Origin of the sequence: Chryseobacterium sp. RU33C (assembly GCF_900156015.1) — a bacterium.
GTDB lineage: Bacteria > Bacteroidota > Bacteroidia > Flavobacteriales > Weeksellaceae > Chryseobacterium > Chryseobacterium candidae.
In genome coordinates, this window is the sequence record NZ_FTMT01000005.1 from 1 (window position 1) to 57,671 (window position 57,671).

General features: G+C 36.4%; 57 protein-coding genes and 1 tRNA gene (1 of these 58 running past the window's edge). 46 read left to right on the forward strand and 12 right to left on the reverse strand.

Features of this window, described 5'->3' with window-relative positions:
• Nucleotides 1–275 (forward strand): transposase (locus tag BW946_RS06105; RefSeq protein WP_139325972.1); only part of this gene is annotated, 275 nt, incomplete at its 5' end.
• A 53-nt stretch (nt 276–328) separates the two neighbouring features.
• On the opposite strand, the gene BW946_RS06110 is transcribed toward BW946_RS06105, so the two are convergent.
• The 3 genes from BW946_RS06110 to BW946_RS06120 all read right to left on the reverse strand — a co-directional run bounded on the left by BW946_RS06110 (nt 329) and on the right by BW946_RS06120 (nt 2,520).
• A tRNA-Asn gene (locus BW946_RS06110) sits at nt 329–402 on the reverse strand.
• An 80-nt stretch (nt 403–482) separates the two neighbouring features.
• Nucleotides 483–1,973 carry an RIP metalloprotease RseP gene (gene rseP, locus BW946_RS06115; protein WP_076595320.1) on the reverse strand — a complete coding sequence of 497 codons (1,491 nt, stop codon included), beginning with the start codon at nt 1,971–1,973 and terminating at the stop codon, nt 483–485.
• Nucleotides 1,974–2,079: 106 nt separating this feature from the next.
• Nucleotides 2,080–2,520: a DUF6646 family protein gene (locus tag BW946_RS06120; protein ID WP_076595321.1), complete on the reverse strand. Its 441-nt coding sequence runs from the start codon at nt 2,518–2,520 to the stop codon at nt 2,080–2,082.
• Nucleotides 2,521–2,741: 221 nt separating this feature from the next.
• Here BW946_RS06120 and BW946_RS06125 point away from each other — a divergent pair, with 221 nt between their 5' ends.
• Nucleotides 2,742–3,494, forward strand: a complete 753-nt coding sequence (locus BW946_RS06125; RefSeq protein ID WP_076595322.1) for a nitrilase family protein — start codon at nt 2,742–2,744, stop codon at nt 3,492–3,494.
• 133 nt (nt 3,495–3,627) lie between these two features.
• Here BW946_RS06125 and BW946_RS06130 read toward each other — a convergent pair whose 3' ends face one another.
• The 3 genes from BW946_RS06130 to BW946_RS06140 are packed head-to-tail and all read right to left on the reverse strand — an operon-like array spanning nt 3,628 to nt 5,732.
• Nucleotides 3,628–3,927: a thioredoxin family protein gene (locus tag BW946_RS06130; RefSeq protein ID WP_076595323.1), complete on the reverse strand. Its 300-nt coding sequence runs from the start codon at nt 3,925–3,927 to the stop codon at nt 3,628–3,630.
• Between the two features lie 13 nt (nt 3,928–3,940).
• Nucleotides 3,941–4,318 (reverse strand): rhodanese-like domain-containing protein, encoded by a 378-nt coding sequence (locus tag BW946_RS06135; RefSeq protein WP_076595324.1) that lies wholly within the window; start codon nt 4,316–4,318, stop codon nt 3,941–3,943.
• Between the two features lie 4 nt (nt 4,319–4,322).
• Nucleotides 4,323–5,732 carry an MBL fold metallo-hydrolase gene (locus BW946_RS06140; protein WP_076595325.1) on the reverse strand — a complete coding sequence of 470 codons (1,410 nt, stop codon included), beginning with the start codon at nt 5,730–5,732 and terminating at the stop codon, nt 4,323–4,325.
• Between the two features lie 347 nt (nt 5,733–6,079).
• Here BW946_RS06140 and BW946_RS06145 point away from each other — a divergent pair, with 347 nt between their 5' ends.
• From BW946_RS06145 to BW946_RS06200, 12 genes are all read left to right on the forward strand, one after another.
• Entirely contained in the window at nt 6,080–7,606 is a 1,527-nt protein-coding gene (locus BW946_RS06145) for a helicase HerA-like domain-containing protein (protein ID WP_076595326.1), read from the forward strand.
• Between the two features lie 148 nt (nt 7,607–7,754).
• Nucleotides 7,755–8,978, forward strand: coding sequence for a 3'-5' exonuclease (locus tag BW946_RS06150; RefSeq protein WP_076595327.1), 1,224 nt, complete (start codon nt 7,755–7,757; stop codon nt 8,976–8,978).
• A gap of 260 nt (nt 8,979–9,238) precedes the next feature.
• On the forward strand, nt 9,239–10,441 hold the full coding sequence (gene lysA / locus BW946_RS06155) for a diaminopimelate decarboxylase (protein ID WP_170872057.1): 1,203 nt from the start codon (nt 9,239–9,241) through the stop codon (nt 10,439–10,441).
• A 253-nt stretch (nt 10,442–10,694) separates the two neighbouring features.
• The gene (locus BW946_RS06160; RefSeq protein WP_076595329.1) at nt 10,695–12,428 is read left to right on the forward strand and encodes a thiamine pyrophosphate-dependent enzyme; all 1,734 of its coding nucleotides are present in this window, start codon (nt 10,695–10,697) and stop codon (nt 12,426–12,428) included.
• Between the two features lie 139 nt (nt 12,429–12,567).
• Nucleotides 12,568–13,050, forward strand: coding sequence for an energy transducer TonB (locus BW946_RS06165; RefSeq protein WP_076595330.1), 483 nt, complete (start codon nt 12,568–12,570; stop codon nt 13,048–13,050).
• Between the two features lie 178 nt (nt 13,051–13,228).
• Entirely contained in the window at nt 13,229–14,665 is a 1,437-nt protein-coding gene (gene miaB / locus BW946_RS06170; protein WP_076595331.1) for a tRNA (N6-isopentenyl adenosine(37)-C2)-methylthiotransferase MiaB, read from the forward strand.
• A gap of 10 nt (nt 14,666–14,675) precedes the next feature.
• Nucleotides 14,676–15,188, forward strand: a complete 513-nt coding sequence (locus BW946_RS06175) for a hypothetical protein (RefSeq protein ID WP_076595332.1) — start codon at nt 14,676–14,678, stop codon at nt 15,186–15,188.
• Nucleotides 15,160–15,963: a tetratricopeptide repeat protein gene (locus tag BW946_RS06180; RefSeq protein WP_076595333.1), complete on the forward strand. Its 804-nt coding sequence runs from the start codon at nt 15,160–15,162 to the stop codon at nt 15,961–15,963. The genes BW946_RS06175 and BW946_RS06180 overlap by 29 nt, the downstream gene beginning before the upstream one ends.
• 25 nt (nt 15,964–15,988) lie before the next feature.
• A complete protein-coding gene (locus BW946_RS06185) occupies nt 15,989–17,275 on the forward strand; it encodes a sigma-54 interaction domain-containing protein (RefSeq protein WP_076595334.1) in 1,287 nt (428 codons plus the stop codon).
• 13 nt (nt 17,276–17,288) lie between these two features.
• Nucleotides 17,289–17,993 (forward strand): hypothetical protein, encoded by a 705-nt coding sequence (locus BW946_RS06190; protein ID WP_076595335.1) that lies wholly within the window; start codon nt 17,289–17,291, stop codon nt 17,991–17,993.
• Entirely contained in the window at nt 17,983–18,534 is a 552-nt protein-coding gene (locus BW946_RS06195) for an LptE family protein (RefSeq protein ID WP_076595518.1), read from the forward strand. The genes BW946_RS06190 and BW946_RS06195 overlap by 11 nt, the downstream gene beginning before the upstream one ends.
• A 1-nt stretch (nt 18,535) precedes the next feature.
• Nucleotides 18,536–20,551: a prolipoprotein diacylglyceryl transferase gene (locus BW946_RS06200; RefSeq protein ID WP_076595336.1), complete on the forward strand. Its 2,016-nt coding sequence runs from the start codon at nt 18,536–18,538 to the stop codon at nt 20,549–20,551.
• Nucleotides 20,552–20,588: 37 nt separating this feature from the next.
• Here BW946_RS06200 and BW946_RS06205 read toward each other — a convergent pair whose 3' ends face one another.
• Nucleotides 20,589–21,197, reverse strand: a complete 609-nt coding sequence (locus BW946_RS06205) for a DUF4126 domain-containing protein (protein ID WP_076595337.1) — start codon at nt 21,195–21,197, stop codon at nt 20,589–20,591.
• A 56-nt stretch (nt 21,198–21,253) separates the two neighbouring features.
• Nucleotides 21,254–21,613 carry a helix-turn-helix domain-containing protein gene (locus tag BW946_RS06210; RefSeq protein WP_076595338.1) on the reverse strand — a complete coding sequence of 120 codons (360 nt, stop codon included), beginning with the start codon at nt 21,611–21,613 and terminating at the stop codon, nt 21,254–21,256.
• Nucleotides 21,614–21,823: 210 nt separating this feature from the next.
• Here BW946_RS06210 and BW946_RS06215 point away from each other — a divergent pair, with 210 nt between their 5' ends.
• From BW946_RS06215 to BW946_RS06225, 3 genes are read left to right on the forward strand one after another with little or no spacing between them, the layout of a single operon-like run.
• Entirely contained in the window at nt 21,824–22,342 is a 519-nt protein-coding gene (locus BW946_RS06215; protein WP_076595339.1) for a hypothetical protein, read from the forward strand.
• Between the two features lie 4 nt (nt 22,343–22,346).
• On the forward strand, nt 22,347–22,508 hold the full coding sequence (locus BW946_RS06220; RefSeq protein WP_076595340.1) for a PLDc N-terminal domain-containing protein: 162 nt from the start codon (nt 22,347–22,349) through the stop codon (nt 22,506–22,508).
• A gap of 54 nt (nt 22,509–22,562) precedes the next feature.
• Entirely contained in the window at nt 22,563–23,261 is a 699-nt protein-coding gene (locus tag BW946_RS06225; protein ID WP_076595341.1) for a GLPGLI family protein, read from the forward strand.
• 48 nt (nt 23,262–23,309) lie between these two features.
• On the opposite strand, the gene rnpA is transcribed toward BW946_RS06225, so the two are convergent.
• From rnpA to BW946_RS06240, 3 genes are read right to left on the reverse strand one after another with little or no spacing between them, the layout of a single operon-like run.
• The gene (gene rnpA / locus BW946_RS06230; RefSeq protein ID WP_076595342.1) at nt 23,310–23,693 is read right to left on the reverse strand and encodes a ribonuclease P protein component; all 384 of its coding nucleotides are present in this window, start codon (nt 23,691–23,693) and stop codon (nt 23,310–23,312) included.
• Entirely contained in the window at nt 23,693–24,424 is a 732-nt protein-coding gene (locus BW946_RS06235; RefSeq protein WP_076595343.1) for a tRNA threonylcarbamoyladenosine dehydratase, read from the reverse strand. The genes rnpA and BW946_RS06235 overlap by 1 nt, the downstream gene beginning before the upstream one ends.
• A complete protein-coding gene (locus BW946_RS06240) occupies nt 24,417–25,043 on the reverse strand; it encodes a TatD family hydrolase (RefSeq protein WP_076595344.1) in 627 nt (208 codons plus the stop codon). Before BW946_RS06240 ends, BW946_RS06235 begins: the two co-directional genes overlap by 8 nt.
• A 97-nt stretch (nt 25,044–25,140) precedes the next feature.
• Here BW946_RS06240 and BW946_RS06245 point away from each other — a divergent pair, with 97 nt between their 5' ends.
• The 28 genes from BW946_RS06245 (at nt 25,141) to BW946_RS06375 (ending at nt 55,634) form a co-directional block, all read left to right on the forward strand.
• Complete coding sequence (locus tag BW946_RS06245) at nt 25,141–25,770, forward strand: TetR/AcrR family transcriptional regulator (RefSeq protein ID WP_076595345.1); 630 nt, start codon at nt 25,141–25,143, stop codon at nt 25,768–25,770.
• A gap of 103 nt (nt 25,771–25,873) precedes the next feature.
• The gene (locus BW946_RS06250) at nt 25,874–26,869 is read left to right on the forward strand and encodes an outer membrane protein assembly factor BamD (protein ID WP_076595346.1); all 996 of its coding nucleotides are present in this window, start codon (nt 25,874–25,876) and stop codon (nt 26,867–26,869) included.
• Nucleotides 26,870–26,911: 42 nt separating this feature from the next.
• Nucleotides 26,912–27,235, forward strand: coding sequence for a DNA-directed RNA polymerase subunit omega (locus tag BW946_RS06255; protein ID WP_002983982.1), 324 nt, complete (start codon nt 26,912–26,914; stop codon nt 27,233–27,235).
• Nucleotides 27,236–27,359: 124 nt separating this feature from the next.
• Nucleotides 27,360–28,565 carry a bifunctional phosphopantothenoylcysteine decarboxylase/phosphopantothenate--cysteine ligase CoaBC gene (coaBC, locus tag BW946_RS06260; RefSeq protein ID WP_076595347.1) on the forward strand — a complete coding sequence of 402 codons (1,206 nt, stop codon included), beginning with the start codon at nt 27,360–27,362 and terminating at the stop codon, nt 28,563–28,565.
• 36 nt (nt 28,566–28,601) lie between these two features.
• Nucleotides 28,602–29,507 (forward strand): type IX secretion system protein PorD, encoded by a 906-nt coding sequence (locus BW946_RS06265; protein ID WP_076595348.1) that lies wholly within the window; start codon nt 28,602–28,604, stop codon nt 29,505–29,507.
• Between the two features lie 129 nt (nt 29,508–29,636).
• Complete coding sequence (locus BW946_RS06270) at nt 29,637–31,286, forward strand: DNA repair protein RecN (protein ID WP_076595349.1); 1,650 nt, start codon at nt 29,637–29,639, stop codon at nt 31,284–31,286.
• 605 nt (nt 31,287–31,891) lie between these two features.
• Nucleotides 31,892–33,448, forward strand: a complete 1,557-nt coding sequence (locus tag BW946_RS06275; protein WP_076595350.1) for a T9SS type A sorting domain-containing protein — start codon at nt 31,892–31,894, stop codon at nt 33,446–33,448.
• A 12-nt stretch (nt 33,449–33,460) separates the two neighbouring features.
• The gene (locus BW946_RS06280; protein ID WP_076595351.1) at nt 33,461–36,205 is read left to right on the forward strand and encodes a hypothetical protein; all 2,745 of its coding nucleotides are present in this window, start codon (nt 33,461–33,463) and stop codon (nt 36,203–36,205) included.
• Between the two features lie 70 nt (nt 36,206–36,275).
• The gene (locus tag BW946_RS06285; RefSeq protein WP_083688791.1) at nt 36,276–39,965 is read left to right on the forward strand and encodes a DUF6443 domain-containing protein; all 3,690 of its coding nucleotides are present in this window, start codon (nt 36,276–36,278) and stop codon (nt 39,963–39,965) included.
• A gap of 9 nt (nt 39,966–39,974) precedes the next feature.
• Nucleotides 39,975–40,370: a hypothetical protein gene (locus tag BW946_RS21165; RefSeq protein WP_139325973.1), complete on the forward strand. Its 396-nt coding sequence runs from the start codon at nt 39,975–39,977 to the stop codon at nt 40,368–40,370.
• 86 nt (nt 40,371–40,456) lie between these two features.
• Nucleotides 40,457–41,524: an RHS repeat-associated core domain-containing protein gene (locus BW946_RS06295; RefSeq protein ID WP_262484561.1), complete on the forward strand. Its 1,068-nt coding sequence runs from the start codon at nt 40,457–40,459 to the stop codon at nt 41,522–41,524.
• A 19-nt stretch (nt 41,525–41,543) separates the two neighbouring features.
• A complete protein-coding gene (locus BW946_RS06300; RefSeq protein ID WP_076595355.1) occupies nt 41,544–41,897 on the forward strand; it encodes an enoyl-CoA hydratase in 354 nt (117 codons plus the stop codon).
• Between the two features lie 288 nt (nt 41,898–42,185).
• Nucleotides 42,186–43,376: an RHS repeat-associated core domain-containing protein gene (locus tag BW946_RS21840; RefSeq protein WP_317043143.1), complete on the forward strand. Its 1,191-nt coding sequence runs from the start codon at nt 42,186–42,188 to the stop codon at nt 43,374–43,376.
• Between the two features lie 32 nt (nt 43,377–43,408).
• Nucleotides 43,409–43,957, forward strand: coding sequence for a hypothetical protein (locus tag BW946_RS06310; protein ID WP_076595357.1), 549 nt, complete (start codon nt 43,409–43,411; stop codon nt 43,955–43,957).
• Between the two features lie 40 nt (nt 43,958–43,997).
• Nucleotides 43,998–44,990 carry an RHS repeat-associated core domain-containing protein gene (locus BW946_RS06315; protein ID WP_139325975.1) on the forward strand — a complete coding sequence of 331 codons (993 nt, stop codon included), beginning with the start codon at nt 43,998–44,000 and terminating at the stop codon, nt 44,988–44,990.
• The gene (locus BW946_RS06320) at nt 44,987–45,427 is read left to right on the forward strand and encodes a hypothetical protein (protein WP_083688793.1); all 441 of its coding nucleotides are present in this window, start codon (nt 44,987–44,989) and stop codon (nt 45,425–45,427) included. The genes BW946_RS06315 and BW946_RS06320 overlap by 4 nt, the downstream gene beginning before the upstream one ends.
• 203 nt (nt 45,428–45,630) lie before the next feature.
• Entirely contained in the window at nt 45,631–46,683 is a 1,053-nt protein-coding gene (locus BW946_RS21845) for an RHS repeat-associated core domain-containing protein (protein ID WP_076595360.1), read from the forward strand.
• A gap of 11 nt (nt 46,684–46,694) precedes the next feature.
• Nucleotides 46,695–47,231 carry a hypothetical protein gene (locus BW946_RS06330; protein WP_076595361.1) on the forward strand — a complete coding sequence of 179 codons (537 nt, stop codon included), beginning with the start codon at nt 46,695–46,697 and terminating at the stop codon, nt 47,229–47,231.
• Between the two features lie 224 nt (nt 47,232–47,455).
• A complete protein-coding gene (locus BW946_RS06335) occupies nt 47,456–47,806 on the forward strand; it encodes a hypothetical protein (protein WP_076595362.1) in 351 nt (116 codons plus the stop codon).
• A gap of 245 nt (nt 47,807–48,051) precedes the next feature.
• Nucleotides 48,052–49,089: an RHS repeat-associated core domain-containing protein gene (locus BW946_RS06340; protein ID WP_139325976.1), complete on the forward strand. Its 1,038-nt coding sequence runs from the start codon at nt 48,052–48,054 to the stop codon at nt 49,087–49,089.
• A 2-nt stretch (nt 49,090–49,091) separates the two neighbouring features.
• Nucleotides 49,092–49,721: a hypothetical protein gene (locus BW946_RS06345; protein WP_076595364.1), complete on the forward strand. Its 630-nt coding sequence runs from the start codon at nt 49,092–49,094 to the stop codon at nt 49,719–49,721.
• Nucleotides 49,722–49,753: 32 nt separating this feature from the next.
• A complete protein-coding gene (locus BW946_RS21345) occupies nt 49,754–49,924 on the forward strand; it encodes a hypothetical protein (RefSeq protein WP_170872058.1) in 171 nt (56 codons plus the stop codon).
• A 217-nt stretch (nt 49,925–50,141) separates the two neighbouring features.
• The gene (locus BW946_RS06350; protein WP_076595365.1) at nt 50,142–51,608 is read left to right on the forward strand and encodes a DUF5687 family protein; all 1,467 of its coding nucleotides are present in this window, start codon (nt 50,142–50,144) and stop codon (nt 51,606–51,608) included.
• A 3-nt stretch (nt 51,609–51,611) separates the two neighbouring features.
• On the forward strand, nt 51,612–52,328 hold the full coding sequence (locus BW946_RS06355; protein WP_076595366.1) for an ABC transporter ATP-binding protein: 717 nt from the start codon (nt 51,612–51,614) through the stop codon (nt 52,326–52,328).
• Between the two features lie 18 nt (nt 52,329–52,346).
• Entirely contained in the window at nt 52,347–53,285 is a 939-nt protein-coding gene (locus BW946_RS06360) for a Dyp-type peroxidase (protein WP_076595367.1), read from the forward strand.
• A gap of 122 nt (nt 53,286–53,407) precedes the next feature.
• Nucleotides 53,408–53,968, forward strand: a complete 561-nt coding sequence (locus tag BW946_RS06365; RefSeq protein ID WP_076595368.1) for an RNA polymerase sigma factor — start codon at nt 53,408–53,410, stop codon at nt 53,966–53,968.
• Nucleotides 53,955–54,563, forward strand: a complete 609-nt coding sequence (locus tag BW946_RS06370; protein WP_076595369.1) for a hypothetical protein — start codon at nt 53,955–53,957, stop codon at nt 54,561–54,563. Before BW946_RS06365 ends, BW946_RS06370 begins: the two co-directional genes overlap by 14 nt.
• Before the next feature lie 30 nt (nt 54,564–54,593).
• Complete coding sequence (locus BW946_RS06375) at nt 54,594–55,634, forward strand: porin family protein (RefSeq protein ID WP_076595370.1); 1,041 nt, start codon at nt 54,594–54,596, stop codon at nt 55,632–55,634.
• A gap of 75 nt (nt 55,635–55,709) precedes the next feature.
• On the opposite strand, the gene fumC is transcribed toward BW946_RS06375, so the two are convergent.
• The gene (fumC, locus tag BW946_RS06380; protein ID WP_076595371.1) at nt 55,710–57,104 is read right to left on the reverse strand and encodes a class II fumarate hydratase; all 1,395 of its coding nucleotides are present in this window, start codon (nt 57,102–57,104) and stop codon (nt 55,710–55,712) included.
• 322 nt (nt 57,105–57,426) lie between these two features.
• Between fumC and BW946_RS06385 the strand changes: the two genes are divergently transcribed.
• Nucleotides 57,427–57,671, forward strand: partial view of a hypothetical protein gene (locus BW946_RS06385; protein WP_076595372.1) — the 5' portion only. Its footprint extends 760 nt past the window's final position; 245 of the gene's 1,005 nt are visible here — the first part of the coding sequence; its start codon is at nt 57,427–57,429; the stop codon falls past the right edge of the window.

Consider the following 57,671-nt stretch of genomic DNA (forward strand, 5'->3'; position numbering starts at 1 on the left):
ATTGGTTCAAAGAGGTGGAAGAAGCAGATTTTAAATCTTTTTCTACCTTAAGAAAAACAATAATGAATCATTACAGGGATATTTTAAACTATTTTTATCAAAGAAGCACCAATGCTGCTGCTGAATCCTTCAATGCCAAAATAAAAAACTTCAGAATGCAGCTCAGAGGTGTAAAAGACAGAACTTTCTTCCTATTCAGGTTGACTAAACTTTTTGCCGAGCCCCCAACTTTTGCGCTTGATCCTTATTTCTCAGATTTGGAGTCCTTGCCATGAAATAGTTCATAGTAAGACACAAAAAAAGACTTACATTTCTGTAAGTCTTTTTGCTCCTCCTGCTGGGCTCGAACCAGCGACCCTCTGATTAACAGTCAGATGCTCTAACCAACTGAGCTAAGGAGGAATGTCCTTTGTTTTAAGTGGTGCAAATATAGGACGAATATTTATACCCTACAAATATTTTTAAGAAAATTTTCAAAAAAATTATAATTTCCCTGTAAATACCTTGAAGATGTCGCTTCCGAAGATCAGTAACATCAATCCTAACAGGAAGATAACTCCAATCATCTGTGCGTTTTCTAGAACCTTTTGCGGAACTGGTTTTCCTACAATAATTTCATATAAAGTAAATAAAACGTGTCCACCATCAAGCCCAGGAATAGGGATCAGGTTCAGGAATGCCAGCCATACGGAGAACATTGCTGTAAAGCTCCAGAAAGCAACCCAGTTGATTTTAAAGCTTCCGTCAGCATCTTTATCTACAGGCATATTCTTTACAATGGCAATAGGCCCTCCAACGTTCTTATACCCCTGAACTTTAGAGTTGAACATGATTTTGAACTGCTTAACCTGAGTGGTTAATGCTTCAATCGTTCTTGTAAATCCTCTAGGGATAGCTTCCCCGAAAGAATATTTTTTATTCGTTACAATATCTTTCGCAATGCTTTTTGTATCAATTGCGATCCCTAGTTTTCCGTTTTTATCAACAGAAACTGCCGGTAATGTCTGTAAAGTTCCGTTTCTTTCGACGTCAACAGAAACTGTTTTCCCTTTATTTTCGCTTAAAAGAGTACTTACTTCATCAAAGAATGCTGCTTTTTTACCATTGATTCCTACAATTTTATCTCCTTTCGCAAGACCTGAAGCCTGAGAAGAAGGAGTTGCTAATGAATCAATAACCATAGAAACTCTTGGAGTGATATATAGTTTTGCTTCTCTCTGCTTAAGAACATCTGCAACACCGTCTGCATTCACCGGGAAAGTAACTTCCTGTCCGTTTCTGTTTACGGTAACAAGATCTCCTAAAAGAATATTGATAGAAGTGTTTTCAAGTCTTTCCGCTGGTTTTCCGTCTACACTGATGATTTTGTCACCATTCTGGAATCCCATTTTCTTTCCTGCAGAAGTAGCTTCAATACCGTTGTTGAATTTTGTGATATCCGTATATGTTTCTCCGTTGAAAAAAGATAAACAGCTGTAGATGAGCCACGCCAGGAAAAAGTTAACCGTAACTCCTCCCAACATAATGATAAGTCTCTGCCAGGCAGGTTTGGATCTGAATTCCCATGATTCTGCCGGTTTTTTCATTTGGGCAGTATCCATACTTTCATCTACCATTCCTGCAATCTTCACATATCCTCCGAAAGGAAGCCATCCGATACCATATTTGGTTTGTTCAGGATGCTTTCTCCAGTCGTTGTCCGGAAGTTTTGATATATCGATAGGAACTTCTTCCTTCTTTCCGTTCACCTCTATTACTTCAGAATCCGGCAGGTTCTTGGATAGAAATTTATACTGCCATTTTCCGTTGATTTTCTTCATAGAGAATATGGAGAAGTAAGGATCAAAAAACAGGAAAAATTTCTCTGCTCTGGTCTTGAACCATATTGCCGGTAAAAAATGCCCAAGCTCATGAAGAAGCACAAGTATAGAGATGCTCAGAATGAACTGAAAAAGTTTGATTGCTATTTCCATTAATAAATTTTAGATTTTAATTTGCAAAGGTAACAATTATCAAAACTATGCCAAATAAAAAAGCTCCCCGAAACAGGAAGCTTTGTCATATTTAAAGACGATCTGATTATAAATTGAAAGAAACCCCAAGGCTGCCATTATTACCTACCTCTGCAAATACTCCTATTTTCTCCGTAAAGAAATAACGGGCTCCTATGTGAGCTCCTACTCCAAAGTCTTTCCCAAGCACTCCAAGGTCTACTCCTGGATAAATATCCCATTTAGCGGGCAAATTTAAAGCATCCTGTAAGTGAAAATTCAGTCTTCCGAAAACAAAAACACGATTATCCTTATCGTTATTTTTGTAATTATCAAAGTAGCCGTTAATTCCGGCCCCTACTGAAATAAGTTGATTAAGTCCATAGTCATAAGTTCCCGTTATTCCGGTTCCGTATCCCCACGCACTCAGACCCAGCTGTATTTTCTGATCCCCTTTTCCTGTCCAGGCCTGAGCATTAGCCATGGCACCAAAAAAGAAGATCGTCACCATAAAAAACAATTTCTTCATAAATTTCTAATTTTAAGGATAATTATAAAAAATATCTCTATCAAAAATGAAACCGAAAGAATATCTGTATTATAAAAATGGGAGACTTTAATAAATTATTAAGAAGTATGGCTCTTTTTTCGGGGGAGAAACTAGCCTTTGAGCTATTTAATTCTCCTTTTGTAAAGATAAAAGCTGTATTTTTATACATCACATTTGGAATAATTTAAAAAAGAAAAAAGATGAAAGTTGTAGGGCTAAATTTAGATATCATCTGGAAAAATAAAACTGAGAATTTTAAACTCATAGAAAACGAACTGCAAAATGTAGAGGCAGATCTGTTTCTTCTCCCTGAAATGTTTTCAACAGGTTTCTGTATGGATGCTTCCGAAGTATCGGACAGGAATAATGAATCACTGGAATTTTTGAAAAAGATCTCAAAAGAGAAAAATGCAGCATTCTGCGGGAGTGCGCCGGTAGAACAAAACGGTAAGTTCTACAACAGAATGTTCTTTATAAGGCCGGATGGTGAAACAGCTTTCTACGATAAAAGACACTTGTTTTCCTTTTCAGGAGAAGATAAAGTGTATACACCCGGGAAAGAAAGGGTGATAGTTGAATATCAAGGGATAAGATTCCTGCTTCAGGTCTGCTATGATCTGCGTTTTCCTGTTTTTGCAAGAAATAATGATGACTATGATGCTGTTTTATATGTTGCCAACTGGCCTGAGAAAAGGGTGGGAGCATGGGAGCATCTGTTGAAAGCCAGAGCTATTGAAAATTTATCTTTTGTATTTGGTTTAAACAGAATCGGGACAGATGGGAATAATCTTTTTTATCAGGAAAGTTCTCACTGTTTCTTTGCTGACGGAAAAGAAATTTCTCAAAAGCAAGGTAATCTCGTAACCGCAGAATTGAATATGGAGGAACTGAAAGATTTCAGAAACCATTTCCAGTTTCTGAATGATAGAGATTCTTTTTCTATTAAATTTTAGGATTTTCCCACAGATTTCGCAGATCTTCACAGATTTTTAATTTCTATATAAAGAAAATAAGTATAAACATCTCTGAAAATCCGTGCGATTTGTGGGACTTTTAAAAACAAAAAAACTGTGAAAAATCACAGTTTTAAGCATATTGTTGTAAAAGTTGTGTAAGGGTATTCACATCATGAACACCACTTTCCTTCCATAGCATTTCTCCTTTTTTGAAAATTGCCAGTGTAGGTACTCCACGCACTCCATATTGAGCTGCCAGTGCGGGATATTGATCTACATCTACCTTTATAATCCTGGCTCCTTCGCCTATATTTTCCTTTACCGTATTTAATACCGAAGACTGTACTTTACAAGGCTGGCACCATGTTGCGAAAAAATCTATCAGAACAGGTCTTTCGGAATCAATGATTTCCTGAAATTTTTGTGACATAATTTGGGGTTTATTAGTTTGCTTTTTTGTTTGTTTCGTCCTGGATTGCCTTTACATTTTTCCAGGTTGTACCATCATAAGCTTCCACACCATTTTTCTTCAGAATTTCCATCACCTGATCTGCCTGAATTCCTTTATTGCAAAACACAACAACTTTTTTACCTTTTAGAGTTTCTATGTTGTTTTGAATCTCTGCCAATGGAATGTTAATGGCATTTTTCGCTGTTCCTGCTGCGTACTGCTCCGGAATCCTGACATCTACCAGTGTTACATCAGAACTGTTGACTAATTCTTTAATGCTGGTTGCAGGGATTGCTGTCGCAGGTGATGTCTTACAGCTGCTTAGCATAAAAGCTAATGCTAAAAGTAATCCGGAAAACTGAATTTTCATGATCTTACAGGGTCTTAGATTGGCATACAAAATCTGTAGTTGGGAGCTTTTCCGTTTTTTTGATTCCGTTAAAACCACCTTCTATTTCAGTGAAATTCCTGATTCCGTGTGAGTTAAGGATGCTTGCTGCAATCATGCTTCTGTATCCGCCGGCACAGTGAAGGAAGAAATGATCAGAATCATCAATGGTATGTGCCCAGTCACTGATAGTGTCCAGTGGCTTGTTATAAGCATTGTCAATATGCTCTGCAGAATATTCAGTCAGTTTTCTTACATCAATTATGGTAGCTTCTTCTGTAAATTGCTCCGCAAATTCAGCCGGAGTTATTCTTTTGATCTCATCCGTCTCCTTTCCAGCGTTTTTCCATGCCTCAAAACTTCCCTTCAGGTATCCAATCACATTGTCAAAGCCTACTCTGCTTAGCCGGGTGATAACTTCCTCTTCGGTGCCCTCATCAGTAACTAATAATAAAGGGTGCTTTACATCTACGATAAGAGTTCCTACCCATGGTGCGAAATCTCCTTTCAATCCTATATTGATAGAGTTGGGAACAAATCCTTTGTGGAAGTCCGCTGGTCCTCTTGTATCTAAAATTAATGCCCCTGATTCTTCTGCCAGTGCTTCAAAGTCTTCCGGTGCAATGGGCTGTAAGCCTTTGTTCATTACAACATCAAGGCTTTCATAGCCGCCTTTGTTTAACGCAACATTCATTCCGAAATATTTTGGTGGAGCTGTTAAACCATCAAGAACTTCTCTGATGAAAGATTCTTTATCCGGTTGATTAAGAGCGTAATTGGTCTTCTTCTGGTTTCCCAGAATATCAACGGTTTCCTTCTGCATGTTTTTTCCACACGCAGATCCAGCTCCGTGAGCCGGATAAACAGTAATGCTGTCATCCAATGGCATGATTTTACTCTGAAGACTGTCATACAGAATCCCGGCAAGATCTTCCTGGGTAAGGTTGGTTGCCTTCTGTGCAAGATCCGGTCTTCCCACATCTCCAAGAAACAGTGTGTCACCTGTAAAAATAGCAGTTTCAACACCATTTTCGTCTATTAAAAGGTAAGTGCTGCTTTCCATGGTGTGTCCCGGAGTGTGCATTACCTTTATCTTCACTTTCCCGATCTCAAAAATCTGATTGTCTTCAGCGATAATGGCATCAAATTCCGGAGCAGCAGTAGGTCCGTATACAATGGGAGCACCTGTCTTCTTGCTTAAGTCCAAATGTCCTGATACGAAATCCGCATGGAAGTGAGTTTCAAAAATATATTTTAAAGTGACATTGTCTTTTTCGATACGATCCAGGTAAGGTTTTACTTCTCTTAAAGGATCAATGATTATTGCTTCATTCTCTGATACAATATAATAGGCACCCTGAGCCAGACAGCCCGTATATATTTGTTCAATTTTCATTGGAGTCTTTTTTTAATGAGTTAAAGATACGAAGTATTAGATAGATTCTAAATGAAATGTTAAATCCCATTGATAGTTTCTTTCAATACTTTGTTAAACGCATGTTTAGTGTGTTTTGTTTTTTTTTGAGCAAAAAGAATGCCTTACATACAGATAATGGCAAATGCTGTTTTATATCATGTTAAGTTCTTATGATCTTCCTGATATTAAAAAACAGTAATCGTGGTTTAAAATTTGATGATCTAAGGACAAATTTATTATCAAAAGGAATAGAAAGAAGTTCTTCAGAAAATATCTTTACATATTTTACAAAAAATTTTATATTTATAAGTTAAAAAAGCGATCAAATGGCAGACAAAACACAATTTGTTGAAGAACTCAACGCTAGATACACTCCGAAAGGAGAACATATAATATTAGGAAAAGGAATGTTGGATGGTGAAGTGGTCACAGAAGTAAATGTAACCATTCCACTGAAAACAATTAACCGCCACGGTCTTATCGCCGGAGCTACCGGAACCGGTAAGACAAAAACATTACAGGTCTTTGCAGAACAGCTTTCTCATGCAGGAATTCCATCGCTGGTTCTGGATATTAAAGGAGACTTCTCCGGAATTGCAGAAGCGGGGCAAATAAATCCTATCATTGAGGAAAGATATGCCAAGACCCAGCTTCCTTATAATCCTCAAGGCTTTCCTGTAGAATTAATGAGCATTTCCGGAGGAAAAGGAGTGAAATTAAGAGCTACTGTTACAGAATTCGGACCAGTTTTATTAAGCAAAATCCTTGAATTGAATGATACGCAGCAAAGCATAATGTCTATTGTCTTCAAATACTGTGATGATAAAGGACTTCCCTTGATCGATCTTAACGATCTGAAAAAAGTGCTGCAATATGTAACGGATAATGCACAGGGAAAAGCAGAACTGGCAGCCAATTACGGATCCATTGCATCAGCATCTCTCGGTGCTATTTTAAGATCTATTGTTGCTCTGGAGCAGCAGGGAGCGGCAGGGTTTTTCGGAGAATTAAGCTTTGATGTTCATGATTTATTAGAAACAAGGGATGGAAAAGGAGTAGTGAATATTCTTAGAGTAGCAGATATTCAGAATAAGCCACAGCTTTTTTCGACGTTTATGCTTTCACTTTTTGCTGAAATTTATATGACTTTTCCGGAAGAAGGAGACAGTGGGAAACCAAAACTAGTCCTGTTTATAGACGAGGCTCATCTGATTTTCAATGAAGCTTCCAAAGCCCTTCTTTCACAGATCGAAACAATGGTAAAATTAATCCGTTCCAAAGGAGTAGGAATTTATTTTATTACTCAGATTCCTGGGGATGTTCCTGAAAATGTACTTTCTCAGTTAGGACTGAAGATACAGCATGCGCTGAGAGGCTTTACGGCAAAAGATAAAAAAGAAATTACCAAAGCGGTTGAAAATTATCCTACCACAGAATATTACGATGCTTCCAGCCTGATCCAGAATCTGGGAATTGGAGAAGCATTTGTGACGGCTTTGGATGAGAAAGGCATACCAACACCATTAGTACATACTTACCTCATCTCTCCGGAATCGAGAATGGATGTTCTGAGCGAAACGGAAATCTCTGATCTGACTTCAAAATCAGCACTTGTAGCAAAATATGAGCAGGCATTAGATAGAGAATCTGCATACGAAATGCTTACCAGCAGAATGGAACAGGCTGCGCAAAACCCGGCACCTACACAAAAGACAAGGCCGGTGAAGGAAGAACCTGGTATGTTTGAGCAGGTATTACAGAGTAAAGCAGGCCGTACTTTTACCTCCACATTAATGAGAGAAGGAGCAAAAGCCATTCTCGGCATGTTCGGTCTGGGAGGCAGAAGAAGATAATTTTGAAAGCTAACTTGCTGTATTTTGACATATTTTTTGTTATTTTAGCAGGTTATCTTTACATAACAGTAAAAATAGAACCGGATTTTATTGGGGAATAAGATCGGTTTTACATATAAATGACAAAACAGCAGTTAACACACATTCAATGTATTCAATTATAGATATAGAAAGTAATGGTGCAGGTTATAGAAATGAATGCATTATAGATATCGCCATCTACAGATATGACGGTCAGAAAATCACAGACCAGTTTATATCTCTGGTAAACCCTGAAGGTGATATTACCCCTTTTGTACAAAAGCTGACCAGTATTACCCCAAAAATGGTCAAAACTGCTCCGAAATTTCATGAAATTGCCAAAAGAGTGATCGAAATTACTCAAAATACGACCTTGGTAGGCCATAATATTGATTTTGATTACAGGATGCTTCGCCAGTCATTCAAAAGGCTTGGTTATGATTTTAAAATCAATACTTTAGATACAATTCCATTAGCAAAAAAGCTGATTCCTGATGAGGTAAGTTATTCGTTGGGAAAACTGGTGAAATCATTGGGTATTCCTTTGACTAACCATCACAGGGCAGAGGGTGATGCGAGAGCTACATTAGAACTTTTCAAACTTCTGATTTCAAAAGATACCGAAAATGAGATCATTCAGAAACAGCACGATGAGTCTAATGCAAAAACGTATATCAATAAGATCAAAGAACTTACCCAGGACCTTCCTAATGATAAAGGATTTGTGTACTTTCAGGATGAAGCCGGGCGTATCATGTTCTCTGATTATGTTCAGGATATCAATAAGTTTTCCAAAAAGGTTTTCAATTCCAAATCAAAAAAATGGGAACAGATTCAGAAAGATGTTGAGCAGATTAATTTTGAACTTACCGGAACAGACATTATTGCCAAGCTGATTCTGAATTCCAAGAATATTAAAAAGAAAGAGGTTTTGCCTTTTGGGCTGTATTTCAGAAACAAAAAATATCTGGTTGAGAAAAATACACTCAATAAAACTGAGAAGCCGGTCTTGAAATTCAGATCATTTACTCAGGGAACAAAAGCTGTTCAGTTCATAGGTTCTCAGGAAGAGTTTAAAGATTTTTCTGTATTGAAACAGAAAATTGAATTCAGAAAAAGAAATGAGCTTTGGCTGGGACCAGGAAGGAAATTAGGAGAAAAGTTATTTTTAATCATAGAAAACGGGAAAGTGATTTCCTTTGGTTTCTATGAACTGTTTACGCAGATTCAGACGCTGAGTAAACTGGCTAAGTTGAAAATTGATCTTTCGCTATCTTCCACAGATTTGAATAACGAATTGCAGCTGGCACTGCTTCGTGGGGATTTTGAAACATTGCCACTACCGAAGTAATAGAGTGTCTACACTTTACAGATTATATTCTGAATAGGATGCATTCAAATCAAGTTTCTTGAAATAGAAAATAAATAGTATTTTTGCAAAAAATAAATAGAAGCAATGCAAAATTTTAAACAAAATAAAACTGGAAAAAAGGGAGCTGTGAAGTTCTCTAAGGTTTGGAATATTTAAAAGAGTTGTCTTGCATAAAAAATAATCAATGTGGCAGGCTCTTTTTTATAAGAATCTGCCTTTTTTTATGTTAAAATGAAATTATGAATTCAAAAGAATTATTAAAGATTGCCAATGAGTTTGGTACACCAGTGTATGTTTATGATGCTGAATCCATCAAAATTCAATACGAAAAACTGACTTCTTCATTTTTAAAACATACTAAGTTCTTCTACGCAGCGAAGGCTTTAACGAATATCAATATTCTTAAGTATGTAAAGAATCTGGGTGCCTCTTTGGATTGTGTATCTATTAACGAAGTTAAGCTGGGCTTAAAGGCAGGTTTTTCGAAAGAAAAGATATTATTTACCCCCAACTGTGTTGACCTTGCCGAAATAGAAGAAGCAATGACTTTCGGAGTTCATATTAACATTGATAACATTTCTATTCTTGAGCAATTCGGGAATAAGTACGGAAATACTTATCCGATTTTAGTAAGAATCAACCCGCATATTTTTGCCGGCGGTAACTATAAGATTTCAACAGGGCATATCGATAGTAAATTCGGGATTTCCATTCACCAGGTTCGTCACATTGAAAGAGTGATGAAAAGTACCAACCTTAATGTTGAAGGGCTTCACATGCATACAGGAAGTGAAATTAAAGATCCGGATGTATTCCTTCAGGCTTTGGAGATCATGCTGGAGCTTTCTGAGCATTTCCCGAATCTGAAATATCTGGATATGGGAAGCGGATTCAAAATCCCTTACCAGGATAGTGAAGAAGAAACTGATGTGAAAACATTAGGAAAAAAAGTGGAAAAAGTAATTTCTGAATTTTCAAAATCTACAGGAAAAAAATTCGAATTATGGTTTGAGCCTGGAAAATTCCTAGTGGGAAAAAGCGGATATTTACTAGTGAAAGCCAATGTGATCAAGCAGACGACAGCAACTGTTTTTGTTGGAGTGAATTCCGGATTTAATCACCTGATCCGCCCTATGTTCTACGATTCTTACCATATGATTGAAAACCTGTCCAATCCAAAAGGAGCAGAAAGGATTTATACGGTAGTAGGAAACATCTGCGAAACAGATACATTTGCATGGGACAGAAAACTGAATGAAGTAAGAGAAGGAGATATTCTTGCCTTCCATAACGCAGGAGCTTACGGTTTCGAGATGAGTTCCAACTTCAATTCAAGATTAAAGCCTGCTGAAGTATTATTCTTAGACGGAAAAGCTCATTTGATCCGTAAAAGAGACGAGTTTGAAGACCTTTTGAGAAATCAGATTGAAATAGTGATGTAAAATCCGAAGCATATTATATAAACAGCGGCCTTTTTGGGCGGCTGTTTTTTTTTGTTTTACATGAGAACGAAACCTCACGGGTTTTCAAAATCTGTGAGGTTTCAATAGAAAAAAAATAAAATTAATTTAAAAGTATTTAACATTGAATTAGGGATGGAGTCTCAACTTTATTAGCTAAATTTGATAGAAGTAGGGATTTACATTCATTACAATTCTCATTTTTCATAAAAAACAACACCAAAACAGACTAATTATGGCTAAAAACATAGCAGAGCAAATTGTTGAAATGCTCGAAAATGCCAATGTGAAAAGAATTTATGCAGTAACCGGCGACAGTCTTAATCATCTGAATATTGCCGTCAAAAAAAGCAGTATCCAATGGATTCATGTAAGACACGAAGAAGTAGGAGCTTATGCTGCCGCTGCAGAAGCTGAGCTTGATGGTTTGGCAGTTTGTGCCGGAAGCTGCGGCCCCGGACACGTTCATTTGATCAATGGAGTATATGAAGCTCATCGCTCTCATGTTCCTATGCTGGTGATTGCTTCTACAATCCCAAGTGATGAAATGGGAATGGATTACTTTCAGGAAACCAATACGATAAAGCTGTTTGATGACTGCAGCTATTATAATCAAATGATTACAAGACCTGAACAGGTACAGAGAACCGTGCAAACTGCTATTCAGCATGCTATATCCAAAAAAGGAGTTGCGGTAATAGGTCTGCCGGGAGATGTTTCTGAGCTGGATGCTGAAGAAGGCTCTACTTCCACCCAAATCTTTAAAACGAATCCTGTTATAAGACCATCCGATGATGAGCTGAAAAGCTTGTCGGAACTGGTGAATAAAAGCAAAAAAATAACCCTATACTGCGGGATAGGCGCTGCTGAAGCCCGTGATGAGGTGGTCGCTTTGTCAAAGCTCTTAAAGGCACCTGTAGGATATTCATTCCGTGGGAAAATGGCTATTCAGCCCAATAATCCCAATGAGGTAGGACTTACAGGATTACTGGGATTTCCTTCTGCCTATCACGCCATGCATGAAGCCGATCTTGTCATTCTTTTAGGAACAGATTTTCCTTATCAGAAATTCATGCCTGTAAAGAATAAAATAGTACAGATTGATGAAAGTCCTGAAAGATTAGGAAGAAGGGCAAAACTGGAGCTGGGGCTTTCCGGAGACATCAAAGAAACCATTAAAGTGCTGCTTCCTTTACTAGAAGAAAAAACGGATGTTCATTTTCTGAATGAACAGCTGGCGTTTTATGATAAAGTAAAAGAAAACCAGCTGGAATATGTAAAGGATTTTGGAAAAGAGAATGCTATTCAGCCGGAATATGTAGCCCACACTTTAGATAAACTTGCTGAAAATGACGCTATCTTTACCGTAGATACAGGAATGTGCTGTGTTTGGGGAGCTAGATTTATTACAGGAACAGGCGAAAGAAAAATGCTGGGATCATTTAACCACGGATCTATGGCGAATGCAATGCCAATGGCTATCGGAGCTGCTTTGGCTCATCCTGAAAAACAGGTGATTGCTCTATGTGGAGACGGAGGATTATCTATGCTGTTAGGAGATATGACTACTATCTTTCAGTATAAACTTCCTGTGAAACTGATTGTATTCAACAACAGAACCCTTGGAATGGTAAAGCTGGAAATGGAAGTTGGCGGAATGCCAGACAATGAAACAGATATGATTAATCCTGATTTTGCCATGGTAGCACACGCAATGGGCTATCCCGGGAAAAATATTCACCTCCCCGAAGAAGTGGAAAGTGCTATCAAAGAATGTCTGGATCACGATGGACCTTATCTGCTGAATATTTTCACCAATCCCAATGCACTGGCTCTTCCTCCTAAGATTGAATTTGATCAGATCATGGGAATGTCCAAATCTATGGCTCAATTGATGCTTGGTGGTAAAATGGATGAGGTTTTTGAAACGGTAAAAAGCAATTATAAACATATTAAAGGTCTGCTGTAAGATGTAAAGAGCAATGATTTCAAAATTGGCCACTCATTCACAATATATAAACTTTAAAACTTCATACTTTGTCTGAAGTTTTTCTTTTTTATAAAGAAGCTAAATATTTACCTTTGCTTATTATATAGGAAACAAAATTATGAGAACAATACTTTTATTTTTGGCTTTGTGTGTGGTGAATTTTTCCTTTGCACAGGATCAGGAAGAACGTGATGATTCTTTTATCAGGGAGAGCAATAAAAATGTTCTGAAAATAGATATCAAAGAACCTTTTATGCAGGTGGCTGTAAAATGTAATGATTTTAAACCCGCAGCCTATGAAGGAGGTGTTGCAGCCTATAAAGGTATACTGAATAAATATATGTATGCCTATCTGAATTCTGATTTCTATGCTTTGACGGGAGATTTTGCATTTACCTTAGTGCTTGATGAAAAAGGAAAAGTAGTTGATGTGAAAGGAATGCCTAAGGTGACCAACAGCGAAGTGTTTTTTGATGATATGCAGTATGTCGTAAGAAGAATAAAGAAAAACTGGACTCCGGCGTCTTGTAACGGGAAGCCAGTAGCCTCACAGATTAAAGTTAAAATTAACTTCTCTTCAATGGCTGTGGATATCGATTAGGATTTATTAGTTTTCTTTTTCAAAATTAAAGTAAAGGGAGGTTCAATGAGAGAATTCCAACACTTTTTCAATTTATGATTTTGTTAAAATAATAGCGCTGACATTCTGTCACAATATTTTGTATCTTTGCAAACTTATTCGTTCGTAATTTAATATTGCGGACCTTAAATCGATTATCGTGCAGGAAAAATATATAGACGAAACAAAACAGGGCGAAGCTTTTGCTATTGCAGAAAGACCGGAGAACTCTAAAAAACTGTTTTTAGAAAGTTATGGCTGTCAGATGAACTTCTCTGACTCTGAAATTGTTGCATCCATTCTCAATGAACAGGGCTATAATACAACGATGAAAGTTGAAGAAGCTGACCTGGTTCTTTTAAATACATGTTCCATCCGTGAAAAAGCCGAACAGACGGTAAGAATGCGTCTTTCTCAATTCAAAAATCTGAAAAAAGAAAAACCGAATATGACGGTAGGCGTTCTGGGATGTATGGCGGAAAGATTGAAAACCAAATTCTTAGAAGAAGAGCAATTGGTAGACCTTGTTGTAGGTCCGGATGCCTATAGAGACTTGCCAAATCTTTTAAAAGAAACTGATGACGGAAGAGATGCTATCAACGTAATTCTTTCCAAAGAAGAGACTTATGCAGATATCAATCCTGTTCGTTTAGGAGGAAACGGGGTTACCGCATTTGTTACCATTACCAGAGGTTGTGATAACATGTGTACATTCTGTGTGGTCCCTTTTACAAGAGGAAGAGAAAGAAGCCGTGATCCACACTCTATTATTGAAGAATGTAGAGATCTTGCCAATAACGGATATAAAGAAATTACCCTTTTAGGACAAAACGTAGACTCTTACCTTTGGTATGGAGGCGGTCCAAAGAAAGATTTTGCCAAAGCTTCTGAAATGCAGAAAGCAACAGCTGTAAACTTTGCTCAATTACTTGATATGGTGGCTAAAGCCGTTCCGGAACTGAGAATCAGATTCTCTACTTCTAACCCTCAGGATATGAGCCTGGATGTATTCAGAATGATGGCAAAACATGACAACATCTGTAAATATGTACACCTTCCTGTACAAAGCGGAAGCAATAATATGCTTGAAGCAATGAACAGGCAGCATACCCGCGAAGAATATCTTGATCTGATCAGAAAAGCGAAGGAAATTGTTCCGGAAGTAGCATTCTCTCAGGATATGATTGTAGGATTCTGTAATGAAACAGAAGAAGACCATCAGGATACCTTAAGCCTGATGAGAGAAGTAGAATATGACTACGGTTATATGTTTGCCTACTCGGAAAGACCGGGAACTCCGGCTCACAAGAAAATGGAAGACAATATTCCGGCTGATGTGAAGCAGAGACGTCTTGCTGAGGTTATTGCCCTTCAGGGAGAGCTTTCAAAACAAAGAATGAAATCTTACGTAGGAAGAGAGCACCAGATTCTGATTGAAGGAATTTCCAAGAAGAACAAAAACCAGTGGAAAGGAAGAAACTCTCAGAATGCCGTATGTGTCTTCGATCAACTGGAAGGACAGAAAATAGGTGACATTGTGAACGTTTTTGTATACGACAATACGCAAGGCACACTTTTAGGGAGAACAGTGAAGTAAAAAAAATCGGATGAAAAATCTTTTGTTTCTTTTATTTTTATTGCCTCTCCTGAGTAACTGCCAAACAGAAAAAGCGTCTGTTTCAAAGTATCCTGCTCAGGTGGGAGATATCCTTTTTGACAAAAGAACTGATGATCCGGATTTTAAAAGATGTATTCCTGAAAATAAATATGCTTATCAATATTATAATGATTCTAAAGGATTTCAGTATAAGGGTGAAAAGCTTGCGATTATTGAAAAACTTGCTAAAACTGATCTGACAGCAGATGGAAAATTCAATGGATATATAGTTGTAAGATTTTTAGTAAATTGTGAAGGAAAGACGGGTTTGTTTAGAGTAAAACAAATTGATTCTGAATATCATGAAGTAAATCAGGACAATCAGTTGAAAGATAAACTTCTTAGTTTTACAAAGTCTTTGGACGCATGGATTCCTAAAGAAATAGAAGGAAAAAAAATAGATTATTATCAATATATTAACTATAAAATAGTAGATGGAAAAGTTTCAGAAATACTACCTTAGTGTTTTATTGGTAATACTTTACAGCAGCCATCTTTCTGCTCAGGTCAATTGTACTGCTGTAGAAGGGGAAAACTGTAAAAAAGCCTGTGAAATATTTAATTATTGGGGAGAATTTCAGGGATTCAGAGAATCTCAGGAAAAATTAGACCAAGCAATTGAGCTTTGTCCTACCTTTTCAAATGCGTATATGGAAAAGGCTGTTCCGTATTTGAAAAGAGGAGATTTCGAAACCTGGAAACAACTTATCGACAAAGCTGTAGAACTAGAGCCCCAAAAACATTTAGGGTACAGAGGTTGGTGCAAATATCAGTTTCTTCGGGATTACAAAGGAGCTATTGCAGACATCGAAGCGTTGGAAAAAATCTATCCTACAGGATATTTAGGATATTCTGCTAACGGTGATTATGAACTTCACATTGCAAAAGCAATTTGCTATTCTGCCTTGGGGCAGAAGGAAAAAGCCATAAGAATTATTGAGCAGCAAATTTCTGCAAAAGACCACAACATTGGATTTTTTGATTATTATCAGCTTGGAGTTACTTATTTTGAGCTAGGAAAATACGACAAAGCACTAGAGAATTTCGAAAAGCAAAGCAGGCAAAACGATTTTGCTGAAAATATATATTATAAAAGTAAAGTTTCAAAAATCAGGAATAAGGATTATTTAGATTTAAAAAAGTTAGCTTTAAAAAGCTATGACGAGGGTAAAACCATGAAAGATGGCTATACTCATCATTTCAATAAAGTTTACAGAGCTCAGATTGAAGAGCTGTAAAAAGTTAAATTTAAAAATCTAAAAAATGAACGAGCTACAAAACATAAAAAACCGTTTCGGAATTATCGGAAACTTTCCTGCACTCAACCGTGCCCTGGAAAAATCTATCCAGGTTGCACCCACAGATATCTCTGTACTTGTAATTGGAGAAAGTGGGGTGGGAAAAGAATTTATTCCTAAAATCATTCATTCAGAATCCAGAAGAAAACATCAGCCTTATATCGTAGTAAACTGCGGAGCAATTCCGGAAGGAACCATAGACTCTGAATTATTCGGGCACGAAAAAGGAGCCTTTACCGGAGCTACCGCTACAAGAAAAGGGTATTTTGAAGTGGCAGACGGCGGAACCATCTTTTTGGATGAGGTAGGAGAACTTCCTCTGCAGACTCAGGTACGTCTTTTAAGAGTGCTGGAAAGCGGTGAATTTATGAAAGTAGGTTCTTCACAGGTGCAGAAAACCAATGTGAGAATTGTGGCAGCTACCAACGTTAATATGATGAAAGCCATCCATGATGGAAGATTCCGTGAGGATTTATTTTACCGTTTGAATACTGTTCAGATTGATATGCCGCCTTTGAGAGAAAGAAAAGGAGATATTCATTTGTTATTCAGGAAGTTTGCTATAGATTTCGCTGAAAAGTACAGGATGCCGGAACTGGAACTGGAGCAGAGTGCTGTTCATTACATAGAAAGTTATTCTTTCCCCGGAAACGTCCGCCAGCTAAGAAATTTAGTAGAGCAGATGACCGTTGTGGAAAGAAACAGAAATATCACCGCTGAGAAACTTGCCGAGTATATTCCGATGGAAACCCATCTTCCAATGGTAGTAAATACTCAAAGCACACCTAAACAGAGTGATTTCGGAAGCGAAAGGGAAATCATGTATAAAATTCTGTTTGATATGAGGAATGATATTAATGATTTAAAATCCTTAACTTCGGAACTTATCAAGAACAGAGGAACAGCAGATCTGAGCAACCATGAGAAAAATCTGATCAACAGAATTTATACTTCTGATAGTCAGCCGCAGGTGAATTCCGGATCAGTGTTATATTTTGAAAATAATAATGATACGCCTGCCGTTCAGACTCCTACAATTATTTCGAACCCTGATGACAGCTATGAAGATATTGAAGATATCGAAATCGAAGAAAACAGACCGGAATCCCTTTCTCTTCAGAATAATGAAAAGGATTTGATTATCAAGGCCTTGGAAAAGCATAAGGGGCGTAGAAACAGAGCAGCAGACGAGCTGGGAATCTCACAAAGAACTTTATACAGAAAAATAAAACAATATAACCTGGAAGATTAACACAACATAAATAATGAAAGTCAATTTAAAACCTAAACCGGTCAATTTTAAGCTCGGAGAATATATTAACAAAGGGGTCGAACTTTTAAAGAAAGATTTCGGGAATATTTTTGTAGCATTTTTAGTGTGCTTTATCATGTCCATTATTCCGTTCTGCGGCTTATTGGCGATGGGCAATTTATACAAATATCTTCAAAGGCTGAACAGAAACCAGCCGGCAAGTCCCGGAGACATCTTTGATTTTAAAGACTTCATGCCTTATTTCATGTTGCAGTTAATTGTTTTCGGTGGTGTTTTACTGCTTTACATTCCTTTATTTGCTGTGCTGGGGATATCGGGTGCAATTTCCGGTAGTGATGAACCCAATCCAATGGTAATGCTTTTTGTATTTCCTTATATGTTTTTATTAATTGCGGCTATATATTACTTTGTATTGAAGGGCTTTTATATCATACCACTCATCAGTCTCAAAGGAATAAGAGAAGTAAAAGAAGCCTGGACTATTTCAAAAATAATGAGCAAAGGAAATCTATTGTCAATTTTTCTTTTCTCATTGGTAGTGGGTATTTTGTCCCAGATTGGTATTATTGCTTGCGGGATAGGAATTTTTCTTACCTTACCATTCTTATACACAGCAAATTATTGTGCTTATGAAGATGCTATTCAACAAATTGAATATGATGAAATTATTGAAATCGGATCTAAAAATGAATTTTAAAATTAACAGTATCAGCCTGAAACAGTCATTTTTAACAGTGATGCTTTTTGCATTGCTGGGAGTTTTAAACTCATGTTACAGCTTTACAGGATCGTCTCTTACAGACGAGAAAACAGTTCAGATCAATGAATTTCCCAATAATGCACCGCTTGTAAACCCTGCATTATCACAACAGTTTTCTACAGCAATACAAAACAGATTCCTTCAGAGAACCACTTTAAAAGGAACCAAAGAAAATCCTGATATTCTCATAGAGGGAGAAATTACTGACTATTCCATTACGCCTACTACAATTAGCTCCAATACCCAGACAAATCCTTCGGGTGGGGTGATTCAGCAGGCACAGAATAAGCTTACGATTACAGTAAAGGTACATTATGAAAATAAAATTCATCCGGATGCAAGTTTTGACAGAACATATTCTGATGAAGCGGCTTTCAACAGTGATGTATCCCTAAGTCAGATCGAAGACCAGCAGGTAAAACTGGTAACAGATAGAATTATTAATAAGATATTTAACGACATTGTAGCGAACTGGTAAGATGAATCCAAGAGTTTTAGAATTAATAAAAAATCCGAAAAATATTCAGTTAGAAGACCTCGGTCTTTTGAAAGAAGAGATTCACACTTTTCCTTATATTCAGAATATCAGGGCACTTCACCTTTATGGGGTACATCTGTACGAAAAAGAAAACTATCAGAAAGAGCTTTCTATCACGGCAGCATATACTACTGATAAAAAGATTTTGTATCAACTGATCAATGGAAAGATCAGACAGGAGGTTAAATCTGAGATTGCTGAAGAGAAAAGACTTTCTAAAACAATTGAAAAACCTGCTCAAGTGATACCAAAGACCCAATCCTTCCCTATCAGGAGAGAAGAGGAAATATCTTTGGAAAAACCATCAGAGGAGGAGAAAAATATTTGTGTGTTACCTACAGCACAAGAAGTTAAGCAAATCTACGTAAATGGTGAACGAAACAGAATTTTATTTGAAGGAGAAGAAAACTTCCTGGATGAAGAAAATGCTGAAATAATAGATCTTGAATCTACCCTGGAATCGGGAACACTGGTAACGCAAAAGGCTGAATCTGTAATGGAAGAGCCGGTTCAGCAGGAAACCGTATCAATACAGATTGAAACTGAGGAGAATGCCGGAGAAGGCTTTACCCCGGAAACCATCATCCACGAAGAGCAGATTTCTTCAGAAAAAGAGGAAGAGAAGATTGAAGAAGAAGAAAATACCAGCTTTCATGAGGTTGACCTATTACAACCTGCGGAAAGCATTGAAACAGAAATAGTAGAAGAACCTATACATACAGAAGCAACGGATTATGAAACTATGCCTGTTTCAGAAGAAGAGCATGCTGTTGAAGAAGTATCTGATGCGGAAGTAAGTTTCCATGGAACAGAATCATTTATGCCGGACGTTAAAATCCAGGCCAATAATGAAGAAATAGCGGAGACCGCTGAAATTTCCCAACCGAATGTAAATAAGCACGAGGAGGAAATGAGACGTCTGATTGAGGAAGTTGAAAAGAAAATGAAGGAAGCCAAGCCTGTTGTTCAGGAAGAAAAGACAGAGCCTGAAGCTTCTGAAGATCATGAGATTAGCTTCGCAGATACCCAAAGCTTCCATTTCTGGTCAACAAGTGAGGATAAGCCTGAAGAAATAAAAGAAGAGTCTGTAAAGGAAGATGTTGTTGAAGATCAACCGCCTGTAACTGAGGAAACTGAACCTGAGACTGCAGAAGAAAAAATACAGGAAATACCGGAAGTGCAGACTGCATGGAAGCCAATGAGCGTGGAATCCAATTTGCCAGATTCACTCATCAGTAAAGCAGAAAAAGCATCTACCCCCGAAATTAAAACTCAGGAAACAGAAGAAGCGGCTGTTGCAGAACCGGAAGTGGCCATTGAAGAACCAAAATCAGGGGAAACAAATGAAATTGTTGCAGAAGCTGCCCAGGAAGAAATTAAGCCGGTAGAGAAAGAAATTTCTGAAGCTGAAGAAGATCATTCTGCCCCGGCTGAATCAGCTCAGGAAGAAAAAACGGAAACAGAAAAGCCAAAAGAAGATGTTCCCGTGATGAATGTTTCTTTCTTTGGAACCGATATTTCTACCCTTAAGGTTGAAGAAAAGAAACAGGAACCTGTAGAAAAAGTACAGGAGGTTACTATGAAAAATACTACTCAATCATCAATAGACAGTAATGTTCCGGGTTTTATCAATACATGGCAGAGCTGGCTTAAGATTGGCAGAACAGAAGAAATCGTAAAGGAAAAAACCGAAATCAAAGAAAAGGCTATTGAAACCTTTATTGAGAACAATCCCAGAATCAGTCAGTTAAAAGAAGAAAGTACCTATGTTGTAAAAGAAAAGAATGACGATATCTCGCATCTTATGACAGAGACATTGGCCAATCTTTATTTTGAACAGAAACTCTATACAAAGGCAATAAAAGCATTTGAAATATTAATCAGAAAGAGTCCTGAAAAGAAAGAATATTTTGAATCCAAAATACAGGATATCAAGGATTTCAGAAGTAAAAATTAAAGAAAAAGGTACTGGTGAAAACAGTACCTTTTTTATTTTATAATCTCTGAGAATTATCTTTACTACTTCTTAATTTTTTCCAGGCCTTTCGTCCAAATATAATTACAACAATTAACGTGATGATGGCAAATATTGCGGCCATTACCGGTGCAGCCATTGCAAGAATAGACATGATACCTGCACCTGCTGTCTCGGTTGTTCCTACTATGGAATTTCCTAAACCTCCGGTAGTCGCAGTAGAAGCGGCCCTTATTCCTGCAAATCCGGAGCTGATAGTGGCTGCTGTACCTCCACCGGCAATTAATGCCAGTGCCCATTGTGGAAACGTGCCAAGTTCAGCAAACTGACTGGCAAATAATATTGAGCCAGCCACTGTTGCCATAGGAATAGAAACGGTATCCAGCAAATGATCGACAAAAGGGATATAGTAAGCAAGGATCTCAATAATAGTGGCTATTCCTGTTGTAATAAGTGTAGGAAGGCCTGCAAGCCATTCAAAATGCTCATTCATAGGAATCCAATCAAAATAAGAAGCAAGGCTTACAACAAACATGGGAAGAAATACCCGGAAGCCTGTAGCTGCCGCCAATCCAATACCTATAAATGCACTGATTATATAAGAAAAATAGGGAACATTGTCTAACATATTAATTTTCAGATTAATGTTTCTTATAAAGCTACAAAAATTAAGAAAACTAAAAGCTATTTTTTTAACATAGCATTTTCTTCTTTTAAGCTTCTTATTAGATCCTTAAGCTCTGATATTCTCTCTTCATATTGTTCAATAAGTTTCTCGGAAAGATACTGGTTAACTATATAGCCAGCATTATTAGAATATTCCCCATTATTATTGTTGATAATGGTCATACCTTCGGGTAATAAATCTGTGAAATTTTTATCATAGATTTTTGCAATTTTATCTAATGTAAAAACATCTGGGAAACTTTTGTCATTTTCAAATCTTCTATACGTAGATTCTGAAATGTCTAGTTTTTCTGCAATTTCTATTGTCGAAAATCCTTTTTCATTTCTTAGACCTCTTAACTTATCTCCTATTTTCATGAAATTTTATCTTTAAACAAAAGTATTTAAAAAAATGCAAAATTATACAAATCATATTTATAAATATATATCAAAAATGGCTGAAGATTTTTCAAAAATGATCAATATTTTGTCATTTTTGAATTCATTATTCTTAAATTTATTTATAAATTTGGAATATTGTTATCGCGAAAACAAAACTATGTTAAATATTAAACTTAAAACAAAATTATGAAAAAATCCTTTTTATCATTTCTATTTATTACTATCTTTAGTCTGTGTTACTCAAAAGACATCAAGGAAGTTGAAAAATCTGATACATTCTTAAAATTTTTAAAAATTAATAAAATAGAGTATTCACAATTAGAAAATAGTAAAAAAAGAACAATTGAATTTTCAAAATTAAACACAACTCTTTATTCTTATAAAATTGATGAGATTACTTCGATATTAATTGCAATTGATAGCAATAATTCAGTAGCATTTTCATTTGTAAATAGTGAAGGCATTAAACTTTATGATATTAATGGAAATATTATTAGTTTAGAAAACAGTCTTGCCGCTACAAATGATGTAGTTACTCCAAGTGCTAAGTGTATAAGAGCAACTGCGCTTAAGATGAAAGAAAGCATAGAAGCGGATGATGTCGCAGGTTCTTTATGTGATTTGTCACCGCAATGTAATGCATATATTTATACAATTGCAGCTGCGTATTGTGCTGCTAACAATAACATACCTCCAAAACTATAAAATTATGATTTTTTTTGCATTTTTATTACTGGTTATTTTTAATTTTATATTTGTTTTGATAAAAATTCAAAACGATAAAAATAGACTATTATGGCATCTGCTTATTTGTTTTTTTCCAGTAATTGGACCTTTGATTTATTTAGCTAATAAGAAAAAAATAGCTTAATTAAATTTGGGCAATTGTAATTTACAATTGCCCAAATTTTGAAAAAATTTAATTATGAATATATATAAAAATTTACAATTAGTTTTTATGCTAATTCCTATGTTGTGTTTATCTCAAAATTTAGAAATTATCTATAAATTAAACTATAAGTTAAAAAAGGAATATTATTACAAATTGGTTATTAATGGTAATAATTCCGATTTTTATATGATTAGAAAAAAACCAGTTGAATTAGATTCTGTAAAAAATGATAATAAACATTTGATAATTAGTAAAAGAGAAGATGTTCTTAAGGTTATCTCAGATGAAAAAGGACTTAAGATTCAAAGTGAAATAAATGCTTTAAAAAAGTGGACTTTAAAAAACGAGTATAAAAAGGAAGAGTCTTTTGATCTTTTTGCTGCTGAAAATAATTATAATGGGTCGTTATGGAAAGGTTGGTATACTAAAAATATCCAAATATCAGATGGTCCATTTATTTTTAAAAGCTTACCTGGATTAGTTTATGAAATATCTGATGATAAAGAAGAATTCAAATTTTCATTAGTTTCTATAAAAAAGATAGATAATAAACTTTACAATTTAGACAATAAAGAAATTAAACATACAAATCTAGAAAAACTTAAAGAATACAAATCTACACAAAAAGATAAAGATAACATATTGATTGATAAAATGTTAGATATTGTTAAGCTAAAAGATTTTGACAAAGGTAGTTTAATTACTTTTGATCCTTTGATTGATTTGCTTTAAAATTTTAGAAATAAATCTGTTTGGAAGAAATTTTAGTAAAATTAGAATTCACTCTTTTTTCTTAGTCTGGTTAGTCTGACAAAGCTTGATAAACTGAGCCTCCACATCCTGAAATTTCGGAGGCATTTCAGAAGAAACCCAAAACAGCATCGCCATAGTTTTTTCTCCAAAGGCTTGCCTGAAAAGATCTTTATTCAGACGATAACACTCTCTCAGTAACCTTTTGATACGATTCCTGTGCACAGCTCTTTTAAAGTATCTTTTAGAAACAGAAACTCCGAATCTTGCAGCTTCTACCGGAAGATTAGGTTTATCTTTCAGAACAATGATCCTCAGATTTCCGTTCGTTCTCCATTTGCCTTTTTCAAAAAGCAAACTGATCTCCGTATTTTTTTTGAGCTTTTCCACTCCTGGATATTTGAAGTTCTGCATTAATCTTTCGTCTTTTTTACTAAATGATTAATCACTTCAGCGGCTGCATACAATCCGAAAATTGCAGGAATAAAGCTGATGGTACCGTAGAATGATCTCTTATAATTGCTTCCGTCCGTCATTTTCAGGCTTTCTTCCTTTTGAATTTCATTAGAGAAAACACATCGTATGCCTTTGTTGATCTTTTCTTTTTTTAATCTTTTTCTCACCTGTCTGGCAAGGAAACAGTTGTGGGTTTTACTGATATCCCTTACCATCACCATGCTTGGGTCTACTTTTCCTCCTGCTCCCATAGAACTTACAATCTTGATTTTTCTTCTTCTGGCAGCTTTCATCAAACAGATTTTCGGGGTCACACTGTCTATACAGTCAAGGATGTAATTAAACTTTTCAGAATCAAGTACTTCGTCCATTCTTTCAGGGTTCAGAAACTCATTGATCCTGGTTAAATTAAGTTGTGGATTGATATCAAGAAGCCTTTCAGCAACAACGTCTACCTTGTGCTTTCCAACAGTAGAATGCAAAGCAGGAAGCTGTCTGTTGATATTCGTAATATCTACCGTGTCACCATCCACAATGGTCATATTTCCTACGCCGGCTCTGGCAAGAAATTCTGCGGCAAAAGAACCTACTCCGCCTAAGCCTACCACAAGCACATTGGCTCTGATCAGTTTTTCCAATCCATCCTCTTTTATCAAAAGTTCAGTTCTTTCCAGCCAGTATTTATCCATTTTTTATTCCGTGTAAATTTTCTAAAATTTGTTCATTAAGTTGCTCCAGAGAAACTTTTTTTATTTCCGAAACTTTACTATACAATTCTTCGATATTAAAGTCTTCATTGTCAGTTTCTAAAAATATTTTGTCTAAAGGAGTGTTTTTCAAAATGTCCTGCAAAGATAAATTATACAAAACAGCTTTTCCAAAACTCAGATAAAAATTATTGGTAAGAAGATCTTCAGCAATTTTCTGTTTCTTGTTAAAACCATGAATGATCATGGGCTGTTCCGCTTTCTTTTTAAATGAAATAACCTCATAAAATTTTCTTACACAATGAATAATCATAGGTTTTTTGACTTCATTGGCTATGTTGATCTGCCTTAAAAAAACTTCTTCCTGAATTTTCTGATCAATAGAAACCAAAGAATCCATACCACATTCACCAATGGCAAAACAGTTTTCAAACACCATGTTTCTCATCCATGAGAACTGCTGTTCGAGATTGTTAACATCAATATCCTGGGGATGAATTCCAATAGAATAAGGAGAATCAGGCGGAATTTGCTCAATGTTCAGATTGTAAATTCCGTTTCTGATATATTTTTTATGATGGTGAAAATCAAAAAATTCCATATTCAAAAGTAAGTATTTTTAAGATTTAATCTAAAATCATTAAACAATCGTTTATAAATGTGTTAAAAATTTCTTAACTTTACTCAAAGTGCACTTCATGAAAAAAAAATTTACAGAAAAACAGATTCACATACTGGACATTGCGGAAGAACTTATCGCAAAAAAAGGATACGAAGGAACCTCTGTGAGAGATATTTGCTCTAAAGCCAATATCAACGTTGCCATGATCTCTTATTACTTCGGTTCCAAGGAGAAGATGATGTCTTACCTCTATCAGTACAGGGTGCTGAAGACCAGAGAGAACTTTTCAGAATTTGCAGATACCATCAAAGAAGGCAAGCCGGAAATGCAATTGCGGGAAATGATTAAATATATCGTTTCTCAGCTTTTCAAGTATAATTATTTCCATGGTTTTGTGACCCAGGAGCTCCGTCATACAGAGAACCTGAAAGATGAACTGCTGGATTTTTATCAGTTATTTGTAAAAAAACTTGATGAAGTCATTAAGAAAGGGGTCGCATCCGGTATTTTTACTTTTACACCCAAACCCGAAGACATTCTTACCATGATTATCGGATCCACTTTATTTGTGATCAGGAATAAAAACTTTTATGAGCTGTATGTTCCGAGTAAAAATGAGGAAACCTACACCAAAGAGGCGGAGAAAAAGGTGAGAATGAATCTTTTATTAAGTGTTTTTGCGATTTTGGGATACGCTGCAGACTAAAATTACGTTAAATATTCATAAAAAAAAATCTATTGGCAAAAAAGTTATATTTTTGCAAATTAGTAAATCGGCTGTATAATCCGAAAACTGTTGAATTTTATATATGAAAAAATATATTTTAGGTCTTTTTGCTGTAGCAGTGGTTACATCTTGCGTAAGCCAGCAGGAAAGAGCAATGAGAAGTGCTGATAAAGAATTTATCTTAAAGGCAGCTAATGAAAATTTTGCCAAGAAAAAGTGGAAAAATGCATTGGCACTTTACGACAGACTTGCCAATCTTGTGGCAGGAACAGATGATTTTCCTAATGTAGGTTTCAACACAGCTTATGCCAACTATTATGACAAAAGTTATAAACTGGCAGGCCACCAATTTAAAAATTTCGCAGTAAGTTTTCCAAAAGACCCCAGAGCAGAAGAAGCAGCATATATGTCTGCCCTATGCTATTATGAAGGTTCTATGGATTATAACCTGGATCAGTCAAGTACAGAATTAGCGATCAATGAGCTTCAGGAATTCCTGAACAATTATCCTAATTCCGAAAGATCTAAAAATATCAGCCAGTTAATTGATGAATTGTCTTATAAGCTTGAATTTAAAGCTTATGAAAACGGAAGACAATACTACAAAATGGGTGAGTATAAAGCAGCAAATGTAGCTTTTGATAATGTTTTGGAAGATTTTCCAAGTACAAAACTTCGTTCAAAAATTTATGACTATATCATGAAATCACGTTATGAACTGGCGATGAAATCTGTATATAATCTAAAAGATGAACGTATTGAGAGTGCACTTACTTACACAAAGCTGGTAGAGAAAGAGCTTCCTAACACAGAATATTCTAAAACTGCAGCAGATCTTAGAGAAAAGCTGGAAAAAGAAAAACAAAACTTCGCAGTTGTTAAAAAACAAACTGAAGCAAGAATGGCAGCTTTAACTGCAAGACAGAAAAAAGAAGCTGAAAAACTGGCAGATAAGAATAAAGCTGACCAGCAGATCAAAGATCAGATCAGCAATGAAAAGAAAGCAATGCAGTTACAGAGGGACAGTGCAGCACTTAAGACCCCTCCTCCTGCAGCGACTTTCAAAATTCAAAGATAATTCGTAAATTTGCCATCTTAAAATAAAAATAATTTTCTCAAAATGAGTGTAAAAGATACAAAAGCAGAAGTAAATACAATTACTTACGATAAAGATAAGATTGAAGATAAAGTAGGTTCAATCTATGAAGCTATTGTTATCATGGGAAAGAGAGCAGAGCAGATCAATGCGGAGATCCGTACGGAACTTCACAACAAATTGGATGAGTTTGCTGTTCACAATTCTACATTAGAAGAAGTTTTCGAAAACAGAGAACAAATTGAGATCTCTAAACATTACGAAAAGCTTCCTAAGCCAACTTCAATTGCTATTGAAGAATGGTTAAATGATGATGTCTATTTCAGAAAAACAGAAGAAAGAAAGTAATCTTCTGTATTTTAATAAATTAAGGTCATAAAGGAATTCACTTCTTTTATGACCTTTTGTTGTTTTAAAACCTGATTGTGTGGGAAAAAATAAGTACTTTAGTGTTTCAAAAAATTAGAACTCAATGAGTGTTTCCGGTAAAAAAATACTTATCGCTGTCTCCGGAGGAATTGCGGCTTATAAAATCCACTTTCTCATCAGGGATTTTGTGAAGAAAGGTGCCGAAGTACAGGTTATTATGACTCCTGATGCAGAAAATTTTGTAACAAAGCTAAGCCTGTCTACATTATCCAGAAAACCGGTGTATTCAGACTTTTACAGTGATAACGGAACATGGAACAGCCATGTGGAAATGGCTCTGTGGGCGGATGTTATGATTGTAGCTCCATGCACAGCCAATACACTGTCTAAAATGGTTCATGGGATGTGTGATAATCTCGTTATAGCAACGTATATGTCCGCGAAATGTCCGGTATTCATTGCACCAGCAATGGACCTTGATATGTACGCACATCCGTCTACAAAAAATAATCTGGAGCTGGCAGAAAGCTTTGGGCATAGTATTATTCCTGCGGAAAGCGGAGAGCTGGCCAGCGGTCTTATCGGGCAGGGAAGAATGGCAGAGCCGGCAACAATTTTTAATGCTGTTGAGCATTATTTTAATTCTGATATCCAATCCCGAAGCCTTGAAGGAAAAACAGTTTTAATCACTGCAGGACCAACCTATGAGGCGATAGATCCTGTACGATTTATTGGAAACCATTCGTCCGGTAAAATGGGGTTTTCTCTGGCAGAAGAAGCTTCAAAACGTGGAGCAAAAGTAATACTGATTTCAGGACCGAGTGTTCAAACCCTCAACAACCCGGATGTTGAACTTCATAAAGTGACTTCAGCCAAAGAAATGCTGGACAAAGTATTTGAATTTTACGATACAATAGACATCGGAATTGCCAGTGCGGCAGTAGCAGATTATGCACCTAAAGAAGTGGCTCAGGAAAAGATCAAGAAAAATGATGAAAATCTGACTATAGAGCTGGTAAAAAATCCGGATATTCTTAAAATAATGGGAGAAAGGAAGACCCATCAGTTTTTGGTAGGATTTGCACTGGAAACACAAAATGAAGAAGAAAATGCCAAAGGAAAACTGGAAAAGAAAAATTTGGATATGATCGTACTCAATTCCTTGCGTGATGAAGGAGCCGGTTTTAAGAATGACACCAATAAAATCAAAATATTTACCAAAACAGAGAAGAAGGAATTTAATTTGAAATCCAAGGATGATGTAGCGAAAGATATTCTCAATTTTGTTGAGACTCAACTTTTAAAATAATTTTAATAAATTTCCGTTCTCAATTTTTAATAGACAATGAAAAAAATTATAAGTTTATTTTTTCTGTTATTTCTATACACCCAAAGTTTTTCTCAGGAGCTGCTGTCCACGGTACAGGTGAACTCCAATCAGTTGGGAGGAAGTAATCAGCAGGCCTATAAAGCATTGGAAAAAAGCCTCCGGGACTTTATCAATAATACAAGCTGGACAGGCAAAAAGCTTCAGAATTTTGAAAAAATAAAATGTGCTTTTTCTATTGTTATTTCTGAAAGAGACGTGAATAAATTCAAAGGAACTATTGTTATTCAGGCAGTAAGACCTGTTTATAATACCACCTACGAGTCTCCCTTGATTAATCTTCAGGATCAGAGATTTGCTTTTGAATATATTGAAAATGAGAGTCTTATTTTTAATGAAAGACAATTCTCCGGCAAAAATCTTACGGACGTGATCAGTTTCTATATTTATGTTATTCTGGGTATGGATGCTGATAGTTTTCAGTCTATGGGAGGATCACAATGGTATGCGAAAGCGCAGCAGATTGCACAGAATTCCCAAAACAGGAACTATGAGGGCTGGAATACCATCAATGAACCGAGAAGCCGTTCTATTTTGATCAACGAAATTATGAACCCTAACTGGAATCAGTTACGTTCCACTATTTATACGTACCACAGAGCAGGGCTGGATAACCTTTTCAATCAGGATCAGACTGCCGGGAAAAAAGTCATTTTTGATGCACTGATGCAATTAAAAATGTATGAGAATAACTTCCAGCAGGCGTTCTTCTTTAATCTGTTCATGGATACCAAGAGCGATGAAATTTTCAATATTTTCAATTCCGGGAATAATGGAGGACTGATTCTTAATGATCTTAAACAAACAATGATCATCCTTTCACCGAAGAATATAGATAATAAGTGGAATAAATGGAAAGTCTAGGATTTCTGAGCAAGTTTAAAAACAGTTAGCATTATGGATGAGTGAACAGTCAAAAAACGATTTCTTAACTCATTAAAAAAACTTATTTTTACAGTTCAAATTCAAATTGGATCATAACCCGGATTATCAATGCTTTCGAGAATTTACATTAAAAACTTTGCCCTGATTGATACCCTTGAAGTATCATTGAAAAATGGTTTACAGGTCATTACCGGAGAAACGGGGGCGGGTAAATCTATTATTCTAGGTGCTCTCCGACTTATTTTAGGCGAAAGAGCAGATGTAAAATCCATTGCCAAAACTGAAGAAAAAAGTGTGGTGGAAACCGAGTTTTCTCTTAACAATCAGTTTAAAAAATTCTTTATCGAAAATGATCTGGACTACGAACTTCAGACGATTATCCGAAGAGAAATACTTCCTTCAGGGAAATCCCGGGCATTTATCAACGATGTACCGGTAACGCTGGATATTCTTAGAGAGCTTTCCTCACAACTGATCGATATCCATTCACAGTTTGAAACATCCAATCTTTTTACCTCAGAATATCAGTTTAAAATTATCGACGGACTTTCTGAAAATAAAAAGATCATTGAAGAGTATCAGCAGGAATTTTCTGAGTTTCAAACGCTGAAATTGTTGTTGAAAAAATTAAAAACCCAGCTTTCGGAATCCAATAAAGAAAGTGATTATAAAGAATTTTTACTCAACGAACTGGAAGAACTGAAGCTTGATGATGTTGATTTTGAAGATGTTCAGAACCAGCTTTCCATTCAGGAAAATGCCGGAATGATCTCCGAAAATGTGGGTCAGATTCTATCAAGGTTTCATCAGGAGGAAATAGGAATTCTGTCATTCTTTAACGAAGCGACCAGCAAACTTTCTAAAATTTCCGAAGTTTCTACGAGCTTTGCTGAACTTGATGAAAGGCTGGAAACCACTTTTGTAGAACTTAAAGACATCATTTCCGAACTGGAACATGAAGCGGAAAGAGTGGAAATCAATCCTGAAAATCTGCTCTACCTTACCGATCTTAATAATAAAATCAACGCTTTATTCCTTAAACATAATGTTTCAGATCTTAGTGAACTCATTGAGATCAGAAACCAGCTTGCCGGAGACCAGAAAGGGGCTTCAGAATTAGAAGAGCAGATTGAAGAAACTGAGAAAAATATTTCTCAAAAGAAAAAAACACTTCAGAGTCTTGCTTCAAAACTTTCAAAAAACAGGCATAAGAATGTTCCTGTTTTCATTAAAAAAGCAGAAGGACTTCTTAAAAAGCTAGGTCTCGAAAAGGCAAAAGTGGATATAGAATTACAGGACGCAGATGATTTCAATCCGTTTGGAAAAGAAAATATCCAGCTGTTGTTCCAGGCCAATTCCGGTTTCCCTTTAAAACCGATTCAAACGGCCATTTCCGGAGGAGAAAGATCAAGAGTAATGCTTGCTGTAAAGAAAATTATTGCAGAAAGTGATGAACTGCCCACTTTGATTCTGGACGAAATTGACACCGGGGTTTCAGGAAAAGTAGCTGAAGAAATCGGAAACCTGATGAGAGAAATGTCTGAAGATATGCAGCTGATTGTTATTTCCCACCTGGCACAGGTTGCTGCCAAAGGAAATGATAATTACAAGGTTGTAAAACAGGATATTTCCGGCAGAACACAATCTACTATTATTCCTTTAAGCAGCGAAGAAAAACTGAACGAAATTGCCCAGCTGCTTTCCGGAAGCAAAATTACGGAAGCCGCGTTAGCACAGGCCAAAGAGCTTATTGGATAATTAGTTAATTAAAATCTCAATTTCTTACATCCAGAAACATTTAGTATTAGCGATGTCATCCTGAGCATGTCGAAGGATTTACTATTTTTCCAATTCTTCAATTCTCTTTCTCAGAGCTTCTATGGCTGCATCTTTTTGCTGGATTTCCTTTTTCAGCATCTCAATGTAACGCATAATTAGCAGGTCGCTACTTCCAAACTATAATTTTAAAACAAATACGTCCTGTTAACTGTTAGCTTCCAGTGGAGATTAATCTGGTCTCATCGAGATCTGCTGTTAATAAAAAAATGATGTCCTCGTCACCCATAAAGCTCCGGAGGAGCGACCTGTTAATTCATCCCAAAAACACTGATATTTTCAATGTATTGATACTTTTTTGCGGTGGTGAAAATGCATTTAAAATACGACACGTTCTGTCGCTATGCTGAGCTAGCTTTGCTTTAGAATAAACAGATTAACAAAATGTAATACAAATTGAATAGTACGAAAACACATTATCTATCGGGGTAAAGAGAATTACCGTAAAGACACAGATGAAAATATGGGGTTTTCCCCCTATCAGGAATTAAAAAATAATTTTAAATTCACACGTTAAAAAACCGAATATGAAAAAAATCTATCTCAGTGCATTTACAATATGCACGTTCCTGGGTGTATCTGCTCAGGAAACTCTCTGGCAAAAAGATTTCAGGTCCGGCACGCAGGACTTTTTAAGCCAGATTACAACAACTATCGATCAGCAGTATTTGATCACAGGAAGTTCTATACAGTCAGGAAGCGGGAAGCTGGAGGCTGGAAGTAAGCAGAACACGGGTTACGACTTCAGATTGGTAAAACTCAACCAGCAGGGAGAGCTGGTTTTTGAGAAATATTTCTCAGGACAAAACCATGATTATCTGTCTGCTACAGTTACCACACAGGATGGCGGATTTCTTTTAGCAGGAACTTCTTATTCAGGAAAAGGATTGGATAAAAAAGACGATTCTAAAGGATCATCAGATATTTGGTTGATCCGTATTAATGAATTTGGGGACCAAATCTGGCAAAAAACCATTGGCTCGCCGGCCGATGAAGAAGCAAGAGCGGTGATTCAAACTACCGATTTAGGATTTTTTGTTGCAGGAAATGTCCAAAACTCATCAAAAGGTTACGGTTCCAAAGATGTTTTAATTACCAGATTAGACAAAGACGGAAAAGAACTTTCGCAATTGGTTTTAGGCGGAAAAGGTTTGGATGAAGTCGAGAAGATGATTCCAGCAAAAGATGGTGGTGCATTGCTCGGAATTTATTCCAGAAGCGGTATTGGAGGATCAAAACAGACAGAAAATTACGGTGAAGGAGATTTTTACATTATCAAACTGGATAAAAATTTGAAGGTTCAGTGGGAAAAAAACCTTGGAGGTAAAGCAGATGATCATATCAGAACATTAGCGTTAACCTCTGATGGATATGTCATCGGTGGCGAATCCAGATCAGAAAGATCAGGAAACAAAACGGTAGGAATAGAAGAAGGAACAGACCTTTGGCTTGTCTTTTTAAAGGAAAATGGAGATGAGGAATTTCAAAAGTCTTACAGTTTCGGAAACCGTGATGTGCTGATGGGAATGAGTGTGATAAGCGGGAAGACGGAAGATGGAAGCGGGAAGTCTAAAGGCATTCTGTTGGGAGGTTACACTCAGGCCGAGGGAAGAATAGAAACCAATGACGAGACCTTCTGGATGCTCTATCTTGATCAGAATGGAAATGAGCAGTGGAGAAAACACGTAAAAGGAGAATCCAGACAAAAAGAGGAAAGGCTTTCCGATTTAAAGCTCAACAGAGACGGTTCAATCATTCTGGCCGGAACCAGTGCAGAAGAACTGGGTAAAGAAAACTGGAAAATTGTAAAGCTGGGAGACAAACAAGTAGATCAGCTGATTGAAAAATATGATATCAAAATCTATCCAAACCCTGTCTCCGATTATGCTTATGTAGAAATTGGCTTTGATTTCAAAGATGCGGATATTCTTTTGTATGACATGAGTGGAAGACAGCTTCAGAATCTGAAAACCAAGAACAGAGTAACCAAGATCAATACCCAGGCTTTGGTTCAGGGAGCGTATCTGGTGACGATAAAAACGGATGCCAATAAAACGGCGAATGCGAAACTGATTAAGAAATAAAAACACAGAATCATGAAAAAAACATTGCTATTACTGGTATGTACTTTATATTTTACTTTATATACCGGACAAAGTGCAAATATTGAAATTACACGTCCAACACCCTCTGCTGCAGGGCTGTCTACTTACACTACAATGCCTGTTTCGATACAGACCGGAATACCGGATATTTCTTATCCGTTATTTAGCCTTGGAACGGGTAATAAGCCGGTTAGCATCAACTTAGGAATTAGTTATCATGCAGGGAATACCCTGAATGATGAATGGGTGAGTGAGGTAGGAAGAGGATGGTCGTTTTTAGGAGGCGGTGTTGTTTCCCGGGAGATCGTGGGAGACTTTGACGAATCATTTGATGATAGCAGTTATAGTCATTATATCAAAAATGAATTTAATGATATTTATAATTTCAGTACTCCTGAAGAATCGGGAAAATTTAAGATAGTCAGGGATATTGCCAATAATACGTTTAGTGTTGTAAAGCTTACCCCCTATACCTCTAAAGTAGAATATCAACGCAATGCCAATCAGGCAACTCTTATTTTAAACTCCTTTACGATAACAAGTGAAACGGGAACTCAATATATTTTCAGGGATTATGATATTAACCAGATGACGGTATGGAAATTCGAGCGTCCTTTCGGGGCTCAATATGCTGATCAGAAATACAGAAGTGCTTTTTATCTTTCCTCTGTTCTTGACGAAAATGGTCAGGAACTGGTAAAGTATACTTATTTACGGGATCTGAAATATGCTCCCGGTTCAGGAAATCAGATTACCGATACAGAATCCAATAAACTAAGCCGTATAGAAGTAAAAGGGCGGGGAATTATAGAAATTAATTATGACAGAAATGAAGAATACGCTGAATACAATGATATATTTGCCATTACCAATATTGTATTAAAGACTGCAAATAATGTATTTGTAAAGAAATATACGTTCGATTATTCTTATAAGCCTGCCAGTGGGTCTCCGGCACTCCGGCGGTATTTGAATTCCTTCAGCCAGGTAGACCAGAACGGAGCTGTCATTGAAAAATATGCATTTACTTATGAGAATATATTCTATACTGATCAAAATAACCAGCCGGTGAATAGTGGTATTTCTGAACTGAAAAGAATTCAGTTACCAACACGCGGAATGATTGAATATAATTTTGGTTTTCCGACGATGGATACTGAAAGAACAGAAACGCTTCCCATTCCTAAAGTACTTCTCACAGATATTTCATTTACAAGAGCCAATGGGCAAAGAAAATATGCGTTCACCTTAACAGATACCAAAACTCTTGATATAGATGCTTCGGGGATTGGGCAGGTAGCGGCTTTTCCATGGGCTATACAATTCTGGAAAAAACAGGGAGGCTCCTATGTGATTTCGCATGGTTTAGGGGAACCGATAGAACCTGTCCCTGGTTTTGAATATGTGCAAAGCAGAACATTTGAACCTGGGGAGTATTATCTTGATTTATATTGTAATGATATGTCATGCCCTACTACTACATTAAATGATCCCGCTCTTGTTCATATATGGCGTGAGGGAGACGGTCCGGCTGTTCAGGTCATTATTAAAGAACGCCAGATGACAGGTCCTGCAAGGATTAAAAATATCAAATATTATAACGCTTCTGCCATAGATGCTGTCAATCCTCCTGCACCTGCGAAAATAGAAGAATACGAATATAATAAGTTTGATGATGCCGGGGTTTCCAGTGGATTTCCGGTGGGAGATACCAGAATTTATAAAAATGTAAAAGTTTCCAGGGGCAATAATATGGGGTATACCAAATATTATTTTAAAGCACCGGATGCTTATCCTCAGCAGGGAGATTTCTGGCCTCATTACAATCTTACCCGCGAAGGTCTCCTTGATAAAAAAGAAGTTTATAATGCCTCGAATCAAAAAATATCTGAGGATGTATATGATTATACAATAGAAGAATTTGACGGGCCGCTCTATAATTTACTTTCATTACAGGTAAAAACATCATGGATCAAGAACAATAAAGTGACCTCTAAAAGTTATTTTGATTCTGGAACAATAGAGATGAAGAATGAGATCTTCAGAAATACCCATAACAATAAACCTAATCTTGAGCGCACTACTTCTTTTGATGGCAGTATCCAGGAGACCGCCTATCAATATGCGCTGGAGAAAAATAATCAGAAGCTGCTAAGCTCCAATATGGTTGGCCAGCCTTTAGAAACAACTTCCGTACTGAAGAAAAACGCTGCTGATCCCGGAAAAGTAATGGCAAGAACAGAAACCATGTATGAAAATCCGGGAAATAAATACCCCTCTTCAGTCAGATCGTATGATTCTCAGAATCTTTTATCTTCCGAAGTTACTTTCAACAGATATGATATCAGGGGGAATCCGGAGCAGTATACCACTAAGGACGGAATTCCTGTTTCAATGATCTGGGGCTATAATAAAACACAGCCTATTGCTAAAGTAGAGGGAGCTGCTTATGATCAGGTCCTTCCGTATTTGGGAGATATTATAGCAAAATCTGATGCGGCTGTTATCTCAGAACAGGATCTTCAGAATGCTTTGGATGTTTTCAGAAACAATGCCAATCTTAAAAATTATCAGATCACCACTTATGTATATGATTCCCTGGCAAGGATGAAAATGACGACTCCTCCTGCGGGAATCCGTGTGATCTATCAATATGATACGGCAGGAAGGCTTGAAAAAATAGAAGATGAAACCGGGAAGCTGCTGAAGAAATACCAGTACAATACCGGACATTGATCATGAAGGATGAAAACTTTACCATAAGAATTTGTACATCCAATTTTTAACATCTAATATCTTAATTAAGATGAAAAAGCTAACACTTATATTCGGTTTCTTGTCCTTAGGCTTCTCAAACGCCCAGACAACGACAACAGAAAACTTTATATCGGCTACAGACTGTATGAATGAAGACTGTAGCAAAAACACACAAACAGTACAGTATTTTGACCTTCTGGGAAGACCCAGACAGATCGTGAATGTGAAAGCAACCCCTTTAGGAAGGGATATCGTAACTCCCATTGTCTATGATGACCAGGGAAGGAAGACCAGAAGTTACCTCCCTGTTCCCCAAAGCTCTACATCTAACGGAGGGATGTACTCCCAGACTCAGGGGATGACCCCTTATCCGGTGGCTGATGTAACGAATATCTATTCCGGAGAAAAGATCTATACTGAGACTGTTCTTGAAAACTCTCCGTTACAGAGGGTTTTACAGCAGAAAATGACGGGGAACGACTGGAACGGAAAGGCTGTACTCTTGGGTTATGATCTCAATACAGCTGCTGATCATGTAAAAAATTACCAGGTAACAGCAGGTTGGGATACTGCGGGAAAACTCTACAGAAATGAATTACAGTATACCGTCGCAGAATATGCTGCCGGTCAGCTCGTAAAAAATACCGTTACCGATGAAGATGGTCATAAAGTGGTTGAATTTAAAGACGGCTCCGGGCAGACCGTGCTTTCAAGGAAAATAGTGGACGCTGGCCAAAATGCAGATACCTATTACGTATACAATGATTACAAGCAGCTTGCCTATGTTATCCCGCCATTGGCATCGTCCGCAGCTTTGAATTCCGCAGCAGTAGATAATATATGTTATCAGTATAAGTATGACAGCAGAAACAGGCTGGCAGAGAAAAAGCTTCCCGGAAAAGGCTGGGAATACATGGTCTATGATAACCAGAACAGGCTGGTAGCTTCGCAGGATGCCAATCTTAAGGAAAAAGGACAGTGGATGTATGTAAAATATGATCAGTTGGGAAGAGTGGCTTTTACCGGAACAGCTACCGGGGGAGAAAGAAATACGGAGCAGGGACTGGCTGACGGAATTACCAACAATAATGTGAAAATAAGCAGTTCGGTGGTCTTCAACAGGCAGGGAATGGATGTCTTTTATGATCCTGCCGCTACTTATCCTCATGCTTCCAAATGGGTCGCATTATTATCCGTGAATTATTATGACACCTATCCTGCTTACAGCTTTAATCCTGCTTTTCCCCAGACGATCCAGGGGGCTGCCGTTTTAAAAGATACTCCTGTTAACGGTAAAAGCAGCAAAGGACTTCCGGTGATGGGTTTTGTGAAAAATATTGAAGATGATAACTGGACAAAAAACTATAACTACTACGATGTTAAAGGAAGGGTAATTGGAACTTATTCCATTAATCATTTAGGTGGATATACCAAAACAGAATCATTGCTTGATTTTGCAGGCGTTACCAAGCAGAGCAAAGCGTATCACAAAAGGCTGGCAGCAGATCCCGAAAAAGTAATTACACAGACTTTCACCTATGACCACCAAAACAGGCTATTGGTGCATAAACATAAAGTAGATAATAACCCTGAAGAAATTCTTGTACAGAATGAGTATAATGAACTTTCACAGCTGAAAAACAGGAAACTGGGCGGAACCAATCCGGCACAGCCATTACAAAGCGTTGATTATACTTACAATATCAGAGGGTGGCTAACAAAGATTAATGACCCTTCCAACCTGAACGGAAAGCTGTTCGGGTATGCGATGAAATATACCAATCCGGTAAACCCCAATGTAGCCCCGGGGAAATTCTCAGGAATGATTACAGAAGTAGACTGGAAAAACGCTTCCGAGGATGTGCTGAAAAGATATAATTATGCCTATGACGGCCTTGGCAGGCTAAAGGATGCGGTCTATTCTGAACCCAATGCCACTGTTCCTTTTAATAATAATTATAATGAATACGTGACCTATGATCTGAATGGAAATATTAAAACCCTGAAGAGAAATGCTTTCCCTGCAAGCGGAGGCACAACATCTGCTCAGGTAGATGACCTGATCTACAATTATACCGGAAACCGTTTAACCAAAGTGACTGAAAATGCATTGAACGATACAGGATATGAAGGAGGTAATAATACTATTTCCTACGATCAGAATGGAAATATGAAGGATATGCTGGATAAAGGAATCCAGTCTATTACCTACAATTATCTGAATCTGACGAATCAGTTGGCTATTCAGCAAAAAAATCCGTTTGGACAGATCTCAAATAATTCGATAAGCTATCTTTACCGGGCAGACGGAACCAGGCTCCGCAAAACCTACTCCAGTGCACCCCCAAGAGGATCAACTACTACCCGTATTACAGACTATCTGGACGGCTTCCAGTACAGCTACACAGAAGGAGGAGGAATCTGTCTTGAATGCAAAACAGAAAGCGCGTATGAAGTACAGGCCTATAAAAATATTTTTGATCCGGGGCTTACTCCTGAGTGGAAGCTGGATTTTGTAGCTACTGCAGCAGGCTTTTACAGTTTCACGGAAAACCGCTATATTTACCAGTACAGAGATCATCTTGGAAATGCCAGGGTAACCTTTGCCAAAAACAGCGCAGGTGTTCCTGAAATTATCGATACCAATAACTATTATCCTTTTGGGCTGAACCATATTTCAAATTCGTTCAGTACTTCTAACTTTGGGAGCTTTTACAGCTACAAATACAACGGCAAAGAGCTTCAGGAAACCGGAATGTTCGATTACGGCTGGAGACAGTATATGCCTGATTTAGGACGATGGAACGGTATGGATCAGTTGTCTGAAATGTATGCTTCCACCAGTCCTTTTGCGTATGTAGCCAACAACCCAATTTCAATGCGTGATCCTGATGGCAGATGGATGGATGCTAATGGGCATATCGACACTTCAGGAAATGCAAATCCTTTCAGAGATATGGCTCAGTCTCAGATGAGGATGACCCAGTTTATGGGGCGAAACCCTGGAGAAGGTGGCGCTGGTGGTTATCTTGCTTTTGGAAATACACAGGCATATACAGACTTAATGACTGCCTTTTTTAATGGAGGAACAGCAGGTGTTAGCAATAAGGATGGTGTCTTAAGATGGTGGACAGATTATGAAGATCCTGATCCTACTGTAACAGGAATAGGTGCTTTTGGGATGTTGAAGCTAAAAAATCCTTTTGCTGACTCTGAATTATATAATAGCTCTCAAACTCTTAGAAAGATTGCTGGATTAGGTTTTACATTTAGCAAGCTCGTAGAAGCAGGATATAAACAAGCTTCAGTGTATGGAAAACCACCTGCATATGCAACGATGTCATTATATTTTGAAAAAAGTATTTTGGGGCAAAAAATTCTTTCTATAAAGCTTCCTTTTAGACAATTGAATGTTGACATGGCTTTGAAATGGTCTCAAAGAGCTAAAGTTGCGGGGAGGGTTTTAGGAGGAATTGGTGCAGGTTTAGCATTAGCTGATATACATCAAAATGGGGTAACCACTTCTAATTCATTAGATCTAGTAATGTCTGTATTGGCAGTATCTCCAACAGGATGGGGACAGGCTATAGCAGGAACATATTTTCTAGCCAATGGAATTACAGCATTGATAACTGGAAAAGATATAGGGCAACATATAGAAGGAGCCGTGAATAAATATTATAATGACGGTGTAAGAGAAGAAGAACAAAGAAAATTTAACGCAGCCATGGGCTACTAAAACTTATATATGATATTCATTGATTATTTATACTATCAGATAACTAATTTTTACCATCACTTTGAAAAAGATGGTACTCATAAAGCTTCAGGAATAATAGTGGTTTGTACCTTGCTTTCATTCAATTTAATATCTATATTAATTTTTTTACAGCATTATTATAATATAAACACTATGCCTTTAAATAAATATGTTATAATAATTTATTGTCTTCCTATTATTTTATTAGTAGGGTTGAGGTATTGGAAATTTACTTCCTATGAAGAAATTAAAGAAAAAGTGGAAGACTTTAGTAAAACAATAAAAATAATAGCTGACATTCTAGTAATAAGCTACGCTATCATTTCATTTTTTGGATTACTTATTTTAAGTCTTTACGTAGGCACATTAAAAAATGCATTTTAGCTATCAGTAAACTTCAAATTAAGACATTGAAATTCAATGTCTTAATTTGAACCTTTGCAAAAAACAGCGAAGGCATTCCTGAAATTATAGATACCTACAACTACTATCCTTTTGGGCTGAATCATATTTCAAATTCGTTCAGCAATTCTGGTTTCGGAAGTTTCTACAGCTACAAGTATAACGTCAAAGAACTTCAGGAAACAGGTATGTACAGCTATGGCTGGAGAGAATTTATGCCGGATTTGGGTAGATGGAACGGGATAGACCAGCTGGCAGAAAGCTACCTTTCTACCAGTCCCTATGCTTATGTTGCGAACAACCCGGTTTCACAATTTGATGTAGACGGAAGGTGGATGGATGCTAATGGGCATATCGACACTTCAGGAAATGCAAATCCTTTCAGAGATATGGCTCAGTCTCAGATGAGGATGACTCAGTTTATGGGGCGAAATCCTGGAGAAGGCGGAGCTGGTGGACAAGCGCAAGGACATAAACCTACTATTTTTAAGCGTATAGGTAATTTCCTTGAAAGGCTGTTTGGTAAAAGTAAAAAGGCAGCTGTTGGTGTCCTTTCTGTGGGAGTTGCTACATTTGAAGGTCTCGCTCCGCCAGTAGAATTTGGCTCAACTGTAGCTGAAATAGCTGGCTATGCAAGATTGGGTTTATGGAGTTTACCTTTAATGCTTAATGGAGATAGTTCACATGCTAGTGGTTATAATATACCTCTTACAGGCGCTACTGATATTCCTGTTACTACAACAGCTGATGAATCAGAACCAGATCAAATGATTACATTGTATAGAGGAATTTCTTCGAAAGCCAAAGGTTCTATGTATTTTGAAGCATTACAAGGTATTGCTATACCAAATGGATTCAGACAAGTTGCTACTACATGGGGGCCACATAATGACATGGAAGCACACGCCGGAGGAGATAATTTAAGTATTTGGACAAGTTGGAGTACAAGTAAAGAGTCTGCTAGAGATTTTGCTACAGGTGTAGCAATGTATAAAAATGGAATTCCAGGAATTATTATTTCTAAACAATTTAAAGTCGGTTCAGTACTCCCTAATCCGTATAATCCACAAGAAGCGGAATGGTTGGTTCCAGGTGTAGTATATGGAGCAAAAGTTGAATATGTTTTACCTAGATAAAAATAAAAACCTCAAAATTATGTTAATTGAAGAAAAAATTTTTAATTTAATTAAAGAGAAAAGGAAGCTTTTAGAAACTTTTGAAAACTATAAAATTAAGATAAGCGATAGTAATCATTTTGAAAAAGAAAATCTAATTGGAGTCTATAAGATCAGACAATATAGTGCTATCCGAACAGGAAATGATAAGTTATCCGATGAAATGGGCACTCTGATCTTAAACTTAGAAAATTATCATGGAAATAAATTAAGATTTGTGACCTTGTTAGGAGAAAAATATTATGGAATGTTCTATTTGAGTGAAAATATGGATAAAGTTATTGGATATTTAGATAGAGAAATTGATAATAACGAATTTGATTTAATGAAATAATTATAATATTTCAAATGCATCAATATTAAATTAGAGTGTTGAAAATCAACACTCTAATTTTAAATAAACGGTAATTTTTCAAACATTTTGGTAATGAATTAGGGTATTGATTTTCGATACTCTAATTTTAAAATAAGAATGAAAATCTCAATTTAAAATGATATTGTGGATAGCCAGAATAGAAGAAAGGAGAAAATAGGCTATCTAAAATATCGAAGATCATACAAAGTATTTCAGAAGTGTTGGTAAAAAACAGAATATTTATCATATATAGACCATTTAGGAAATATACGCCTTAGCTATTTTAAAAATGCCAGCGGCAGCGCAGAAGTTCTTGAAGAAAACAATTACTATCCCTTTGGGATGAAGCATGAAGGGTATAATGTTTTGGCTGGCAATCCTGCCTACAATTATAAGTATAACGGGAAAGAATTACAAAAAGAAACCGGCTGGCTGGATTATGGCTGGCGACAGTATATGCCGGATTTGGGAAGATGGAACGGGATAGACCAGCTGGCAGAAAGCTACCTTTCTACCAGTCCCTATGCTTATGTTGCCAATAACCCGGTTTCACAGTTTGATGTAGACGGCAGATGGATGGATGCCAATGGGCATATCGACACTTCCGGAAATGCAAATCCTTTCAGAGATATGGCTCAGTCTCAGATGAGGATGACTCAATTCATGGGACAAAATCCAGGAGAAGGTGCAGGTGGTGGTTACACTTTTACTGGAACAGATGCCGGTTCCATATTCAATTATTTTGTAAATAGAGGAAACTTCTCCGAACTTAGCATTGGAGATGGTAATTTAACTTGGTGGAAGGGAACACCTACTTTAACCTCTTATAGTGGAACAGATATACATGGAGATATAGATCTCGGCATAGGGTATAACGCTAAATTTAAGGACATTCCATTAGATGCCTATAAAAACTGGGCAGATTGGGGAGCAAGTACTGCTGGAGGAGGATTTAAATATCTTGCTGATCGAAGAACAGCTCTGTATAATAGTGGATATTGGATAGATAATCTTGGACAAATGAGAAGTACAACCTATGCAGGAAGAGCCAGAGGATCGTTGATAGGACTTAGAAGTGATTATGTGCGAACCACTACAATGCTTGGGAAATATTCCAAAAGAGCTGGTTATGTAGGATATGGGATCAGTGCTGCACAAATAGGATACGGGATGTATAAAGATGGTGGAAAGTTTGGTATTAGAGCTCAGGTAGCAACAGCTAACGTAGCAGGAGGAATGGCAGGTGCTTGGCTAGGGGGGAAAGCAGGAACATTAGCTGGCGGAGAATTGGGAGCTCTGATAGGAGTTTGGTTTGAAGGAGTTGGAGCAATACCTGGAGCAGCAATTGGAGGGGCTATTGGTGGAATTGTGGGTGGAATACTAGGAGGAGTATATGGAGGAGATTATGCAGAACAATGGGCTAGCGGTATTTTAAACAAACCTGATCCTATAAAATAACAAACAAAATTTTTAATGAAGAATAATAATTTATGGAAAAAACTTGGAACTATATTCACTACTTTATTTATTTATTCGAAGTTAAAGCTTCCCAAATAATAACTTATCCTATTACACTAATTTTTGATTTGATTTATAAAATTCCTTTTATAGCAAATACGCTCAAAAAGAAAAATAGTTCACCAGAAGAAATAAGACTAGCTAGTGAAAATGCAATAAACAACCGTGTATATGGACAAAATATAACTATTTCAGGTATTCAAATGGGAGGTTTAATAATTCTTATAGAATATGGATTATTTAATATTTTTCAGGCAATATTAGGGAAATCGTTAATACAAATCTTTTGGGAGCCAGGAAGTCCCTATAAATGGATATTTGTAATAGGGCTGTTAGTTATGCCTTGGATTATTAACGAGAGATTACTGTTTAAGAATAATAAATATTTAAAATACTTTGATGAATTTGATAGAGAGCCTAAAAAAATAAGATATAAACATGCTTGGATTAGTTTAGGAATTATTGTAGGAATTATCACGTTCTTTGTCTTAAGTTTTATTCCATTGTCAAAAGTATATTAATTAGATAATGTTCCAAACAAGTTGGTAATAAATTAGGGTATTGGTTTCCAATACTCTAATTTTAAAATATAATGATGAAGAGTTTAAGGAAACAGGCAAATGGAACGGTATGGATCAGTTGTCTGAAATATATGCTTCCACCAGTCCTTTTGCCTATGTAGCCAACAACCCAGTTTCAATGCGTGATCCTGATGGCAGATGGATGGATGCCAATGGGCATATCGACACTTCCGGAAACTCTAATCCTTTCAGAGATATGGCTCAGTCTCGAATGAGGATGAATGAATTTCTAGGGCGACATTCAGGAGAAGGCGGCGGTGGTGGTTATCTTGCTTTTGGAAATACACAGGCATATACAGATTTAATGACTGCCTTTTTTAATGGAGGAACCGGAGGAATGTCTAATATCGGAGGAACACTAAGATGGTGGACAGACTATGAAGATTCAGACCCAAATGTCACTGGAATAGGACAATTGAACATGCTGAAATTAAGGCGTGAAAATTTTCCTTCAAATAAAGAAATAACTCCTTGGCAATTAGGTGTAGAGTGGCTTTCAGGAACAGGTCCAAGACATCGAGATTTTACTAATGGAGACTTAATGACAGAAATGCTAAGACAACATAATCATGTACAAGCCACTAGGGATATTATCCTATCTAAAATGGCTTTAAATCAAAGTAGTTTAGAGGGGTCAAATTCTTATAAGCTAGGAGGTATTAAAGGAGTTGGGCTTTATCTTAAAGATTATTCAACGTTATTAACAGGCGGGTTAACAGGGAATTTAGCAGTAACATATTTAGGATCATATAACTTAGAATACACGGCAGCAGCATATAATAAGAGTGTAGTTGTTTCATTTCATGTTGAAAATTCTTCTACAATGCAATCTGCGTCCCGCCCTCCTGTGCTTGGTTATCTTCCAATTTGGCAACAGACAGCGGGGAAACTTATTAATGAAAAATTTAAAACAGGTTGGGGGTCTAAAACTACTCAATCATTTCACTGGACAGAAGTATTATATCTAAAATGAAAACAAAATTAAAATATTTATTAATTACACTATTAACAATTATGTTATATAGTTGTGGTGAAACTAAGCCAAAACAATCAGATTTTATAGGCACTTGGAAGTCATCTGATAATGCATATATCAAATTAAATAAAAATGGAACTTGTATTTTGAAAGGGGTTGATCATTATAAAATCAGTAGTTTTCCAAAAAATAAAAATAGAGAATTAAATGCTGAAGGAACGTGGCAGTTTACAGAAAATGTAGAAAGTGGTATTATTGATAATATAGACAATGGAATTACTATGAAATATAATCTACCCGAGGGAACAAAAGGGGAAATTTTATTTTATATCTCAGGGCAAGGCATCAATGGAAATAACCCACCTTGGAATATTTTTATATGGGAAGGTGATCCTGATGAAATGCTAAAATACGAGTTTGTAAAAAATAATTAAATACATAAGCAACAAACTGTAAGCTAGTGTTAGCGTTCTCGCTCGTGTTATAAAATAAGCCACTGTGAAAACAGGGTAATGTTTCAAACATGTTGGTGATAAATTAGAGTATTGAAAACCAATACTCTAATTTTAGAAATATTAGTTACAATTCCAGCGGCAGAGCAGAAGTTCTTGAAGAAAACAACTACTATCCCTTTGGGATGAAGCATGAAGGGTATAATGTATTGGCGGGAAATCCTGCCTATAATTATAAGTATAATGGGAAAGAATTACAAAAAGAAACAGGCTGGCTGGATTACGGCTGGCGGCAGTATATGCCGGAAACAGGCAAATGGAACGGTATGGATCAGCTGGCAGAAGCCTATACTTCTACAAGCACATATGCGTATGTAGCCAATAACCCGGTTTCACGGTTTGATGTAGACGGCAGATGGATGGATGATAATGGACATATCGACACTTCAGGAAATGCAAATCCTTTCAGAGATATGGCTCAGTCTCAGATGAGGATGACTCAGTTTATGGGGCGAAATCCTGGAGAAGGCGGAGCTGGTGGACAAGCGCAAGGACATAAACCTACTATTTTTAAGCGTATAGGTAATTTCCTTGAAAGGCTGTTTGGTAAAAGTAAAAAGGCAGCTGTTGGTGTCCTTTCTGTGGGAGTTGCTACATTTGAAGGTCTCGCTCCGCCAGTAGAATTTGGCTCAACTGTAGCTGAAATAGCTGGCTATGCAAGATTGGGTTTATGGAGTTTACCTTTAATGCTTAATGGAGACAGTGGTTTTTCTGCAAATTCTAAACCGATTACGGGTGCTATTGATATTCCTGTTACAACAACGGCTGATGAATCAGAGCCAGAATTTGAATATTTTTATAGAGCAATGTCTACTAAAGAATATCTAAGTACTGGAGGTTTTTTACAACAGAAAAGCGACCAAAGTGGAAATTATAGAGGAGAAGGTCCATTTGTTACAGATCGCTTGGAGTATGCAGAAAGAGCATTAAACGGTTTTAGCAAAAAAGATAAATATGATTTGATAGTCCAATACACCATGCAACCGGGTACAACCAATCTTCTTAACTCTATCTCTTTACCACACGGTCCAGGGGTAACTGGAGCCTATTCCGAAAAGTTAGGTTTACCTATAAAGAAAGTTGAACTTGGAGGAACAAATTATGGATTTTATGGATCTAATGTTAATATTTTCAATATTAGATTAATGGGACCTCCTATACCAATAAGATACAAATAATAAAAATAAATATGTTAAAAGAATTATTAAAAAAGACTGATGATGATTTGGTTAGTATCAGTGAGCAATATAGAAAATATTACAATTCCAATCTTGAAATTTTTAAAATTGAATATGAAAATTATGCTAATACAACAAAAAAGGAATTACCATTATTAGTTTTAGATTATATCAAGATTTATCAGTTGTTTGGATATAATCAGGATGAATTATCATTTTTTATACGCAGAAAAATAGTTTCTTTTTATTTGCATAATATATCTGATTTTATAAAAAAAGAGGATGGGTTTGTAATATATTCATTTATTGACATTTTTTATTGTGATCCTTTGTTTTTTGAAAATAAAGAAACTTTAACGACTTTTTTTGAAGCTACTTATCCAATATTATCATTGAAAACTGAAGATATGTCTTCATTTATTGCTATAGCCTGCATGAGATATATTGCTATATTAGGTTCTGAAAAAGAAGGAAAAATATTTTTAGAAAAATACTTGCAAGAGAACAAAAATGGTATTTATATAGAAGATGTAAAAGAAGAGTTATAAAGTATAGAGAATTATTCCCTAAACTGGCGCGAGCGTATCGCTCGTGTTCCATAAATATATTAAAACCACTGTTTTTTGCAGTGGTTTTATAATCTGAAAATTATAAAGCATCAGAAACTTGGATTATGGATTTATTTATCTTTAATGCTTATACTAGCAAATATGAACGGGAAATATTGATTCCTGGAATAGTAATAGGAGGAACACCAATACTCGTAAAATAAATGGAAACAAGCAATTTTCAAAAAATATTAAATTTATTTAAAAAGCAAAGTGATAATTATTTATATACAACCATATATAATTATTTAAAATCCATAGATAAACTTGAATATATTCTTATTGATAAAAATAAGGCAAATTCTATATATACAGTAAGAAACGAAATCAATAATACGGTAAATGAAAGTCTAAAAATTCAAGGTTATGATGAGTTATTAAATAATCTTAATCAATTTAATAGTAAAAAAGTAATTATTAGCAACTTTGATTATAACAAAAAGGATTTTACCATATTTATCAATGACAAAGAGACTGAAATATTAGGAATATTATGGCGCGATATCAATAAATAAAAAGGTACTGTTCCAAACATGTTGGTAATAAATTAGAGTATTGAAAATCAATACTCTAATTTTAAAAATAAGAATTAAAATCTCAATTTAAATGATATTGCGGATAGCCAGAACAGAATAAAAGAGAAAATAGGCTATTTAAAATATTGAAGATCATACAAGGTGTTTCAGATATGTTGGTAAAAAGACCACCTTGGGAATGCCAGGGTAAGTTTTGCTAAAAACAGCGAAGGCGCTCCTGAATTATCGATACCAATAACTATTATCCTTTTGGGCAGAACCATATTTCAAATTCGTTCAGTACTTCTAACTTTGGGAGCTTTTACAGCTACAAATACAACGGCAAAGAGCTTCAGGAAACCGGAATGTTCGATTACGGCTGGAGACAGTATATGCCTGATTTAGGACGATGGAACGGTATGGATCAGTTGTCTGAAATATATGCTTCCACCAGTCCTTTTGCCTATGTAGCCAACAACCCAATTTCAATGCGTGATCCTGATGGGAGATGGATGGATGCCAATGGGCATATCGACACTTCCGGAAACTCTAATCCTTTCAGAGATATGGCTCAGTCTCAAATGAGGATGACTCAGTTTATGGGGCGAAATCCTGGAGAAGGCGGAGCTGGTGGCAATTATCTTGCTTTTGGGGATACGAGAGCGTATGCAGATCTGATGGCTTCTTTTAAAAATGGAGGAGACTTTTCGCTTAAAGTTAATAACGGCTTTATGAGCTGGTGGACAGGAGGAGCTTTAGGAGATGCTAATACAGCTCAGGAAATGATTGCGCATATGATGAAGCTTGTTGGAGATGGGCTTATGGGCTTTACAAATAATATTGATGGCTATAGTCGTGATTTGATGCGTTACCAGACTGAAGATTTTTTTAAAGATGCTGAAAAACATCTTAATGGTGGAGTAGGGCTGATTTCGGCCGCTATTAGTGGACAAAGTAAACTGCCGGGAGGTTTAAAATATCTTGATAAAATAAAAGGATTGTCCAAATTTTCTAAAGTTGTAGGTAGAGCAGGTGCAATAGGAACAGCTTTAACGGTTGGAGTTACTTTCTCTGAATACTATAATAATGAATGGACTGCTCATACAGTTGTAAATACTGCTTTATTAGCAGGAACATTGGCAGCTACAGTTTTTGGAGCACCAGCTGTTCTTACGGGAATAGCAATTTATGGAATAGCAGATTATACATTTGGTATTGGTGACAAATTGGATAGCGAATTTGGAAGAGGGTCAATATTTTGGAATACACACATTGTAAATTAATTATGAATAATCAAAGAAAGATTAAAATAATTTTAAGAACTAGAGTAGTTTTTTTCGTATTACTCTTAGTTATTGTACCTAATTTATTAGCAATACTTACTTATGTTTATATTGCGAAAACTATTTATCCTGCAATAGCCTTTTTAGTTGGTATAGTATTAGTTTATATTGTTTGTCGAAAGAGTTTGCAAAAAAGAATTGATTTTTACATTACAGAAAATAAAATATTCATTAATGATAATTATTACTTCTTATCAGATTTACAATATTATAGTTTTAATGAAACAAATTATGTTGGAACTATTACACTTAGTTTTATTAATAAAAAGATAAAATTAAGTCTCTTTCATAATAAAAATTTAGAATATCAAAAAATAAAGGATGATATCTTAAAATTAATAAATACACACAATAAACAAAATAACAAAAAAATTGATGAATTTAACTGGTATAAAACAAAACCTGCAAGAATATATGGATATATAACTGTATTTATTATGGTTTTGTGGATAGCTATGATGTTTGTATATCCAGAAAAGTTAAAACTATCTAATTTTGGTCTATTCTTAGTAGTTTCAGCAGGTCTTTCACCAATTTTGGTTAAGATTTTTGGAAATGGTAAAGCTAGGTAATGTTTCAGATATATTGGTAATAAATTAGAGTATTGGAAACCAATACTCTAATTTTAAAATATAATGATGAAGAGTTTAAGGAAACAGGCAAATGGAACGGTATGGATCAGTTGTCTGAAATATATGCTTCCACCAGTCCGGCAATGTTTCAGATATGTTGGCACGCAATATCCATGGAAATTATAAAAGGAAATCTCCATTAAATATTCAGAGAAAGAGTAACTATAACGGTTGCTCTTTCTATTTTTATAAAATAAACAGCTCTTTATGAATGTAAAAATCTATTGTGAAAGTTTTGTTCTCCTATATTGATAGTACAAAAAACATAAGATATCTTTATCTTTTATGAAAATTTATTTTACTTCCGATTAAATCTGTAACATATTTTGCATTATATTGACTAATGTAAAAAACTAACATATGTTTCTAAAGTTCCTTAGGCTTGAAATCAAAAGCTTTTTTCGTGGTACATCTTTAGGGATCAATCTGACCATGAAGATTCTCCGTTTCATAGGAATTCTCTACTTTATAGGATGCCTTGTTGGGGGAGCGTTTATTGCCTTTTTCTACATTCAGGAGGAAATGCATCAAAATCCTTTACAAGTAGTTTCAAAATTCATGATCGCCGCCTGGATTATAGACCTTGTCCTTAAATATCTCTGGCAGGAAATTCCCACACAGAACATTAAACCATTTCTAACGATGAATATCCGGAAGAGTACCTTGGTCAATTATATGCTGGCCAAAACTTTTCTTTCCGCATTCAGCTGGCTGAGTTCGTTATTCTTTATTACATTTTCACTGATTGCTGTGTTCAATGGATATAGTATTTTGGGAGTGTTATTATGGCTTACAGGAGTGATTTCATTGTTATACCTGAATAATTTTATCAACATTATTTTCAACGGTAAAGAAACCCTGGCAGTGATGATAGGAGTATGTTTTCTTGGCATAGGAGCTTTGGCATATTACAATATCGTTCCGGTTTTATCATATTCTGAGTCGGTTTTCTTTAGTTTCTATGAAAAGCCATACTTTGTACTGATCCCTGTTGTTTTGTTCGTGATACTATGGTGGATCTGTTTCCGTTACCTTCGTAATGAGTTTTATCTGGATCAGGGGCTTGAAGCGAAGAAAACAGTCGGGAAAACAGAAAACATTGCCTTCCTGAATAAATACGGCGTTATCGGGACATTCATCAATAATGATATTAAAATGTTGAGACGCAATAAAGTACCCAAAGGAATTTTGCTGGGCAGCTTTATGTTTCTGTTCTACGGATTGCTGATGTTTACTTCTTCAATGTACAAAACACCGGCAATGATGATGTTTATGGGGCTTTTTGTAACAGGAGGCTTTCAGTTTCTTTTTGGCCAGAGAGTTCCTGCTTTTGACAGTTCCTATTATCCGTTGATGATGACCCTGAATGTTCCCTACAAAGAATATCTGAAAGCAAAATGGTGGCTGATGAATATTGTAACAGGAGCTTCTGTGATTATAGCTGTTTGTTATGCCTATTTCGGGTGGGAAGTCTACGTTACATTTTTTGCAGCAGGATTATACAATATAGGGGTGAATTCTCAATTTACCTTGTGGTCCGGAGCCTTCAATAAAACTCAGATTGATCTTAATACAAAAGAAAAAAGATTGGGACAGAAAGGAAGCTTCAATATGATCGCCATGCTTCTGCTGATTCCTAAAATGCTTCTTCCGATGGGCGTGTTTGCCTTAACAAAATATATGTGGGGAATTACCGGAGGAGTAATCAGTATTGCCATTATCGGGATTATAGGATTTTTCCTGAGAGAGAAAATCTTCGATATTATCGTAAAACTTTACAAAAAAGAAAAATACAGCACACTGGATGCATTTAAAAATATAAGTTAAGCCATGATCAACATACAAAATTTATCCAAAACATACGGAACAGCAACCGTTCTTAATATTGAACACCTTGAAATTCCCAATGGGGAAACATTTGGTCTCGTAGGAAATAACGGAGCAGGAAAAACAACGCTTTTCAGCCTCATGCTGGATCTGATTCAGGCTACCACAGGATTTGTAAGCATTGATGGAATTAAAGTCAATGAATCCGAAGCCTGGAAAAATAAAGTCTCAGCCTTTGTAGACGACACCTTTCTTATTGGCTACCTTACACCGGAAGAATATTTTTACTTCGTCGGAGAGCTGAGAGGCCAGAACAAGTCTTCTGTAGATGAATTCCTGAAGCCTTTCCATGATTTTTTCAATGGTGAAATCCTGAAATCCGGGAAATATGTCCGCGATCTTTCAAAAGGGAATCAGAAAAAAGTAGGGATTGTGGGAGCTATTATTGGAAATCCTGAGATTATTATTCTTGATGAACCCTTTGCCAACCTCGATCCGTCTACCCAGATCAAACTTAAAAACCTGATCAAGGAATTATCAAAACAGGATGGTGTTACTTTTCTTATTTCCAGCCATGATCTTTCCCATACCACAGAAGTCTGCAACAGAATCGTGGTGGTGAACAAAGGGCTTGTGGTAAAAGATATTCAGACCAATCCGGAAACATTGAAAGATCTGGAACAGTATTTTGCAGATCAGGTGGCAGTTTCGGATATTTAATACCACAAAAAAACAGGTATGAATACGATAGAATCACAGAATGTAACAGATTATCCTAACAGCAATACCATTTTCATGGTCTGGAAACTTAATGACAGCCCGCAGCTGAAAGGCGTTTTTCAGGAACTATGCGCTTTGGTTTTAAATCTTAATAATTCAGTGTTTAACCGTTTTCCGGACAGCAGGGCAAGCTGTGTCATGGGAATTGGTGCAGAAGCATGGAAAAAACTGGAACTTCCAACCCCTCCACCAAAGGAATTAGTGAATTTTGAAGAAATAAAAGGGATAAAACATACGGCTGTTTCCACTCCCGGAGACCTTCATTTTCACCTGAGAGCGGATAATAGAAGCCTGATTTTTGATATGGCTGTTGAGATCTCCCAATTATTAAGCTCAGTGGCAGAAAGTATTCTGGAGGTTCACGGATTCAAATATTGGGATGCACGTTCCATTCTTGGTTTTGTAGACGGAACGGAAAATCCGCATGGAGACGACCGTGATTATTTTGGAAAAATAGGAGATGAAGACCCTCAATATATAGGAGGAAGTTATCTTTTCGTTCAGAAATACCTTCACAAGATGGATGCCTGGAAAAGTCTTTCCACAGAAGATCAGGAAAAGGTAATCGGAAGATCAAAGGAAAATGATATTGAAATGTCTGATGCTGTAAAACCATCAAATTCGCATATTGCATTGGCGAATATCGAGGGTGAAAATGGTGAAGAACTGAAAATAGTCAGAGATAACATGCCTTTCGGAAATCCCTCTACAAATGAGTTCGGGACCTATTTTATTGCCTATTCAAGTACATTTGCAACAACAAAAAAAATGTTGACCCATATGTTTATTGGTGATCCTCCGGGAAATTATGACAGAATTTTAGATTTCAGTACAGCAGTGACAGGAACGCTTTTCTTTGTTCCTACCAGAAATATGCTTGATGAATTTTCAGGATAAAATGTAAGGCTGTCTCATTCTAAGACAGCTTTTTCTTTAATTAAATACTTCAACGAAAATTTTTTTCAAAACTTGTAACCTTTTTTTGTTTTGATTGTCTTTAGTATAGAAACAATATAAGCATGAAACTTTTGTTCGGTAATAAAAAGAATGATTTATTGAGCCTCCTGAAGAAACAGGATCCGGCTGCACAGAAGATTTTCTATGAACAGAATGTCAGGAAATTTCTGAGTGTAAGCAAAAGCTATGTGAGCGATTTGTATCAGGCGGAAGATTGTCTCATAAAAGCATTCTGTAAAATTTTTAAACATATAGAAAGCTTCAGAGGAGAATCAAATCTGGATAGCTGGGCAAGAAAAATTGTTGTGAATGAATGCCTGAACTTTATCAAAAGTCATAAAACAGTTTTCTATCTGGACGAGATCAACCCGTCTTTTCATGAAGACGTATATGATACAGAGATTGATTGTGATTTTAATGCGCAGGATCTTTTGGATCAGCTGCCTGATGCCTACAGAATGGTTTTTAACCTCTATGTGCTGGAAGGATATTCTCATCAGGAAATTGCGGATACTTTGCAGATTTCAATTGCAGTGAGCAAGACACAGCTCTTCAGAGCAAAAGAAAAATTAAGAAAGATCTATTTTCAACAACAAAAAAAAGTGAAAAATGAAAACGTCTAAAGATACTATTGAATTTCAGATCAAAAAGAAGATTGAGGAAAGAGAGATCACTCCATCACGCGATCTGTGGTCCGAAATTGAGCTTCAGAATAACAATAATCCACATTCCGGATCAAAAATGAACTGGCTTTTAATAGCGGTTTGTCTGATTTTGACATTCAGTTTGGGAAGCGCTCTTTTTTTTCTTAATCAACCTTCAGAAACCAGCCCGGTAATTGTAAAAGAAACAGGAGAAAATACAACAGAAGAAATAATAAAAGTTCCCGCTCAGAATATTGTTCCTTTGGCAGTTCAGAATAATAAAAAGGAAGGAAAACAAACACTTTCCCAGGATAAACAAGAAGTGATTTCTCCGGTGGCAATCGGTCAGACTCAACCTATTCCTAAAGAAACTCTTCCTTTGAAGAAATTGGATATCACCCAGATTTCCAATCCTAAACTTATGGCAAAGGCCGATTCTTTAAAAACTCCGGTTAAAAAGAAAAAATATGTAGACCCATCCACGCTTCTTTTCTCAGTAGAGCATAAAGATGTCATTGAAAAAACAAAAGATGGAAGTAATGTGGCAACTACTATTGATCTGAATGCCAGATAATGTATCCGTAAAAATTTAAAAATTAATATTATGATCAAGAAATTAATCGTAATGGGATTACTATGTTCTTTTTCAGCATCATTTTATGCACAAAAGACCTTCAATATTAATCTGTCTTCTAAAAAAGATACAGAGGTAAGCCCCATTGTAAAAGAAAAAGTAGAAGAATATGCAGCAAAAATCAATACCATTATTCAGGAAGAGAAAAAACTGATGGAAGATGAACTGTTGGTTCTACGGGCGAAAAACCTGGATAAAGCAGATTTTGACAGAGAAAAAGCTAAGATCGCAGATCGTTATTCCGAAAAAATGGATAAGAGAATTGAAGAGCTGGGATTCGATCTGGATGATGTTATTCAGAAGCAGGTAAGATATTCTCTCCTGAACACAGATGTGACTTCCAAAGAAGAGCTTAAAGAAAAATTGCTTAAAAAATTCCGTCCCAGCAGAAGCTTTACAGGATATTTCTCTTACGGAATTATGACTTTAACAAACAGCTCACCGGATAATGAACTCGATAAAAATATAGGATACGCCAATAATCTGGAATTTGGACTGAAACTGAACTACCAGCTCAGCAGAACAAGCCCATGGGCCATTGTTTCCGGATTAGGGTTTTCATGGAGAACGGTAAGAGCAGATAATAATATGTTGTTTACAAGAAGTGCAGATCAGGGAGTTGCTTTGGGACAATACAATGGAAACCTTGAGAAAAGCAAGCTGAGAACAGGATATATCATGGTTCCTCTTGGAGTGCAGTATAATTTTTCTCAACTTAAAAATGCCGGAATGGATATCCAATACCGCAGTTATTATACCGGATTTAAGGTGGGAGCGAATGTTTACGGTGGTGTAAAAATGTCCACCAATAATATTGTAAAAGGAAATGATGGCGAAACAAGAGACCGCGGAAATTATCAGGTAAATCCTTTTGTCTATGGAGCGCAGATTACGTTTTCATACAACAGCTTCAGTCTGTTTGTGAAAAAAGATTTCAGCAACTTCTTTAAAGACAGTTATTTCAAAAATGATAAAGCGCTGATATTCGGGCTGGCTATTGGATTAGATTAAATAGATTTTTACAGCAAAATGAAAAACTCCGGGAAAGGCTCCCGGAGTTTTTGCATTGTATCAGTTATAGAATCATTATTTTAAGCTTCCTACCATATCTTCAGGTTTTACCCATTCGTCAAACTGTTCTGCAGTTAACAAACCAAGATTAATAGCCTCTTCTTTTAATGTTGTCCCGTTTTTATGGGCCGTTTTTGCAATTTTAGCTGCATTTTCATATCCGATATGGGTATTTAAAGCCGTTACAAGCATTAAAGATTTGTCTACCAGTTCTTTAATTCTCTCATGATTCGGTTCAATACCTACTGCACAATGATCGTTGAAAGAAATGCATGCATCGGCAATCAATTGGGCAGACTGTAGGAAATTGTACGCCATTACCGGTTTGAAAACATTCAGCTCATAGTTTCCCTGAGTCCCCGCAAATGAAATGGTAGTATCGTTTCCTAAAACCTGGGCACAAACCATCGTCATAGCCTCATTCTGTGTCGGATTTACTTTTCCGGGCATAATGGAAGATCCCGGCTCATTCTCTGGGATATGAATTTCCCCGATTCCGGAACGTGGACCTGATGCCAGTAATCTTATATCCTGAGCAATTTTGTATAAAGAAACAGCAAGCTGCTTTAACGCTCCGTGAGATTCAACAATGGCATCATGTGCAGCAAGAGCTTCAAATTTATTTTCTGCGGTAATGAAAGGATGTTTTGTAAATTGGGCGATATATTCCGCTACTTTTACATCATAGCCTTTAGGAGTATTCAAACCTGTTCCTACAGCAGTTCCTCCTAAAGCCAGTTCAGAAAGATGAGGCAATGTATTTTTTAAAGCTCTCAATCCGAATTCCAATTGAGCTGCATAACCCGAAAATTCCTGTCCAAGAGTAAGCGGAGTAGCATCCATCAAATGGGTTCTACCGATTTTTACCACATCTTTGAAGGCTTTCGACTTTTCAGCCAGTGTATTTTTTAGTTTTTCAACAGCCGGAATGGTTACTTCCACCACTTTGGTATATGCAGCAATATGCATGGCAGTAGGATAAGTATCGTTCGAAGACTGGGATTTATTCACATCATCATTCGGATGAATTTCAGATTTTTCACCTAATGTTCCGCCATTATTGACATGGGCTCTGTTGGAAATAACTTCATTTACATTCATGTTCGACTGTGTTCCGGAGCCCGTCTGCCAGATCACCAAAGGAAATTGGTCGTTAAGTTTTCCCTCCAGAATTTCATCACATACTTTCGCGATCATATCTCTTTTTTCCACAGGAAGCACTCCAAGATCCGTGTTGGCATAAGCTGCTGCCTTCTTCAGATAAGCAAATGCTTCAATGATTTCGTGCGGCATTGAACCTTCAGGTCCTATTTTGAAATTGTTTCTTGAACGTTCCGTCTGTGCTCCCCAAAATTTATCTGCAGGTACCTGCACTTCTCCCATGGTGTCTTTTTCTATTCTGTAATTCATAGTGGTTGAAATTTGTATGATCTTTTATTTTTAAAGCCTTAAAAATTGTTGACATTATTAATCTTTAATGAAATAAAAAACGGTTTGATTTTATTTGGCTTCTATAAAGATACTTATAAACTCAGGATCATGCAATTTATAACCATTATAAATATTAATAATGAAGACTGATATTACTCATGTTCTTAAAATGGGTAATATATCTGTATTCATAATGGTTTTTTATTGTATTTTTGGATTTTCCCAAAAGGTAAGAAATTTTAAATCCTAAATTTTTTGCAGGGAATAGTATGGAGGTACTTCATAATAAAAACTATATAACATGAAAAATTTTCTTTGTTTACTATTTTTAGTTTACTCAATCTTTTTTAATGCGCAAGTCGCAATAGGAAGCTCTGTAACAGATCACAAGGGTAAAGTAGAAACTAAAAACTTTACACAATTCCTGAATTCTGAAACGATTTTTGTTTTCCCCCCTGTTTATGATAAATCTGTTTATGAAAAGATTTTAAAAGATACCTGGACGATCACACCTTACAAAGTATTTCTCTACGGAGAAGCTGATCT

What these genes read in the sequence shown, in the direction of transcription:
- rseP (WP_076595320.1), bottom strand. Translation starts at nt 1,973, where the DNA reads ATGGAAATAGCAATCAAACTTTTTCAGTTCATTCTGAGCATCTCTATA.
- BW946_RS06120 (WP_076595321.1), bottom strand. Translation starts at nt 2,520, where the DNA reads ATGAAGAAATTGTTTTTTATGGTGACGATCTTCTTTTTTGGTGCCATG.
- BW946_RS06125 (WP_076595322.1), top strand. Translation starts at nt 2,742, where the DNA reads ATGAAAGTTGTAGGGCTAAATTTAGATATCATCTGGAAAAATAAAACT.
- BW946_RS06130 (WP_076595323.1), bottom strand. Translation starts at nt 3,927, where the DNA reads ATGTCACAAAAATTTCAGGAAATCATTGATTCCGAAAGACCTGTTCTG.
- BW946_RS06135 (WP_076595324.1), bottom strand. Translation starts at nt 4,318, where the DNA reads ATGAAAATTCAGTTTTCCGGATTACTTTTAGCATTAGCTTTTATGCTA.
- BW946_RS06140 (WP_076595325.1), bottom strand. Translation starts at nt 5,732, where the DNA reads ATGAAAATTGAACAAATATATACGGGCTGTCTGGCTCAGGGTGCCTAT.
- BW946_RS06145 (WP_076595326.1), top strand. Translation starts at nt 6,080, where the DNA reads ATGGCAGACAAAACACAATTTGTTGAAGAACTCAACGCTAGATACACT.
- BW946_RS06150 (WP_076595327.1), top strand. Translation starts at nt 7,755, where the DNA reads ATGTATTCAATTATAGATATAGAAAGTAATGGTGCAGGTTATAGAAAT.
- lysA (WP_170872057.1), top strand. Translation starts at nt 9,239, where the DNA reads ATGAATTCAAAAGAATTATTAAAGATTGCCAATGAGTTTGGTACACCA.
- BW946_RS06160 (WP_076595329.1), top strand. Translation starts at nt 10,695, where the DNA reads ATGGCTAAAAACATAGCAGAGCAAATTGTTGAAATGCTCGAAAATGCC.
- BW946_RS06165 (WP_076595330.1), top strand. Translation starts at nt 12,568, where the DNA reads ATGAGAACAATACTTTTATTTTTGGCTTTGTGTGTGGTGAATTTTTCC.
- BW946_RS06175 (WP_076595332.1), top strand. Translation starts at nt 14,676, where the DNA reads ATGAAAAATCTTTTGTTTCTTTTATTTTTATTGCCTCTCCTGAGTAAC.
- BW946_RS06180 (WP_076595333.1), top strand. Translation starts at nt 15,160, where the DNA reads ATGGAAAAGTTTCAGAAATACTACCTTAGTGTTTTATTGGTAATACTT.
- BW946_RS06185 (WP_076595334.1), top strand. Translation starts at nt 15,989, where the DNA reads ATGAACGAGCTACAAAACATAAAAAACCGTTTCGGAATTATCGGAAAC.
- BW946_RS06190 (WP_076595335.1), top strand. Translation starts at nt 17,289, where the DNA reads ATGAAAGTCAATTTAAAACCTAAACCGGTCAATTTTAAGCTCGGAGAA.
- BW946_RS06195 (WP_076595518.1), top strand. Translation starts at nt 17,983, where the DNA reads ATGAATTTTAAAATTAACAGTATCAGCCTGAAACAGTCATTTTTAACA.
- BW946_RS06200 (WP_076595336.1), top strand. Translation starts at nt 18,536, where the DNA reads ATGAATCCAAGAGTTTTAGAATTAATAAAAAATCCGAAAAATATTCAG.
- BW946_RS06205 (WP_076595337.1), bottom strand. Translation starts at nt 21,197, where the DNA reads ATGTTAGACAATGTTCCCTATTTTTCTTATATAATCAGTGCATTTATA.
- BW946_RS06210 (WP_076595338.1), bottom strand. Translation starts at nt 21,613, where the DNA reads ATGAAAATAGGAGATAAGTTAAGAGGTCTAAGAAATGAAAAAGGATTT.
- BW946_RS06215 (WP_076595339.1), top strand. Translation starts at nt 21,824, where the DNA reads ATGAAAAAATCCTTTTTATCATTTCTATTTATTACTATCTTTAGTCTG.
- BW946_RS06220 (WP_076595340.1), top strand. Translation starts at nt 22,347, where the DNA reads ATGATTTTTTTTGCATTTTTATTACTGGTTATTTTTAATTTTATATTT.
- BW946_RS06225 (WP_076595341.1), top strand. Translation starts at nt 22,563, where the DNA reads ATGAATATATATAAAAATTTACAATTAGTTTTTATGCTAATTCCTATG.
- rnpA (WP_076595342.1), bottom strand. Translation starts at nt 23,693, where the DNA reads ATGCAGAACTTCAAATATCCAGGAGTGGAAAAGCTCAAAAAAAATACG.
- BW946_RS06235 (WP_076595343.1), bottom strand. Translation starts at nt 24,424, where the DNA reads ATGGATAAATACTGGCTGGAAAGAACTGAACTTTTGATAAAAGAGGAT.
- BW946_RS06240 (WP_076595344.1), bottom strand. Translation starts at nt 25,043, where the DNA reads ATGGAATTTTTTGATTTTCACCATCATAAAAAATATATCAGAAACGGA.
- BW946_RS06245 (WP_076595345.1), top strand. Translation starts at nt 25,141, where the DNA reads ATGAAAAAAAAATTTACAGAAAAACAGATTCACATACTGGACATTGCG.
- BW946_RS06250 (WP_076595346.1), top strand. Translation starts at nt 25,874, where the DNA reads ATGAAAAAATATATTTTAGGTCTTTTTGCTGTAGCAGTGGTTACATCT.
- BW946_RS06255 (WP_002983982.1), top strand. Translation starts at nt 26,912, where the DNA reads ATGAGTGTAAAAGATACAAAAGCAGAAGTAAATACAATTACTTACGAT.
- coaBC (WP_076595347.1), top strand. Translation starts at nt 27,360, where the DNA reads ATGAGTGTTTCCGGTAAAAAAATACTTATCGCTGTCTCCGGAGGAATT.
- BW946_RS06265 (WP_076595348.1), top strand. Translation starts at nt 28,602, where the DNA reads ATGAAAAAAATTATAAGTTTATTTTTTCTGTTATTTCTATACACCCAA.
- BW946_RS06270 (WP_076595349.1), top strand. Translation starts at nt 29,637, where the DNA reads ATGCTTTCGAGAATTTACATTAAAAACTTTGCCCTGATTGATACCCTT.
- BW946_RS06275 (WP_076595350.1), top strand. Translation starts at nt 31,892, where the DNA reads ATGAAAAAAATCTATCTCAGTGCATTTACAATATGCACGTTCCTGGGT.
- BW946_RS06280 (WP_076595351.1), top strand. Translation starts at nt 33,461, where the DNA reads ATGAAAAAAACATTGCTATTACTGGTATGTACTTTATATTTTACTTTA.
- BW946_RS06285 (WP_083688791.1), top strand. Translation starts at nt 36,276, where the DNA reads ATGAAAAAGCTAACACTTATATTCGGTTTCTTGTCCTTAGGCTTCTCA.
- BW946_RS21165 (WP_139325973.1), top strand. Translation starts at nt 39,975, where the DNA reads ATGATATTCATTGATTATTTATACTATCAGATAACTAATTTTTACCAT.
- BW946_RS06300 (WP_076595355.1), top strand. Translation starts at nt 41,544, where the DNA reads ATGTTAATTGAAGAAAAAATTTTTAATTTAATTAAAGAGAAAAGGAAG.
- BW946_RS06310 (WP_076595357.1), top strand. Translation starts at nt 43,409, where the DNA reads ATGGAAAAAACTTGGAACTATATTCACTACTTTATTTATTTATTCGAA.
- BW946_RS06320 (WP_083688793.1), top strand. Translation starts at nt 44,987, where the DNA reads ATGAAAACAAAATTAAAATATTTATTAATTACACTATTAACAATTATG.
- BW946_RS21845 (WP_076595360.1), top strand. Translation starts at nt 45,631, where the DNA reads ATGAAGCATGAAGGGTATAATGTATTGGCGGGAAATCCTGCCTATAAT.
- BW946_RS06330 (WP_076595361.1), top strand. Translation starts at nt 46,695, where the DNA reads ATGTTAAAAGAATTATTAAAAAAGACTGATGATGATTTGGTTAGTATC.
- BW946_RS06335 (WP_076595362.1), top strand. Translation starts at nt 47,456, where the DNA reads ATGGAAACAAGCAATTTTCAAAAAATATTAAATTTATTTAAAAAGCAA.
- BW946_RS06345 (WP_076595364.1), top strand. Translation starts at nt 49,092, where the DNA reads ATGAATAATCAAAGAAAGATTAAAATAATTTTAAGAACTAGAGTAGTT.
- BW946_RS06350 (WP_076595365.1), top strand. Translation starts at nt 50,142, where the DNA reads ATGTTTCTAAAGTTCCTTAGGCTTGAAATCAAAAGCTTTTTTCGTGGT.
- BW946_RS06355 (WP_076595366.1), top strand. Translation starts at nt 51,612, where the DNA reads ATGATCAACATACAAAATTTATCCAAAACATACGGAACAGCAACCGTT.
- BW946_RS06360 (WP_076595367.1), top strand. Translation starts at nt 52,347, where the DNA reads ATGAATACGATAGAATCACAGAATGTAACAGATTATCCTAACAGCAAT.
- BW946_RS06365 (WP_076595368.1), top strand. Translation starts at nt 53,408, where the DNA reads ATGAAACTTTTGTTCGGTAATAAAAAGAATGATTTATTGAGCCTCCTG.
- BW946_RS06370 (WP_076595369.1), top strand. Translation starts at nt 53,955, where the DNA reads ATGAAAACGTCTAAAGATACTATTGAATTTCAGATCAAAAAGAAGATT.
- BW946_RS06375 (WP_076595370.1), top strand. Translation starts at nt 54,594, where the DNA reads ATGATCAAGAAATTAATCGTAATGGGATTACTATGTTCTTTTTCAGCA.
- fumC (WP_076595371.1), bottom strand. Translation starts at nt 57,104, where the DNA reads ATGAATTACAGAATAGAAAAAGACACCATGGGAGAAGTGCAGGTACCT.